Source organism: Pseudomonas sp. GW822-FHT06B12 (assembly GCF_058799675.1).
Genome location: NZ_JBXALR010000015.1, coordinates 1 through 57,075, shown reverse-complemented (window position 1 = coordinate 57,075; position 57,075 = coordinate 1). Strand labels below are relative to the sequence as shown.

General features: G+C 56.7%; 49 protein-coding genes and 5 pseudogenes (1 of these 54 only partly in view). 20 read left to right on the top strand and 34 right to left on the bottom strand.

Features of this window, described 5'->3' with window-relative positions; translation table 11 throughout:
• The 11 genes from AC1RKH_RS25540 to AC1RKH_RS25490 all read right to left on the bottom strand — a co-directional run.
• A protein-coding gene (locus AC1RKH_RS25540) for a hypothetical protein (RefSeq protein ID WP_493061819.1) crosses the window boundary here: on the bottom strand, positions 1-99 show its 5' portion. Its footprint begins 1,710 nt before the window's first position; the window shows 99 of its 1,809 coding nt (coding positions 1-99); its start codon is at positions 97-99; its stop codon lies beyond the left edge, outside the window.
• Positions 100-102: 3 nt separating this feature from the next.
• Positions 103-1,395 (bottom strand): hypothetical protein, encoded by a 1,293-nt coding sequence (locus AC1RKH_RS25535; protein WP_493061820.1) that lies wholly within the window; start codon positions 1,393-1,395, stop codon positions 103-105.
• Positions 1,396-1,414: 19 nt separating this feature from the next.
• Positions 1,415-2,338, bottom strand: a complete 924-nt coding sequence (locus AC1RKH_RS25530; protein WP_493061821.1) for a hypothetical protein — start codon at positions 2,336-2,338, stop codon at positions 1,415-1,417.
• 73 nt (positions 2,339-2,411) lie between these two features.
• Positions 2,412-4,784, bottom strand: a complete 2,373-nt coding sequence (locus AC1RKH_RS25525) for a hypothetical protein (RefSeq protein WP_493061822.1) — start codon at positions 4,782-4,784, stop codon at positions 2,412-2,414.
• Positions 4,785-4,794: 10 nt separating this feature from the next.
• Positions 4,795-5,934 carry a hypothetical protein gene (locus AC1RKH_RS25520; RefSeq protein ID WP_493061823.1) on the bottom strand — a complete coding sequence of 380 codons (1,140 nt, stop codon included), beginning with the start codon at positions 5,932-5,934 and terminating at the stop codon, positions 4,795-4,797.
• Positions 5,913-7,358 (bottom strand): alkaline phosphatase family protein, encoded by a 1,446-nt coding sequence (locus AC1RKH_RS25515; RefSeq protein ID WP_493061824.1) that lies wholly within the window; start codon positions 7,356-7,358, stop codon positions 5,913-5,915. The genes AC1RKH_RS25520 and AC1RKH_RS25515 overlap by 22 nt, the downstream gene beginning before the upstream one ends.
• Positions 7,348-8,577, bottom strand: coding sequence for a metabolite traffic protein EboE (gene eboE / locus AC1RKH_RS25510; RefSeq protein ID WP_493061825.1), 1,230 nt, complete (start codon positions 8,575-8,577; stop codon positions 7,348-7,350). Before eboE ends, AC1RKH_RS25515 begins: the two co-directional genes overlap by 11 nt.
• Positions 8,574-9,458: a TatD family hydrolase gene (locus AC1RKH_RS25505; protein WP_493061826.1), complete on the bottom strand. Its 885-nt coding sequence runs from the start codon at positions 9,456-9,458 to the stop codon at positions 8,574-8,576. Before AC1RKH_RS25505 ends, eboE begins: the two co-directional genes overlap by 4 nt.
• A gap of 36 nt (positions 9,459-9,494) precedes the next feature.
• Positions 9,495-10,268 (bottom strand): EboA domain-containing protein, encoded by a 774-nt coding sequence (locus AC1RKH_RS25500; RefSeq protein ID WP_493061827.1) that lies wholly within the window; start codon positions 10,266-10,268, stop codon positions 9,495-9,497.
• Positions 10,265-11,155, bottom strand: a complete 891-nt coding sequence (locus AC1RKH_RS25495; protein WP_493061828.1) for a UbiA family prenyltransferase — start codon at positions 11,153-11,155, stop codon at positions 10,265-10,267. Before AC1RKH_RS25495 ends, AC1RKH_RS25500 begins: the two co-directional genes overlap by 4 nt.
• Positions 11,152-13,023, bottom strand: coding sequence for a 3-dehydroquinate synthase (locus AC1RKH_RS25490; protein ID WP_493061829.1), 1,872 nt, complete (start codon positions 13,021-13,023; stop codon positions 11,152-11,154). Before AC1RKH_RS25490 ends, AC1RKH_RS25495 begins: the two co-directional genes overlap by 4 nt.
• Positions 13,024-13,539: 516 nt before the next feature.
• Here AC1RKH_RS25490 and AC1RKH_RS25485 point away from each other — a divergent pair.
• Positions 13,540-13,713: pseudogene (locus tag AC1RKH_RS25485) on the top strand (diaminopimelate decarboxylase); the annotation flags it as partial.
• 266 nt (positions 13,714-13,979) lie between these two features.
• Here the strand turns inward: AC1RKH_RS25485 and AC1RKH_RS25480 are convergent.
• From AC1RKH_RS25480 to AC1RKH_RS25470, 3 genes are read right to left on the bottom strand one after another with little or no spacing between them, the layout of a single operon-like run.
• Positions 13,980-14,903, bottom strand: coding sequence for a sugar ABC transporter substrate-binding protein (locus AC1RKH_RS25480; protein ID WP_493061830.1), 924 nt, complete (start codon positions 14,901-14,903; stop codon positions 13,980-13,982).
• A gap of 49 nt (positions 14,904-14,952) precedes the next feature.
• On the bottom strand, positions 14,953-16,107 hold the full coding sequence (locus AC1RKH_RS25475; RefSeq protein WP_493061831.1) for a phytanoyl-CoA dioxygenase family protein: 1,155 nt from the start codon (positions 16,105-16,107) through the stop codon (positions 14,953-14,955).
• The gene (locus AC1RKH_RS25470; protein WP_493061832.1) at positions 16,104-16,952 is read right to left on the bottom strand and encodes an SDR family oxidoreductase; all 849 of its coding nucleotides are present in this window, start codon (positions 16,950-16,952) and stop codon (positions 16,104-16,106) included. Before AC1RKH_RS25470 ends, AC1RKH_RS25475 begins: the two co-directional genes overlap by 4 nt.
• 136 nt (positions 16,953-17,088) lie before the next feature.
• Here AC1RKH_RS25470 and AC1RKH_RS25465 point away from each other — a divergent pair, with 136 nt between their 5' ends.
• Positions 17,089-18,114, top strand: a complete 1,026-nt coding sequence (locus tag AC1RKH_RS25465) for a LacI family DNA-binding transcriptional regulator (protein WP_493061833.1) — start codon at positions 17,089-17,091, stop codon at positions 18,112-18,114.
• Between the two features lie 10 nt (positions 18,115-18,124).
• On the opposite strand, the gene AC1RKH_RS25460 is transcribed toward AC1RKH_RS25465, so the two are convergent.
• Genes AC1RKH_RS25460 through AC1RKH_RS25450 form a run of 3 tightly spaced genes read right to left on the bottom strand, consistent with a single transcriptional unit; the run spans position 18,125 to position 20,493 of the window.
• Positions 18,125-19,192 (bottom strand): maleylacetate reductase, encoded by a 1,068-nt coding sequence (locus AC1RKH_RS25460; RefSeq protein WP_493061834.1) that lies wholly within the window; start codon positions 19,190-19,192, stop codon positions 18,125-18,127.
• Positions 19,193-19,196: 4 nt separating this feature from the next.
• A complete protein-coding gene (locus AC1RKH_RS25455) occupies positions 19,197-19,610 on the bottom strand; it encodes a nuclear transport factor 2 family protein (protein ID WP_493061835.1) in 414 nt (137 codons plus the stop codon).
• A 37-nt stretch (positions 19,611-19,647) separates the two neighbouring features.
• Positions 19,648-20,493: a dioxygenase gene (locus tag AC1RKH_RS25450; protein ID WP_493061836.1), complete on the bottom strand. Its 846-nt coding sequence runs from the start codon at positions 20,491-20,493 to the stop codon at positions 19,648-19,650.
• A gap of 171 nt (positions 20,494-20,664) precedes the next feature.
• Between AC1RKH_RS25450 and AC1RKH_RS25445 the strand changes: the two genes are divergently transcribed.
• The 12 genes and pseudogenes from AC1RKH_RS25445 to AC1RKH_RS25390 all read left to right on the top strand — a co-directional run.
• The gene (locus AC1RKH_RS25445) at positions 20,665-21,579 is read left to right on the top strand and encodes a LysR family transcriptional regulator (protein WP_493061837.1); all 915 of its coding nucleotides are present in this window, start codon (positions 20,665-20,667) and stop codon (positions 21,577-21,579) included.
• A 220-nt stretch (positions 21,580-21,799) separates the two neighbouring features.
• A complete protein-coding gene (locus AC1RKH_RS25440; RefSeq protein WP_493061838.1) occupies positions 21,800-23,137 on the top strand; it encodes a carbohydrate porin in 1,338 nt (445 codons plus the stop codon).
• A gap of 145 nt (positions 23,138-23,282) precedes the next feature.
• The gene (locus AC1RKH_RS25435; protein ID WP_493061874.1) at positions 23,283-24,740 is read left to right on the top strand and encodes a sugar porter family MFS transporter; all 1,458 of its coding nucleotides are present in this window, start codon (positions 23,283-23,285) and stop codon (positions 24,738-24,740) included.
• A 77-nt stretch (positions 24,741-24,817) separates the two neighbouring features.
• Positions 24,818-25,714: an intradiol ring-cleavage dioxygenase gene (locus AC1RKH_RS25430; RefSeq protein WP_493061839.1), complete on the top strand. Its 897-nt coding sequence runs from the start codon at positions 24,818-24,820 to the stop codon at positions 25,712-25,714.
• 55 nt (positions 25,715-25,769) lie between these two features.
• Positions 25,770-26,642, top strand: coding sequence for a sugar phosphate isomerase/epimerase family protein (locus tag AC1RKH_RS25425; protein WP_493061840.1), 873 nt, complete (start codon positions 25,770-25,772; stop codon positions 26,640-26,642).
• A gap of 68 nt (positions 26,643-26,710) precedes the next feature.
• Positions 26,711-27,706, top strand: coding sequence for an inositol 2-dehydrogenase (gene iolG / locus AC1RKH_RS25420; protein WP_059407673.1), 996 nt, complete (start codon positions 26,711-26,713; stop codon positions 27,704-27,706).
• Between the two features lie 12 nt (positions 27,707-27,718).
• On the top strand, positions 27,719-28,846 hold the full coding sequence (locus AC1RKH_RS25415) for a Gfo/Idh/MocA family protein (protein WP_493061875.1): 1,128 nt from the start codon (positions 27,719-27,721) through the stop codon (positions 28,844-28,846).
• A gap of 121 nt (positions 28,847-28,967) precedes the next feature.
• On the top strand, positions 28,968-30,038 hold the full coding sequence (chvE, locus tag AC1RKH_RS25410) for a multiple monosaccharide ABC transporter substrate-binding protein (RefSeq protein ID WP_493061841.1): 1,071 nt from the start codon (positions 28,968-28,970) through the stop codon (positions 30,036-30,038).
• Positions 30,039-30,076: 38 nt separating this feature from the next.
• Positions 30,077-31,612, top strand: coding sequence for a multiple monosaccharide ABC transporter ATP-binding protein (gene mmsA / locus AC1RKH_RS25405; protein WP_493061842.1), 1,536 nt, complete (start codon positions 30,077-30,079; stop codon positions 31,610-31,612).
• A complete protein-coding gene (gene mmsB / locus AC1RKH_RS25400; RefSeq protein WP_493061843.1) occupies positions 31,609-32,799 on the top strand; it encodes a multiple monosaccharide ABC transporter permease in 1,191 nt (396 codons plus the stop codon). The genes mmsA and mmsB overlap by 4 nt, the downstream gene beginning before the upstream one ends.
• 36 nt (positions 32,800-32,835) lie before the next feature.
• Positions 32,836-33,138: a Dabb family protein gene (locus tag AC1RKH_RS25395; RefSeq protein WP_493061844.1), complete on the top strand. Its 303-nt coding sequence runs from the start codon at positions 32,836-32,838 to the stop codon at positions 33,136-33,138.
• A gap of 280 nt (positions 33,139-33,418) precedes the next feature.
• A pseudogene (locus tag AC1RKH_RS25390) lies at positions 33,419-33,541 on the top strand (transposase); the annotation flags it as partial.
• A gap of 5 nt (positions 33,542-33,546) precedes the next feature.
• On the opposite strand, the pseudogene AC1RKH_RS25385 reads toward AC1RKH_RS25390, so the two are convergent.
• Positions 33,547-34,030: pseudogene (locus tag AC1RKH_RS25385) on the bottom strand (IS5 family transposase); the annotation flags it as partial.
• Between the two features lie 322 nt (positions 34,031-34,352).
• Complete coding sequence (locus tag AC1RKH_RS25380) at positions 34,353-34,823, bottom strand: Lrp/AsnC family transcriptional regulator (RefSeq protein ID WP_493061845.1); 471 nt, start codon at positions 34,821-34,823, stop codon at positions 34,353-34,355.
• Positions 34,824-34,943: 120 nt separating this feature from the next.
• Here AC1RKH_RS25380 and mdeB point away from each other — a divergent pair, with 120 nt between their 5' ends.
• The 3 genes from mdeB (at position 34,944) to lpdA (ending at position 40,538) form a co-directional block, all read left to right on the top strand.
• Entirely contained in the window at positions 34,944-37,652 is a 2,709-nt protein-coding gene (gene mdeB / locus AC1RKH_RS25375) for an alpha-ketoglutarate dehydrogenase (RefSeq protein ID WP_493061846.1), read from the top strand.
• A 104-nt stretch (positions 37,653-37,756) separates the two neighbouring features.
• Positions 37,757-39,055 (top strand): dihydrolipoyllysine-residue acetyltransferase, encoded by a 1,299-nt coding sequence (gene aceF, locus AC1RKH_RS25370; protein WP_493061847.1) that lies wholly within the window; start codon positions 37,757-37,759, stop codon positions 39,053-39,055.
• A gap of 10 nt (positions 39,056-39,065) precedes the next feature.
• Positions 39,066-40,538 (top strand): dihydrolipoyl dehydrogenase, encoded by a 1,473-nt coding sequence (gene lpdA, locus AC1RKH_RS25365; RefSeq protein WP_493061848.1) that lies wholly within the window; start codon positions 39,066-39,068, stop codon positions 40,536-40,538.
• 258 nt (positions 40,539-40,796) lie between these two features.
• Here lpdA and AC1RKH_RS25360 read toward each other — a convergent pair whose 3' ends face one another.
• The 8 genes from AC1RKH_RS25360 to AC1RKH_RS25325 form a co-directional block, all read right to left on the bottom strand.
• On the bottom strand, positions 40,797-41,735 hold the full coding sequence (locus AC1RKH_RS25360; protein WP_493061849.1) for a cyclase family protein: 939 nt from the start codon (positions 41,733-41,735) through the stop codon (positions 40,797-40,799).
• Positions 41,736-41,865: 130 nt separating this feature from the next.
• Positions 41,866-42,567: an ABC transporter ATP-binding protein gene (locus AC1RKH_RS25355; protein WP_493061850.1), complete on the bottom strand. Its 702-nt coding sequence runs from the start codon at positions 42,565-42,567 to the stop codon at positions 41,866-41,868.
• Positions 42,567-43,334: a high-affinity branched-chain amino acid ABC transporter ATP-binding protein LivG gene (gene livG / locus AC1RKH_RS25350; protein WP_493061851.1), complete on the bottom strand. Its 768-nt coding sequence runs from the start codon at positions 43,332-43,334 to the stop codon at positions 42,567-42,569. The genes AC1RKH_RS25355 and livG overlap by 1 nt, the downstream gene beginning before the upstream one ends.
• Positions 43,331-44,557 (bottom strand): high-affinity branched-chain amino acid ABC transporter permease LivM, encoded by a 1,227-nt coding sequence (locus AC1RKH_RS25345; protein ID WP_493061876.1) that lies wholly within the window; start codon positions 44,555-44,557, stop codon positions 43,331-43,333. Before AC1RKH_RS25345 ends, livG begins: the two co-directional genes overlap by 4 nt.
• 99 nt (positions 44,558-44,656) lie before the next feature.
• Positions 44,657-45,586 carry a high-affinity branched-chain amino acid ABC transporter permease LivH gene (gene livH, locus AC1RKH_RS25340; protein ID WP_493061852.1) on the bottom strand — a complete coding sequence of 310 codons (930 nt, stop codon included), beginning with the start codon at positions 45,584-45,586 and terminating at the stop codon, positions 44,657-44,659.
• A gap of 76 nt (positions 45,587-45,662) precedes the next feature.
• Positions 45,663-46,778 carry a branched-chain amino acid ABC transporter substrate-binding protein gene (locus AC1RKH_RS25335; RefSeq protein WP_493061853.1) on the bottom strand — a complete coding sequence of 372 codons (1,116 nt, stop codon included), beginning with the start codon at positions 46,776-46,778 and terminating at the stop codon, positions 45,663-45,665.
• A gap of 153 nt (positions 46,779-46,931) precedes the next feature.
• The gene (locus AC1RKH_RS25330) at positions 46,932-47,852 is read right to left on the bottom strand and encodes a branched-chain amino acid transaminase (protein WP_493061854.1); all 921 of its coding nucleotides are present in this window, start codon (positions 47,850-47,852) and stop codon (positions 46,932-46,934) included.
• Positions 47,853-47,954: 102 nt separating this feature from the next.
• The gene (locus AC1RKH_RS25325) at positions 47,955-48,749 is read right to left on the bottom strand and encodes an HpcH/HpaI aldolase family protein (RefSeq protein ID WP_493061855.1); all 795 of its coding nucleotides are present in this window, start codon (positions 48,747-48,749) and stop codon (positions 47,955-47,957) included.
• Positions 48,750-48,887: 138 nt separating this feature from the next.
• Here AC1RKH_RS25325 and AC1RKH_RS25320 point away from each other — a divergent pair, with 138 nt between their 5' ends.
• Positions 48,888-49,361 carry an Lrp/AsnC family transcriptional regulator gene (locus AC1RKH_RS25320; protein ID WP_493061856.1) on the top strand — a complete coding sequence of 158 codons (474 nt, stop codon included), beginning with the start codon at positions 48,888-48,890 and terminating at the stop codon, positions 49,359-49,361.
• A gap of 556 nt (positions 49,362-49,917) precedes the next feature.
• Here AC1RKH_RS25320 and AC1RKH_RS25315 read toward each other — a convergent pair.
• From AC1RKH_RS25315 to AC1RKH_RS25290, 6 genes are all read right to left on the bottom strand, one after another.
• Complete coding sequence (locus AC1RKH_RS25315) at positions 49,918-51,006, bottom strand: sugar phosphate isomerase/epimerase family protein (RefSeq protein WP_493061857.1); 1,089 nt, start codon at positions 51,004-51,006, stop codon at positions 49,918-49,920.
• Entirely contained in the window at positions 50,997-51,704 is a 708-nt protein-coding gene (locus AC1RKH_RS25310; RefSeq protein ID WP_493061858.1) for an HAD family hydrolase, read from the bottom strand. The genes AC1RKH_RS25315 and AC1RKH_RS25310 overlap by 10 nt, the downstream gene beginning before the upstream one ends.
• Positions 51,701-52,729: an ABC transporter ATP-binding protein gene (locus AC1RKH_RS25305; protein WP_493061859.1), complete on the bottom strand. Its 1,029-nt coding sequence runs from the start codon at positions 52,727-52,729 to the stop codon at positions 51,701-51,703. The genes AC1RKH_RS25310 and AC1RKH_RS25305 overlap by 4 nt, the downstream gene beginning before the upstream one ends.
• 9 nt (positions 52,730-52,738) lie before the next feature.
• Positions 52,739-53,509: an ABC transporter permease gene (locus tag AC1RKH_RS25300; RefSeq protein WP_493061860.1), complete on the bottom strand. Its 771-nt coding sequence runs from the start codon at positions 53,507-53,509 to the stop codon at positions 52,739-52,741.
• Complete coding sequence (locus tag AC1RKH_RS25295) at positions 53,499-54,359, bottom strand: ABC transporter permease (RefSeq protein WP_493061877.1); 861 nt, start codon at positions 54,357-54,359, stop codon at positions 53,499-53,501. Before AC1RKH_RS25295 ends, AC1RKH_RS25300 begins: the two co-directional genes overlap by 11 nt.
• Positions 54,360-54,561: 202 nt before the next feature.
• Positions 54,562-55,617 carry an extracellular solute-binding protein gene (locus AC1RKH_RS25290; RefSeq protein WP_493061861.1) on the bottom strand — a complete coding sequence of 352 codons (1,056 nt, stop codon included), beginning with the start codon at positions 55,615-55,617 and terminating at the stop codon, positions 54,562-54,564.
• 141 nt (positions 55,618-55,758) lie between these two features.
• Here AC1RKH_RS25290 and AC1RKH_RS25285 point away from each other — a divergent pair.
• Both AC1RKH_RS25285 and AC1RKH_RS25280 read left to right on the top strand, forming a co-directional pair.
• A pseudogene (locus tag AC1RKH_RS25285) lies at positions 55,759-55,884 on the top strand (IS5/IS1182 family transposase); the annotation flags it as partial.
• Between the two features lie 143 nt (positions 55,885-56,027).
• Complete coding sequence (locus AC1RKH_RS25280) at positions 56,028-56,765, top strand: UTRA domain-containing protein (RefSeq protein WP_493061862.1); 738 nt, start codon at positions 56,028-56,030, stop codon at positions 56,763-56,765.
• A gap of 151 nt (positions 56,766-56,916) precedes the next feature.
• Here the strand turns inward: AC1RKH_RS25280 and AC1RKH_RS25275 are convergent.
• Positions 56,917-57,075, bottom strand: a pseudogene (locus AC1RKH_RS25275) (hypothetical protein); the annotation flags it as partial.

Sequence of the window (57,075 nt, the reverse complement as noted above, 5' to 3'; positions counted from 1 at the left end):
ATCGCCGTCGTAAGGGATGGTCGGGGAGTTGTTCGGCAGGCTGACGTCCGTGCGGATACCGCCCCAGAAATTCAGTCGTGGTCCATTGAGAATGCTCATGATCTATTCCTCGTCCTTGATGGTTTTGCCGACAGGCGCATTGGCGAATTTGAACAGGTAGGAGTAATCGGACTTGTAGGGGCTCTTGACCGGTGTCGCCATGGAGTGGCAATTCATGCAACTGCTGTTGGGCTGGATGTAGCTCTCCATGGTCACGTTGGCTGAGAGCGCCGGTGTCGGCTGGCCCAGCGGATTACTGGGGTTATCCGGCATCAGCGGGCGCTGGGTGGTGATGAGCTGGTAGTACTTCAACACGCTTCGTTGCAGGTCCGGGTCGGTGCGGTAATGGGTGTTGACCCCGTTGGTGACCTCGGCAATCGGGGTGAACCGGTTCAACGGGTTCGGGGTCTGGAACGTGGTGCCGGGTTTGGGCACGCAGACCAAATGTGCGCCCTGAGTCTGCCAGTCGCAGGGTGATTGGTTGAGGGAGGCGGCGGGGGCGGCGGGGTTGAAGTAAGAATAGGTCGTGCCGGATGTTGGCTGGTCGACCCACTGGCCATTCACCTGCACCTTGGGTGGAACGTTGTCGATCTGCTCGAACGTCGACCAGATCCACTGGGGATAACCGTTCGCCTTGGTGATGATGTGCAGGCCCACCAAACCCAGGTAAGCCTCGGTGACACCGGTGCGCTGGCCTTGGTCGTCGAACGTGGCCACGCGCGCAAGCATGGTCAGGTAGCGGCTGGCATTGTCACTGGTGGTGAGGATGCGCCAGCTCGATTTAACCTCGATGACCCCATAGGGGAAGTTGATGTTGTTGGCTTTGGAAACCACATCAGCGTTATAGAAACTGTTGGCGACGATGTAGTTGTAGGAGGTCTCGTTGGCCGAGATGTCGTAGTAGGTCGGGTTACCGGCCTGGTCGATCAGCCAGCCGCCGACGGCTTGGTCGACGGCATTCACCTGAGTGCTGTTCTTCAGTGCGGCGATGTTGATGATGCCCAGGCTTTTGGCGGTCTGCGGGGTATTCCACGGGCCAGGATCAGCCCCCTTCGGCAGAAAGATTTCCTCCACGGTCTTGTAGGTCTGCCAGACGGTGTAGCCGGGATCCCCAGGCTGTTTGCTGCAGTCGGGATCACCTCGCTGCCCGTCCTGCGCGGGCCAGTTCAAGGCGATGAACATCTGCCAGCTGTATTGATCGAACTGATCCTGGCTGGCGCTGGCGGCCGGCGCGGTGCTGGGGGGCTGGCAATTCAGGTTGCTGACCTGCGTCGACGGCCTGGCCTGTTCCCGGGCTAAGCCCGGCAGACTGGCCAGACCGACTAATATCACGCAGAAACTGAGTGAGCTTTTCATGGCGATCCTTCGTCGTTGTTCAGGGTTTGCGCTGCATCAGCTTGTTCGACTGCGCCTTTTGGCCGTTGCTCTGTGACGCCGGTGGCTCGAACAATTGGCAGGGCGGTGGATTCGCCGGGCACATGGCGGCCACTTGCGCCCAGGTCTGGGCCGGGTCCGGTTTGGCGATGCGGAAATTGGTGTAGTTCTGGCTGACGATGGGCGCATTGGCGACGCTGGTGTCCCCCGAAAAAAAGAACGATTGGGGATGCCGATAGGGCGGTTGTCCCGTCGGATTTTTGAAAAAGGCATAGCCGAACAGGATCGGACCTTGCGGTGATTCGAGGTCCAGCGCGTAGGCCTGCACGCTGCCATCGAGGTTTTTGCTGCGTTCGGCGCTGTAGGGCAGGTGCTGGATGAAGTCTTGCCGTGGCGGATGATTCATCGGCGAAAACATGCAACAGGCCGGCATGTCTTTGGGGCGGTCTTGCGGATAGGTCAGGAAGTACGCCTTGTTGCCCAGGGACACGAACGAGCAGGTGTAGTTGTTGTTCTTGATCGGGAAAATCGGCAGACAGTATTTCTCGTAGTGCTCCATCATGGCGCCGAAGCCGTCGCCATCCGGCGGGATGTAGGCCGTGTCGTAGTAGCTGGTCCCGCGAGAAACGGTGTAGTCCGCCGGGGTCAGGGTGGTGGGTGGATTGCTGTAGGGCGGCGGGCTTTTTTCGTAGTTGTGCATCACACGGTACATGGTCCAATCGCTGATCCAGAACGCCGGGAAAAACGGATCGGAAGGGTCGCCCGGTGCGCGTTTGGCGATGCAGTTGCCGTTCTGTTCGTTGCACCCCTCGGTGTTATGCACCCCCTGGGTGAAGTAGACGGCGCCGCTGTCCTGCTGGGCGAAAATAGCCGGGCTGAGCAGCAGGGTCAGCAGCAATAGCCGGTTCAAGAGGCTGGCTTTCATATGACACTCCTGTGAAGTGCCGGGTGACAGGCTCGTCACCCGGTGGTCCTGCTTGAGCGTTGTTGTTTTAGCCTTACTCGTAATCGCTCATGCTGAGCGGGATGGGCGGGTAATTGCGTTTCACCAGGGACTGCGCCCACAGCTCCAGTACGGCGCGTCGGCTTTGTGACATGTCGCGGGTGATGGGCATGGCGAGTGTGCTTTCCTCCTGGTACTCCTTGCTGATCAGCACAATCAGCTGGTCGATGGCGCCTTCCACTCTTGCCTGTGAGTTGAGCGGCATGAACTTGTTCATGATCGGGTACAAGTAATAGAAGGTCTGCAAGATGCGTGGGTAGATGAAGTTCTCCCACAACAGCGTCGCGGCGTTCTGACGCGTACAGATGGAGTTCCAGTAGGTGATGAAGTCCTGTTGCAACTGCGGATCCAGTGGCAGGACGCGCATCGGGGCGAGGAAGTCTGTGTAGGCCTGGGTGTAGTTGAAGCTGAAGGGGACGGCCGGGTTGTTGTGGTCTTCCTGCACGAAGAACCGCAGGGTGGGAAAGCCCGGGGCTCGGGCACTGACGCCCAGTTGGGCAATGCCGCTGGCGTTGGTGGTGATCTTTGCAACAGAGTAATTGACGGTGCTGTTCTGAGCATCGCGCAGCGTCCCGGTTCGGGAGATGGCTGCGTCGAATGTCAGGCAAGGGCGCAAATTGACCGCGACTGGTTTGCCCAAGTCATGCAGGAACTGCTGATAATTTACCGGTATTCCCGAAGGCCCGGCATTCGACGTATCCACGGCCTGTAGCGCGGTGAGTCCACGGCCGCTACCGGTAGCCAGGTGGCTTGATATCGTGAGCATGTCGTTGAATTGCGGCAGATTGGGCTTGTTCAATGTGCGGTCTGCCGGATGGTCGTAGAACAGTGTGAAGTCGGCCGGATTACTGAATGCCAGATAGTAGTTGCTGGTGGTCACCGAGAAGGGGTTGCCATACTCCGCCACCCACAGCACGGTGTTGGCCGCTGGCTTGCCATCCTTTTGCACCATTATTTGCAGCGTCTTGTGATCACCCACGTCGATGAAACTGCCGCTTTCTATCACTTCGGCGGTCCACATCTGCTGAGTGGAAGCGATCTGGGGCGTTTGTGTGCCCTGTAGTTGCAGCTCCAGAGGGCCTGCCTGCAGGGTCGCCTTGTCTGAGTCGTTGAGCGTGAAGTCCAGCAGGCCGGAGCGTTTGTCGAAGGCTGCTTGTCGATACTGCTCGAAACCGAAGTTGATCACCGGATTGAACTGTCCATCCTTGCGTACACCCAGTAGATAGTTGCCGGCATGGAATTTTTCGGCCGTCGGGATCGGGGCGTCAGAGTCCACTGGATAGAACGGAAAAGTGTTGCCCAGATCCAGCGACAGGGTGTGGTCGGTAATCTGGGCCGACATCACGCCCAGTGTGATGCTTGCGGCATCGACAGGCTGGTTTGTTTTGAAAACGGGTACCGGGTTGGCGGACACCAGGCGCCGGCCGGCTGGCGCGGTGGGGTATTCGTCGGCAAACCAGAGGCCCAAGGTCGCCGCGGTGCGGCTGTAGGCGGGGTTGAAGAATATATCAGAGACGTTGTCCAGGCCCTTCTGATACATCGCTTGCACTTTGGCCATGTCCGCGGCTGTCGTGGAGTGGGTATTGATCGGCGGGAAGTCGTTGAAAATGCCGTTCTTGTCATAGTAGGTCAGGTAGGTGGAAAACCTGAACATCAAGCCACGAGCCCCTTGTAGCCTCATCTGCTGTTGAAGCTGACTCAGCAGCGCGGAGTTGCCGATAACCCATTCCAGGTTTTCCTGAGGAAAGCAGGTCTGCCAGGTGGTGGTGACATACTTCAGACCACCGAGGGCCCCCCAATTGAAGTTCAGGAATCGGTCCAGCATCCGGTATTGCCGATTGAGGGTCAGGCCGCATTTATCATCCCCCAGCTCCAGCTTGTCGAAATACAACGCGGTGAAGGCGTTCTGCCATGGGCTGATGTCCACGAAGCGCGCGGCAGTAGGACTGGCGCTGCCAAAGGGGTTACCGAGCAATTGGTAGTTCTTGCCGACCAGCGCATCCTGGTCGATGTAATTGTTGGCCTGTAGCTCGCCGCCGATGATCACGGAGCGGATATCTTCGTAGCTCACCGTGCCGCAGGCATTGTCGCCAAACAGATCCCACTCTGCGGGAATGTACGGGGTCGGGCTGCCATTGGTCGGCACCATCGGCACGTAGTCCGGGACGTTATTCACGGGACTGATGACCCAGGGCATCAGCGTGTTGGGGGCGTTCTGGCGCGTGATGTCGTAGAAGTTCACAAACGGCCAGTTAATATCCATGTTGACCGCGTCATAGAGTGGAAATACATCGTTGTTGTTGGCCGTTGGCGGGTTCCAGAACATATGGCCGTTGAGGTAGATGCGGGGGAAATTCAATACGCTCATGTCATGCTCCTTAGCGTTGCCACTGGGCGTGTTTCAACGACCAGACAAAATCCAGTTTGTTGTAACCGGCGAAATCCGAGTTCGGCAGCGGGGTGGTGGGGTAGACAATGCCGCCCTGTTCTTTCAGGGCGAAATTGAAGTAACCCTTTTGGTTCGAGTAGGCGGCGGTGCCGTGGCAGGCCAGGCAGGACGAGGTGTTCTGGAAGGCCGATTCCAGCTGGGAGTTGGCCAGCACCTGGGTGATGGGCTGGAATTCCAACCCGATCAGTTCGTACTTCGCCAGAGCGGGATTAGCGGCCTGAAAGCTGGTGTTGGCCGATTGGGCGGCCGGTGTCGGTCCTGTGGTGTTGGTCATCGGGGTGGCCGGTACGGCATTGGTCACCGTGTACTTACTGTTGTTGACGTTTTCGAAGGTGGTCCAGACCCAGTTGGCGTTCAGTTTGTTGACGACGTGCAAGCCGCTCAATGCGGCATAGCCGACCTTGTAATTACCGTTTTTCAGGTAATAGGCCTGGGCGATGTAGTAACCGTCTTTCTCCAGTTTCTGTTTGTAGGTCGCGTCGGAGCCGATCCACAGCCAGGAGGATTTCAACTCCCAGGCGATGGGTGGAAACTCCAGATTGCTGGTCAGGGCGGCTTGGCCGTTCATGTTGTAGACCTGCTTCTGCACGATGTAATCGAACGTGCCTTGGCCCATCAGCAGCTGAAAGCGTACGGGGTTGCCTTTTTCTGTCGTGGGCACCGCACCGCCCATTTGCAGAATCAAGCCATCGACCTGTTGGGTGGCTTTGAGGTTATGGAAAGTTCGGGACAGGTCCATTCCTTGCGCCCTGGCCTGCGTAAGCACCGCGTTCGGCGGCGGTACGGACGTGCCATAGGGGGCGGGCTTGGCGCCATTGGGCAGGTAGACCTGGTCGGAGGGTTTCATCGATTCCCACTCGCGGTTGGGGCTCCCCGCGGCAGCGGGCTGGTTCAAGCAGACAAACCAGTTCCAGGCTATGGTCTCGGGACTCTGCGCAAACGCGGCCCGGGTCTTGTCGACGTCTCCTCCAAACTGCAGGAAGTTGCTGCAGTCGAAGGTGTTTGTGCTCTGAGCCTGAGCCAAACCGGCCAGGGCACTCAGAACTGTTATGGAAATGGCTCGCCGCATGGAAGCTCCTTGGCATTGGCCGGGTCGGTGTGTGGGTGCCCCAGGAAGTGTTCCAGGAGCAGTTGCTTCACCGCCGTGGCCGCAAGGTGCTGAGGCAACGGCAGATCGCAATTGGTGATGAGCAGCGGGCCGGTGTTCTCGCTGGCGGGCAGGCGGCCATGGCTGCCGCGGACCAGACTGGTGTCCAGCGGAATCAGGTCCATGTAGTAGCGAAAGCCGAGCTTTTTCTGCAGCAGGCGGCGCGCCACTTTCAATTTGGGGAAGCGAATGGCCGGGTCGATGAACAGCTCCAGCGGGTCGTAGCCGGGCTTGCGATGGATGTCCACGGTGCGGGCAAAATCGGGGGCCTTGCGATCGTCGAACCAGTAGTAGTAATCGAACCAGTAACCCGGCGCGGCCACGGTCACCAGCTCACCACTGCGGGGATGATCCAGTTGCCAGGCCCGTTGTTCGGCTTTATCCAGTACATGCTCGATGCCGGGTTGGCGCTGCAACAGCGCTTTGACGCGAAGGATGTCGTGCGCCTGCTTCACGTAGACATGCGCGATCTGATGATCGGCCACGGCAAAGGCCGCGCTGGCGCCGGGGTCGAGCAACTCCCAGGTCAGCGATTGGCGCACCTGCAACAAGCCTTCCGAGCGCAACAGCCGATTGATCGATACGGACTGCTGCACCGCTTCGATCCCGTATTCGGACAACACCATCACCGCCGCGCCTTGCTCCTGGGCAAAGGTCAGCAGGCGACCCACTTCACTGTCGATGGCCCGAACCTCGTCGGCAATCGACGGATGATCGGGGCCCAGTCGCTGCAGGCAGTAGTCGAGATGGGGCAGGTAGACCAACTGCAAGTCAGGTCGATCGATCTGGAACTCGGCGATGGCGCAGTCGACGATCCAGCGGCTCGACGCGATGCCGGCCGCCGGACCCCAGAAACCCGGAAACGGGAATTCGCCGATCTGCTGCTCGATACGCTCGTGTAACGAGGCCGGTGTCGAATACAGGCCGAACATTTTGCGGCCATCGGCCGGGTAGTGTGGGCGTGGGGTGATGGCGGCATCCACGTCCGCATACATGTTGTACCACCAGAACAGCTGGCTGCAGCGAAACCCGGGGAGCTCACGTTTGAGCTGCTGCCAGACCTTTTCACCCTGGATCAGTGCGTTGGGTTGCAGCCAGAAACGCACTTCGGCCTGGTCGCGAAAATACCAGCCATTGCCCACGATGCCGTGCTCCGATGGCGACAGGCCGGTGAGAATCGAGGCCTGCACCGTCGACGTGACGGCCGGAAACACCGGTTGCAGGCTGGCCATTTTTGCCGTTTTCAATAGGGCATTGATGTGCGGTGTCGCCGGCCCCAGCAGCGCCGGGGTCAGCCCGACCACGTTGATCAGCAGCAGCGGTTGACGCGGTTGATCAGAGGGCATCGGCGAGCGCCTCCCGCGTTTGGGGTTGCAGCAATTGCCGTTGCCGCAGTTGCTCTTCGACCCAGCGCAGTTCCGCGGCGATTCCCTGGAGTTGGGCGTGCTCGGTAGTGGGCCGCAGTTGGGCGGGCAGGACGCCCCAGCTGTAGGTTTCCACTTCCAGCACGGGACGAAAATCCCCATGGTTGGCCAGAAAGTCGAAGGTCTGCGACAGGGCGATCTGACTGCTGCTGAGCTCGGGCAGCAGCAAGTGTTCGCTGAACAGCGGAATGTGGAAATGAATCCTCAACTCGGGGTATTGCCCTGGGCGCTTAGCGCAATCGTCGAGGGCGGCGGGAAGGTCCGCCCAGCTCAATAACCGCTCTTGCGTATCACGGGCTTTCACTTGATGCAGGTAGGTGGTTTCGGCAAAGTCGCTCAAGGTCTTGAGCACGTGTTCGCGCCGGTTATCGTCTTGGGGCAGACGACAAATCAGCGCGTTGGACAGCTGAATCTTGCCAACGGGCACCCGGGCCTGACGCAGCTTTTCCAGCGATTGATAGCAATGTTCGAAGACCACGGCCTGGTGGCAGACATCAAAACACAGCGCCAAATAGTCATGGTTCGGGTCCGTGGCTTGGCAGCGGTGGAAAAAGGCGATCGCCTGGTCGGTGTTTTCCAGCACGCAGTCCGGCTCCATCTCCAGGCAGAACACGATCTTCTTGCCCGTCTCCCGATGCAGCCTGGCCAGTGAAGCCGTGAGTTGGCGCAACTGATGCTCGGCACGCTGCTGTAACTCCGGACTCCAGCTGGCGGCATAGCCCAGCGGCACAGTGGAAATCACTCCCTGGTCACAGTCCGCCGGCAAGGCATCCGCGAGGATCCGGGCCAGATTCAGACTGTACGCCAGCCGTTCCGGATCGGCCCAACTGGGCAAATAGACCTCGGCTTTCACTGCGCCCTGATGAAACTGGCCGTAGGGAAAACCGTTAAGCGAAGTCAGGCGTAGGCCGCTGTGTTGCAGCAGGCTCAGGAAGTCCTTGCGCGCCGATGCCTCCTGTAATTCGGACGCGGCGAGGGCGCTGATCCACAATCCACTGTCCTGCTCGTTCAGCCCGCGCAGGGTTCGCACGCCCTGAAAATGCCGTTCGATGGATGACCGTAGCCCCGCCAGGTCACGGGTCGGGTGTACGTTGCTGCAATAGCCGACCTGCATGGCAGCCCAACCCGTGCCGGCACTCATTTGATCACCGGTTCCTGGCCGCGCAGGGCGGAATTGTCCTGCCACTGCCGACGTTGGTCGATGGGCAGCGGAGTGCTGACCAGGGTTTTGTCCAGCTGTCCGCTTTGGGCAAAAAAGTCCACCGGGTTGTGGAACAGCACCTGTTCGACCTGGCCCTCGCTGAAGCCGGCAGCCAGCATCGCCTCGCCCGTTTTCGGCACTTTGAGCGGGTCACTGATCCCCCAGTCGGCGGCGCTATTGACCACCATTTTCTCGGTGCCGTACTCCTTCAACAGAGCGACCATGCGCTGTTCCGACATCTTGGTGTTGGGGTAGATCGAATGGCCGCGCCAGCAGTCGCTGTCCAGCACCAGCGGCAGGGTCAGTTCGTTGAGGTGGTCGATGATCACCAGGTGCTCGGCAATGCCCACTTCGCGAATCACCGCCAGGGTGCGTTTGGTGCCGCCGATCTTGTCGCGGTGCGGGGTGTGCACCAGCACCGGCAAATTGAATTGTTTGGCCAGCTCCAGTTGAGCGGCGAGAAAACGGTCCTCCTCCGGGGTGATGTCGTCGTAGCCGATTTCGCCAACTGCGACGACACCGTCTTTCACCAGATAGCGCGGCAGAATCTCCAGCACTTCATTGGCCACCGACAGGTCATTGGCCTCCTTGGGGTTGAGGCCGATGGTGCAGAAGTGGTGGATGCCGAACATGCTGGCGCGAAAGCGCTCCCAGCCCAACAGGGTGTCGAAGTAATCGATGAAACTGCCGACACTGGTCCTGGCCTGGCCCTGCCAGAACGCCGGTTCGATCACCCCGGTGATGCCGGCGGCGGCCATGTTCTGGTAGTCATCGGTGGTGCGGCTGACCATATGAATATGCGGATCGAAGTACTTGAGCATGGTAAATCCTCGTCAAGGAAAGGGAGTCGTTGAGTGTCAGTTCAGTGAGGTGCCGGCCAGGTGCTCGTGCCACTCCGGCGGCAAGCGTTGCTGCTGATTCAGCCCGGCCAGGCGCTGGTGTTGCGCCGGGCTGAGCAGGTCGAAGGCGATCACTCGGGACAGCCCGGCGGACACCGTTCGTTCGGCAGCAAGCTGTTCGTCCAGCAGGTCGAGGGCCAACTGGTTGAGGGTGACGCTGTGTCGTTGCGTCAGGCCGATCAGGTGGCGTACGTCGAGCCCCATGCCCAGCGCCTTGAGCACCAATTGATGGAAGGCCCGTTCGCTGTAATGGCGCGATGGATAAAGGGTGTCCAGCGCGAGGGCGGCAAACACCTGGCTGTTACTGGTGCGCCCGGCTTGCAGTGCCAGTTCCACGCAGAGCCCATGGCTGTCGAGCCAGTCGAGGGCCTTCAGGGTGACGATTTTTTCTTGGTCGTCGCCCCACAGAAACAGTTGGCGCAGCAAGGGCAGTTGCCCGGCGAGGGGTTGTCGCTCCAGCACTTGAGCCAGCAACAACGCCCGCGCCAACTGGACGTTGCTCCAGCCGGGATTGAGGGGCAGTGGTTGCTCCTTGAGGTTGCGCTTGCACTGGCTGCTCAACAGCGCCGCGGTATTGGCGTCCGGGCGTTGGGCAAGCCGCTCCTGTGCCTGGCGCCACCACTGCAACTCGGCGTCATCGAGCTGTAGGGTGAGGGCCTGGTGTTGTTCGGCGAGGTAGTCGTGACGCATTTCGAGGGCCGCTGATGGCGGTGCAGTGACGTCCATGTTCATGTCGGTTTGATCCAGCGCTGGAAGTGTGGAAGCAGGAAAAACACCAGAACACATAACAGGCTGCCCAGTGGCTGGTTCGCTACGGTCAGCACCAGGGCATCGAACAGTGGCAGAGCCGCCAGGCCGGCGCCGATAAAGGCGCGTACCTGCCGATGCTGCGGGTGGGCCAAGTGGTGCCAGTAGTGCCAGCCCAGCCAGCCAAGCCAGAGCAGCAACACCGGCCAAAACCAGACGTTGTCGGCATAAATCGCCAGGGTCAGCGGGCTTAACATCAGGATCAGCGGGAGACGGCTGAGCAACTGGTTGCGGTGTTCCTGGCGGGCCAGGTAGGTCAGGCCGCTGATGTAGACACCCAGCAACATGGCGCACAGCCAGATCGGCTCCGGTGGCACCGCCAGGCTGGCCGCTGCCGTGAGGTAGAGGGCCGAGCGACAGGCGCCCATCAGCCAGACGCTGTGGGCGTATTTCTTGTGCAGCAAGTTGTAGCCGAGGATGCAGCCCACCAGCAAGGCGGCGCTGCCCAGCAACCAGTACGGTTGGTCGATCAGCCGGCTCAGCCCCAACACCGAGGCCGCGGCCAGCGTCAGTAACAGCACAGTGGCCAGACGCACCTGTTGGCGGCTGACCAGACCCAGGGTGATGGGGCGAGGGTTATGGTGTTGTTGATCCCAATCGGCGTCCAGCAGGTCGTTCAACAACATGCCGGCCAGATACAGTAGCGACAGTGCGGCCAGCAGCAGGATCCACACCAGCGAAGACGGCGGCGTCAGGGCACCGGCGCTGCTGGCCAGCAAGGCCGCGGCCAGGGTGTTGGTCCATACCGTGGGCAGGTTGGACACCCGGCCCAAGGTCATCCAGGTCTTGAGGTTCGGTGATGTCTGGCTCATTGCGCGCAGCCTTTGCTGAGGGTGAGCGCCGGGCCGATTCGGGTGGACAGCCGTTGCAGCGCCTGCTCCATCCGCGCGGCATCGATTTCATGCAGGTCCACCGACTCGCCGATCCGGCTGAGCATGGGGATGGAGAGCTGCCCGCCCAGGTGCTGGCGGAATTCCTCCAGCCCGAGCAAAACCTGGGAGCGCCCCTGTGTATCTTTCAAGGACAGTTCCGGCGGGCACAGGTTGAAGCCGAGCTTGAGCAGCAGGTTCAGAACCCGTTCGGTATCGGTATCGCTCAACAGTCCCAGGGCATTGGCATAGAGTCCATCCAGGGCCATGCCCACCGCCACGGCTTCACCATGGCGCAGCCGATGCTGGCTGAGGTTTTCCAGTTTGTGCGCGGCCCAGTGTCCATAATCCAGTGGTCGTCCGTTACCGCGTTCGAAGGGATCGCCGGCACCGGTGATGTGCGCCAGGTGCAGTTCGGCGCAACGGCGGATCGCGTAGCGGCTGGCCGGGTGATCGAAGCAGGCGAGGGCGTCGGCCTGTTGCTCCATCCATTGGAAGAATGCCTGGTCCTTGATCAGCGCCACTTTTACCGCTTCGGCCAGCCCGGCGATCTGGTCACGGCGGGTCAGGCTGGTCAGCAGCTGGAAGTCGTTGATCACCGCGGTGGCGGGATAGAAGGCCCCCAGCAGGTTCTTCTGGCCGAAGGCATTGATGCCGTTTTTCACACCGATACCGGCGTCGTTCTGGGCCAGCACCGTGCTCGGGATGCGGATCAGGCGAACACCGCGGTGGAAGGTGGCGCAGGCGTAGCCCACCGCATCCAGCACCGCGCCGCCGCCCAGGGCCAGGACATAGCAATGCCGGTCCAGCCCATGTTGCAGCATGTCGGTGTACAGCTGCTGCAACACCTGTGAATCCTTGCTCAGTTCGCCGGCCGGAACCCCAATCGGCGCCGCCTGCAAATGCAGATTCGCAGCATGAGAGGCAAAGTAGGCATCGATCTGTTCCAGCAGTTGTGGGGCGCTTTGCAACAGTTGTTCATCGGCGAACACCAGCACAGTCACCGGGCCTCTGTGCTGGGCGGTGAGCTGGCGATGCAGACAGGGATTGAGCGGATCGAACAGATGATCGGTGAACACCACCGGGTAGTCGTAACTGACCACGAAGCGCCCGCGCAGTTGCTCAGCGTCGCTCCTGCTCAAGGTCTTGAACAGGCTGTGCCCGGCGATAAACAGCCCGGGCAGCACGATGCTGGCAAGGATGGCCACCAATAGCATGTTCTGCTCGACGAGGAAGCTGCCGATGGCGCTGTAGGCCAGTGCCAGGCCGGCATTGGCCAGAGTGGTGACCAGCACAAACGCGCGTAGCGGATAACGTTGCATACCGGCGGCCACCACCGAGGTTTCCGCCAATACCGGCACGCCGCGCAGGCAGATCAACGACAGCGTGCCCAGCCGGTACGCCAGCTGTCCCGGCTGGCGCTGATGCAGGCCTAGGCGACCGGACAGCAGACGAAAATAGCCGGCCCCCAGCGCATAACCCAGCCCGGCACCCAGGCACAGGCCAATGAAAATCACCAGGTAACCGCCGAGACTGCCCAGCATGGCCACGGCCAGCAGCGCTACCATGCTCGAAGGGACTGGCAGCACCACGTCTAGCGCCAGCAAGGTGATCAGCAGCAGCGCCAGGTTGAGTTTCTGGGTGGGCGTCGAAGGCAGGAACAGGTTGAGATGGGTCAGGAAGTCCTGGATCTGTTGTTCGAACAACAGGAAGCTGGCGATCACCAGGCCTGAGAAGCAAAACAATGACAGCCAAAAATGTTCGGCTGGCCCTCGTTGCGAGAATGCACGATACCAACGGCTGCGCTTCATCAAGCATCCCTCTTGATCGTTATGACTGATTTCCGTTTCAGCAATTAAAAGCAGCGTCTGGTTTGTTTTAGAAAAATAGACTCCCCCGCCCGAATGGCTGTTTTAAGTGCGGTTAATTACGCTTGCAAAGATAATCATGAAATTAGACGGCTGTGGTGTTTTTGCAAGCTTGCCTGATGGCAGAGTTTGAGGTGAGCTGCTGGAACAACGTGGTGCAGTCGATGGAGTGAGTGTCTTGATCAGGTTTTTGTTTAATGATTACAGTGGGTTGGATGGTTTTTATGGGGCGGTGAAGACGCCGTTGAGTGAGCGATATTCAATGAGGTTGCGTCAGTCATAAATAGTAAGTTAATGATGAGGTGGTCATGTGGCATTAATATTTGTTATGTGGATTATTGCTAACGGCTATATATTTTTTTTGATAGTTGACTGAGTCATTAGGTGGGCTGGTCTCTGAAAAACGGACGTCTAGCGCAAATGATTTTCCTTACTAAAAACTCGGGCATATTTACAGGGGTGGGATTGCACATGCATATCGGTTCAGGTGTGGATTACGCGCACCTTGAGCAAGTGGGCTGTGCAATAGTTTCGGCTGTGAGGGCACTCGACCACGATATTGAAGCATTCTCCATCGGCGGGAGGCTTTCCACGCTCTATCGTGTGGGGGATGAGCCGTTGGATATCCAGCGCTGTAAATTCTCGCGCCAGTTGTGACGGTTCTTCTTGCGTGGGAAGCAATAGCGCAATTTCGTATTTGATCGCCGGCGAGAAGGGCTTCAGGACAAGATTCCCGGTGAAGGGAGGCTGACAGATAGGGTCGCCCTTGAACAGCGAAACGAACGGCACGCCATCCAGATCCGCAGGGGTAATCACGTCCAGTTCTGCAAGGGGGTGACCGATCGGCACCATGCACTGGCATTCCAACCTTCACCTGTCGGTCGTGCAGCCCGCCCCAATCAAGGGTTAAGAAAGTCCTGATAGTTGGCCTTGGTAATCAGTTGATAGGGAATGGTCAACTGTGCCGTATAGGGTTCTTTCCTGATCATCTTCAACGCCAGATCAATGGACCCGATGGCCTGGCCTTTGTTGTCCTGGTAGACGGTCACCAGCAGTTGATCCTTCTTGATCGCGTCCAGACCGGCGGGACCGCCATCGCTACCACCCACCAGGATGTCCTTGCCCGGGCGCATGCCGGCCTGGTTGATGGCCATGGCCGCGCCGATGGCCATTTCGTCGGCGTTGGCGGCCACGGCATCGATTTTCTTGCCCGACAGAATCCAGTTGTTCATCAGATCCATGGCCTTGCTGCGCTGCCATTCGGCGCTCTGTTCTTCGACCACGTGGATGTCCGGATAGCTTTTGAGCACTTCCTTCACCCCTTGGGTGCGATTGTGGGTGGCGTTGTTGGAAAGCAGGCCAAGCATGATCGCCAGATTGCCCTTGCCACCCATTTTTTCCGCCAGATAGCGCATTTGCATCTCACCGGCCTTGATCTCGTCGGAACCCACATAGCCGACGCCTGGCGGCAGTTCGGCCTGGTCGGGGCGGCGGTTGACGTAGACCAGTGGAACGCTGGCCTTCTGCGCGTCATTGGTCATCCTTTGCGTGGCAGCGGTATCCACGGGATTGACGATGATCGCGTCCATGCCTTGGGCGGTGAAGTTTTGCACCTGGTTGAGCTGGCGCACCACATCGCCCTGGGCATCTTCGAATTGCAGCGTCACTCCCGGCAGCTCCTTGGCGTGGGCGGCCATGTAGTCGCGCATCTGCGCCAGGAACACATCATCTACCTGGGCGATGCTGACGCCGATGCGGGTATCGGCCAGTGCCAAGGGGGTGAAGAGGGCGGCGAAGAGGTAGGTCAGGAGTCGTTTTTTCATGGTTTCAGTCCGGTTTTGTTGTTGTTTTTTCATGTCCAGGAAACACAGGTCATGCCTGGCGTTTGGCGCTCATTTGCGCCACGCGCTCGGCGAAGGTCGCGTAGGTCCAGCGTTCCGTCAGCGCTTGTAGCATCAACTGCTGCCCGGTCTGCGGGGCCAAGCCGTGCAGGGGAGGGTCGGTGTCCAGGTTGGTGGGAAAGGCGTAGCCGTCGGCGGTGCAGGCAATCACTGCGTCCAGCTCTTGCGCGTTCAGTACCTGATCCGCCAACCGCTGCGATAGGCAGGGGTAGAGCGCCAGCATCATGCGTTCGCGGTCGACGGTTTCCATGGGCTTGCCGAATGCCGAGGAGATCTGCAGCAGGTTGGCCATGCGCTGGCGGTCTGGCGTGTGATTGGTTCCGGCGGCGTGAAACAGTGCCGGGTTGAAGAACAGCAGGTCGCCCTTGTTCAGCGGCAGCTGTACTGCGCGCTGCTGGAAGTAGTCGATGAATTCCGGGCGGCGCCAGGCCAGGTAACCCAACGCGTATTGCTGGGAAAACGGCAACAGCAGGGTCGGGCCGGTTTCCAGCGGCATATCGGAGTGGGCCACGGCCCCTTGCAACGTCAGGTACTGCGACAGTGCATGCAGGGGCAGCGGAAAGCGCTCGACAACGTCTTCGGTCTGGAAGCCCAGGTGGTAGTCACGATGGGGCTGTTGCGCCTGGCCGCCCGGATGCACCACGTTGACCTGGGCCGTGACTTGAAAGCCGGGGCCCAGCCAGGATTCGGCAATCAGCCCCAGTAGCGGGTTGGCGTAGTACTCGACAAAAGACGACGGCGATTGCAGCGCTGCCTTTTGCAACGAATTCCAGATGCGCCCGTTGCTGCCGGCCTTGGCGAAGTGATCGGCGCTAAGACCCTGGGCGGCTTCCTTGGCGAAGATGGCTTCGAACACCTGACTGTGGCGATCGACTACGTCCAGGTCTGCATAGCCCTGGCGCACAACCATGACACCGGGGCCGTCGCGAAACAGCCGATGCAATTCGTTCAGCACCTGCGCGCGATCGCCATCGCGCAAAGCCTGAGCGTGATAAATCGGCACGTTGCCTTGCACTTCGCTGCAGTGGGGATAGTCCTCGGGATTGGCCTGTTGTTCGCAGAGTTGGGTGAAGTCCTGCAACTGCACTGAATCAGCACGCACAAACGCGGACTGCTGCTGATTCATAGTGCATCTCCCATCAGGCTCAGCGCGCTGGCGGGGCGCGGGGCGGTGTCGTCGCCGCAGCCGATTACGCCTTGTTCCAGGTCGATGACGGTGCCGGTCATCATTCCCGATTCGCGGGACAGCAGGAAGGCAACGCTCTGCGCCACTTCCTCGGGTTTGAGCAGGCGACCAAAAGGTTGCGCGCGCTCGACAGTCGCCAGCCAGCCATCCTCGGCTCCATGGTAGCGGCGCTGGATGTCGTCTTCATGGGGCGTGTCCATCCAGCCGATGTTCAAACCGTTGACCCGAATGCGGTTGTGCAGGGCACTGAAGGCGACGTTTTTAGTCAGGATCGCCAAGGCACCTTTGGACGCCGAGTAAGCGGTCAGATACGCCGGCCCACCGTGGCTGACGATGCTTTGGATGTTGACGATGGCGCCTTCCACGCCTTGGCTGATCATCAGTTTCAGCGCTTCCTGCATGAGGAAGAACGGTGCTCGCACATTGACCGCGAACAGGCGATCGAACAGCTCAGGGGAGGTGTCGAGAATGCCGCCACGATCAGACATGCCGGCGCAGTTGACCAGGCCATGGAGGGTGCCGAAGCGGGTGCGGGCGGCCTCGATCACTGCACGGCAATCCTCGACTCGCTCCAGGTCGGCCTCGACGAAAAATGCCTGGCAATCGAGTTCCGCCAACTGGCGTACCTGGGCCTGGCCCTGGTCCGCGCGGCGCCCGCAAATGATCAGGCCGGCGGCCCCTCGGCGCGCCAAGGTGTGGGCCACCGCCGCACCGAGGCCTTGGGTGCTGCCGGTGACGACAAAGTACTGACCACTGAACGAGGTGCTGAGGTCGGTTTGAGGCATGTGGTTCTCCTGGCTTCTTGTTGTTATGAGCGTTGTTGTCCTTGCGCCGGCTCGACGCCTGGCGAAACTGAGATTAGCATTGGTAACACCTCAGAAATGCCCAAAAAGACCTCAAGAAAGCCTCAGGTTCAGAACGATGCTCGAACGTGCCAAACACTTTTCCATCAAGCAGCTCGCCACCCAGGCGGGCGTCAGCAAGGCGACGGTCGATCGCGTGCTGCATCAGCGCGGCAGCGTGCATTACCAGACCCACCGCCGCATCGAGCAGGCTCTGAACGAATTGGAGGCTCAGGAAAAGAATGGATTGGCGGCGGGGCGGACCTTCCATGTCGACGTGATCATGCACACGCCGCAACGCTTCAGTGCGGCGGTGCAGGCGGCGATAACCGCGCAATTGGGCAGTCTGGCGCCGTTTCGCATCGCGCCGCGGTTTCACTTGTTTGAAGAAATCGAGCCGCAAGCGATGCACGACCAGTTGCTGCGCTGCGCAAGCACCGGCAGCCAGGGCGTGGTGCTGAAGGCCACCGACGAGCCGGCGGTGAACCTGGCGATCAAGCAGCTGGCCGCGGTCGGTATTCCGGTGGTCACGCTGGTCACTGACCTGCCGCACAGCGAGCGCATCGGCTATGTCGGCATGGACAACCGTACGGCCGGGCAGACCGCCGCCTATCTGCTGTCGCGATGGCTGGCACCACAGCCGCAGGACGTCGCCGTGGTCATCGGTAGCGAGCTGTTTCGCGGTGAAGAGGAGCGGGAGATGGGCTTTCGCATGTGGCTACGCAGCCGTGCCGCCCATTTGCGGGTGTTGGACATCAGCGGTGGCTACGGGGTTTACGAGCGTACCTTCGAGCGTGTGATCGAGGCGCTGAAACAGCACCCCGACCTCAAGGTGGTCTACAGCGTGGGCGGGGGCAACCGGGCGATTGTCGACGCGTTCGCCGCACTGAATCGGCCGCTTGAGGTGTTTATTGGCCACGACCTGGACGAGGAAAACCGCCAACTGCTGGCCGAGGAAAAAATCGCCGCGATCATCGACCACAACCTGCAGATCGATGCTCGCCACGTGTTCCTGCATATCCTGCAATTTCATCGCCTGTGGAAGGCCGGACCGATTGCGTCGTCACAGGTGCAGATCGTCACGCCGTTCAATTTGCCTTACTGACTCATCCTTTTTACGCCGGGCGCACGCCTTCGTACGCATCTTGCAGCAGTTGCCGAATGGCCTTTGCTTCTATCGGTCTTGGATTCCAGTAGGGGTTGGACAAGGCAATATCCGTCGCTCGATCCAGATCGGCTTCGGTCAAGCCCAGGTCCTTGAGCCGGGTCGGCGCACCCAGTGAACTGGACAGGTCGAACAGTGCCGCCGCCGGGCTGCACTCCTCAACGTTCAGCGCCCGGCAAATGCGCGACAGGCCCGGAGCGGCAGACTGGTTGTAGGCAATAGCGTGCGGCAGCACGATGGTATGGGTTTGTGCATGAGGCAAGTTGAAACTGCCGCCCAGGGTGTGGCAAAGCTTGTGATGCAACGCCATGCCGACGTTGCCGAGCACGGTGCCGCAGAGCCAGGCGCCATACAGGCAATCATCGCGGGCGTCGAGATCGCCTGGGTTTTTACGGATGGTTTTCATGCCGGCGGCGAGCGCCCGAATGCCTTCCTCGGCCATCAGCGACATGACCGGATTTCCATCCTGGGCATACAAACCTTCGGCGGCATGGGCAATGGCGTTCATGCCGCTGGTGATGGACATGTCGACGGGCAGGCTGACGGTGAGCTGCGAGTCGTAGATCACGGTTTTGGGCAGTACTCGCGGATCTTTGCCGGTGCGCTTGAGGCCATTTTCGGTCAGACCGAATACCGGCGTCATCTCGGATCCGGCATAGGTGGTAGGGATCGCCAGGATAGGCAATCCGGAATCCATCGCGATGGCCTTGCCAAGCCCTGTGGTGGAGCCGCCGCCAATCGCCACGGCGCAATCGGCGCCCAGTTTGCGTGCCAGTTCGCGGGCTTCACGGGCCGTTTCGATGGGCACGTGCATGACCGCCTTGTCGAAAATGTCCGCCGCGCGATCGCCCAGCAGTTGGGCGATATGTTCGGCTTGGGCGCGTTGTTCCGGCGTGCAGAGGACTAACGCGCGCTTGGCGCCCAGTCGATCGATTTCCGCTTCCAGCTGTTGCAGCGAACCTTGGCCGAAGATGACGCGCGACGGTTGACCGTTGTAAATAAAGGGGGGCGTGGACATAAGTCTATTCTCCGCAAACAGGTAGGGATGATGAGCTTTTGGCGACAGGGGTCGGCTGATAGGCAAACAACTGCCAATTCATTCCTGTCCTCAGCCAGACATTTAACGTTCGGTTCTGGATCGTTTTAGCCACGCCATGGGAAGTGATATCGGCAACCATCTCGCCAAAAACGATGGCGGTATCGCCTGACTGATGGACTTTATGAACGATGTGTTGAATGCGGTGATAGATAGAAAGTCCGTCACGCACGTTCTTCAAAAAGCTCTCGCGGTTATCCACTATGCCGCTGGAGTGGACATAACTGAGTTCGGGATGAAGCAGACGCTGAATGCTCTCGACGTCATGACGTTGCATCGCCTGATAACGTTGTTCTTCCAGCGCTGAAATCAACGCAGTGATGGACGGCTCGTTGCTCATGGGGCTCTCGCAATTGGAACGGGCAGGGGATGGACGACTACGCCTTCGCCAGGCAGAAATCGAATTCCAGGGTATAAAACGGATCGCTGCTGACCGTCCCGTCCGGCGTCTCGCCGGGAGGTTGTTGAGCCCAGTGGGTGATCAGTGAAGAACGCACGCCGAATACGGCATCGGAATCAAGGTAGGGATCACCTTCGCGGAAAACCTGGGTGGTCAACCGTTTGTAACCGGGTGCACTGATCACGAACTCCAGGTGCGCCGGGCGCCAGGCGTGGCGATTGAGCGCGGTGAGCATTGTGCCGACAGGACCGTCATGGAGTACGCGGTGGCTTTGCGGCACGACAGTGGAAAAAAAGTATCGGCCCGACGGGTCGGCATGTAGCAAGGCGCGGTCGGTGTCGCTCGCCACAGGATTATTCAAGTCGCCACCTGCCTGGCTGACCTGAATGGTAGCGGACGGCAGCGGATTGCCTTTTGCGTCACGAACGGCGCCACGCATGTACCCTTTGGCGCCGTGGAGCCCTGCACTGATGTCGGCGCCCAGGTCATACACCGTGGTGTTGTGAATCTGTGGCACGTCGAAGGCTGTCGCCTCAGTGCAACCCGACGGCTTCCTGTCATTCTGTGCCAGCACCAGGGTTGACAGACCCAACGTGTGTGACAGCAGCACAAACTCCTGGCGATCGGACGAGCAGGCCTTGCCCACTTGTTCGAGAAAATCGATGCCGCTTCGCCACTCTTCTTCCGTCAGTTTGATATCGCGAGCGAAGGCATGCAGATGTTGTACGAGGCTGGTCATTACCTCGCACAAGCGCGCATCAGCGGTGCTGCTATTACGCGCCAATACGGCTTGTGTAATGGTCGCTTCGTCCAGATTTCGCATCTTGACTCCTTGGTTTTCTTAAGCCCGAAGCACGCTTGGCGATTGCGAGAAACGTCTTGGGCCGCTCTTTTCAGGTCATAGCGCTGCACGTTATAGTTCCGCACAGCGTTGAAAAAGTCCGCCTACGAAATTCTTTATTTCATATATGAAAAAATAAAAACGGAGCACAGGATGGATCGGCTGACCGAACTGGAACTTTTTGTAACGACGGCGGAAGTCGGCACCCTGACCAAGGCGGCGGAAATACTCGGGCTGTCGAATGCCGCTGCAAGCAGGCACCTGGTGGCATTGGAGCAACGGCTCAACGTCAGGTTGATCGACCGCAACACGCGGCGCCTGGCCCTGACCAACTCCGGCCATCAGTTCTATGCGAGCTGCAAAAGCCTGCTCGGCGAATTGAAGGAAGCCGAGGCTTCGCTCAGCGAATCGCTGGTGCAGCCGGTTGGTACTTTGACGATTACCTCTTCAATCTCGTTTTGCATGCTGCATATTGCGCCGCTGATCCCGGCGTTTCGCAAGAAGTACCCACATATCACGGTCAAAGTGCTGGGTGAAAACCGCTATTACGACATTATCGACAGCGAAATCGATCTGGCGATCAGGACCAAGGAATACGAGCCGGATTCCAATATCACCATTCGCCGCCTCGCCGAAACGCGACGGGTGCTGGCCGCTTCACCGGGGTACCTGCAGCGAAAGGGCACGCCGAAGACCATCGACGATCTGGCCAATCACGATCTGTTGATTTACAGCCACGCCAACCAGCCCCGAGTCATGCGCTTTACCAGAGGCACTGAAGAACGCGTGGTCAAGGTCGACCCCATCCTGGAAACCAACGACGGGCAGATCGTTCGCGCTGCAGCCTTGGCCCATGGCGGCATCCTGGTACAACCGAAATACATCATTAATGCCGACCTGGTAGCGGGGCGTTTGATTCCGGTGCTGGATGATTGGGACTTGCCTCGCCTGACGATTAACATGGCTTTTCAAAGCCGTCGTTATATGCCGACCAAGCTGCGTGTATTCATCGACTTCCTACTCGCGGACTTTACCGAGCACGAATACGAACGCTACTGGACACGCTAAAGCAGTTTTCCGCTGGGCGGAATACACATTTATTATTTTAGTGGGTATTCAGTTTGGCGAGTGAAAACTATGCTCGGTCCTGCTTGATCAGTTGGACTTTTCTTGTTCACAGAAAAGTTGCTATTACCGTTTGAACAGTGCTCAACAGTACGACAATAAAGGCGTCAGCTTTCGCCTGCGCGTTTAAAAATAAATCTAATAATAAGGAAACGTTAAGTCCATGAAAAACTTTGCCAAGTGCACGGTTGTGGTCAGCTTTTGCCTGCTGGTTCCCAATTTATCAAATGCCGCCAATGAAGCCTTTGCCAGCGATTCGCGCTGGATGACCGGTGATTGGGCTGGCGTACGCAGTGACTGGCTGGACCAGGGAGTTGATATCGAACTGGGTTACACCGGGGAAATGGCCGTCAACGCGCGGGGCGGCTATGACAAGGATCATACGGCCCGCTGGACCGAGCAATACGCAGTGGGCTTCAAGGCCGACCTGCAAAAAATCCTCGGTTGGGAAAATTCGCAGTTCCAGTTCACCGTCACCGAGCGTGACGGGCGCAACCTGACCAACGATCGCATCGCTGATCCGCGAGTGGGAGGTTACTCCTCGAGCCAGGAGGTTTATGGTCGCGGGCAAACCTGGCGCCTGACGCAAATGTGGCTCAGTAAAGGCTGGCTGGACGGCGCGCTGGACCTGAAATTTGGCCGCTTCGACGAAGGCTCGGACTTCAACAGCTTCCCGTGCGACTTCCAGAGCACGCCGTTCTGCGGCGCCCAGGCGGCGAACTGGATTGGCGACATTTGGTACAACTGGCCTGTCAGCCAATGGGCCCTGCGCGCACGCTACCAGTTCGCTCCTGAGTGGTATGCACAGATTGGTGTATTCGAGCAGAACCCCTCGTATCTGGAAACCGGTAACGGCTTCAAGCTCAGTGGTAGCGGAACCAAAGGCGCGTTGATACCGGTTGAGTTGGTCTGGAGCCCGACGATCAACGCATTACCCGGAGAATATCGGTTGGGCTATTACAAGAGTACGGCCAAAGCCAATGACGTACTGGATGATCGCAATGGCAACCCCCAGCCCCTTAGCGGTGATCAGTTCAAACAACACTCCAGTCGTCACGGTTACTGGCTTGTCGCCCAGCAGCAATTGACTGCTCACGGTGGCGACAGTCAACGCGGACTTTCGGTGTTCGCCAACTTTACCGCACACGACAAGCAGACCAGCCAAGTCGATCATTTCATTCAGGCAGGCCTCGTTTACAAGGGGCTGTTCGATGGCCGGCCAAAAGATGATCTAGGCGTGGGCATCGCTCAGGTCCACACCAACCCGGACTATCGCCAGCGTGCCCGCTTGCAGAATGAACAGAATGGCATTACCGATTACGAGGATCCCGCCTATCTGCCCCTGCAGTACAACGAAGTGAGTAGCGAGATTTATTACGGCGTACACCTCACTGACTGGCTCACCGTACGGCCCAATCTGCAGTACGTGAAATATCCCGGTGGTGTACGCGAAATCGACGCCGCAGTGATCGCTGGGCTCAAGGTTCAGGCCAAGTTCTAGTCCAGCAATGCCCCGTCACGATCAATGGACCACGAACCGTGGCGGGGGCCGGCTACAGTTTTCCACTAGCCGGAAAACACATTTGCCGTAGAGGCATTTTTTTACCGTTTCAATGGCAGTAGTCTCAATCCCACTGAGCGTACAAATAATTTCAATAAAGGTTGACCTCATGTCCAACAATCAAAATGCCGCGAGTGCCTCGTCCAGGATTCTTTGGCGTATCGCAGCCATCACCACCATGGGGTCGTTGGGATTTGGTTACGACACCGGAGTGATCTCCGGGGCGCTGCCGTTCATGACGCTTGATGCCAGCCAAGGTGGCCTTGGCCTGACGCCCATGACGGAAGGGCTGGTGGCTTCCTCACTGATATTTGGTGGCGCTTTCGGCGCATTGTTCGCCGGTCAACTGTCTGATCGTTATGGTCGCCTCGGTGTGCTCAAGGTCCTGGCCATAGTGTTTGCACTGGGTGCGCTGGGTACCGCTGTAGCACCTGATATCTGGACCATGGTCATCACCCGTTTCATTCTGGGGATTGCCGTCGGCGGTGCGTCATCGACCGTTCCAGTGCTTATTGCTGAGTTGGCGGCCCCCAAACACCGCGGTCGGCTGGTGTGTCAGAGCGAGTTGATGATCGTCTCCGGACAGTGCCTGGCCTACATCACCAGCGCCGGCCTGGCGCACCTGTTCGACAGTCCGTTCATCTGGCGCTACATGCTCGCTATTGCGCTGATCCCGGCGGTGTTGTTGTACGTTGGAATGCATTTTGTGCCCACTTCACCTCGTTGGCTGGTCAGCAAAGGTCGCATTGCAGAAGCCAAGACCATCTTGGCCGGCATCCGTGACACCCAGCGCGAGGCGGACCGCGAGCTGAAGGAAATCATTGCCCAGTGCAACGTCGAACGGCACCACACCGACGTGCTTGGCAAGCTCAACGAGCCCTGGCTGCTCAAACTGCTGGCCATTGGTATCGGCCTTGGTTTCGTTATCCAGTTCACCGGCGTCAATGCGTTCATGTACTACACGCCGATGATTCTCAAAGAGACTGGGATGGGTACTAATGCCGCACTGATCGCAACGATCGGTAATGGCGTGGTGTCGGTGATCGCCACCATGGTCGGCATGTGGGTGATCAACCGCATGGGGCGGCGCTCGATGCTGCTGCTTGGGCTGACCGTCGTGGTGCTGGCGCAAATTTTCCTCGGTGTCGTGATCAACTTCATGCCGCATTCGCTGCTGCAAAGTTACCTGGCGTTGTCCGGCGTGCTGGTGTTCCTGTTCTTCATGCAAATGTGCATCGGCCCGGTGTATTGGCTGTTGATGTCGGAGCTGTTTCCGACCCACGCCCGGGGTTTGATGAATGGCATTTCAGTGAGCGTGTTCTGGATTTTCAACGCCATCGTCGCTTTCGCTTTCCCGGTCCTGCTGAGTGTGATGGGCGGCATGACCTTCTTCCTGTTCGCGGTGGTGAATATCGGCTCGATCATCTTCTGCACGTTGTGGTTGCCAGAGACCAAGGGGCTGACCCTGGAAGAAATCGAACAACAAATGAAGCAGCGCTTCAACGGCCGTAAATGGCGTGTAGCCGAAGTGCAAGCGTATTGAGAACTGCCATTGCGCATGCCTGCGCCCGGCCTGAATGCCTGCCGGCCTTCAAGAATAACGATCAAGGAACTCGAATCATGACTGCACACCTGGACACCGACATCGCCATTGGCGGCCTTTTCGAAGAGGAAAACTCCGCCGAAATCGTCAATGCTCGAATCTCTGCCGACGCCAACCCGCGCCTGGCAGAAGTGATGGCGGTACTGACCCGGCATCTGCATGCGGCCATCAAGGAAATCGAGCCAACCCACGAAGAGTGGTTCAAGGCCATCGAGTTCCTGACCAAGACCGGGCAAATGTGCACCGACTGGCGCCAAGAATACATTTTGCTGTCGGACGTGCTGGGCGTCACCATGTTGGTTGATGCGATAAACCATCGGCGGCCCATGGGCGCGACGCCCAATACTATTCTCGGCCCGTTCTATGTGGCCAATGCGCCGCACTACGAGAACGGCGCGAACATCTGCCTGGACGGCAAGGGCGAACCGACACTGGTCAGCGGGCGGGTGCTGGATACGGCCGGCCGGCCGATTGCCGGCGCGACCCTGGATGTCTGGCAGACCAACGACGATGGCTTCTACGACGTGCAGCAAAAAGGTGTGCAGCCGGACTACAACCTGCGCGGGCTGTTTACCAGCGATGCCGATGGCTACTACGCATTCCGTACGGTCAAACCGCGCCATTACCCAATACCTGCCGATGGTCCCGTAGGCAAGTTACTGGGTGATCTGGGTCGACACCCGAACCGCGCAGCGCATCTGCATTTCATCGTCACCGCTAAAGGTTACGACCAAGTCGTCACGCATATCTTCACGCCCGACTGCCAGTACTTGCACGAGGACACCGTGTTTGGCGTGAAGAAAGAATTGATCGCCGAGTTCACGACTCAAAGCGATCCGGCAGTCGCCGAACGTTACGAGTTACCCGTGCCGTTCCTGGCGGTCAATTGGGACTTCGTCCTGACCCCGGCCTGATTAAACGACAGCTGCTAGCGACCGTCCTCAAACCACTCACTCAAAAGTGATCGTCATGCCAAATAACAATATTGAACTGCTTGCCGCTTATTGGACCCTCGCTGGCGATACGTACCCCGGCGCATCCAGCGAGATCAGTCCATTTTCCTTGCAGGACCGTGCACAAGCCGCCTCGAAAGCCGGTTGGAAAGGCATGGGCCTGGTGCACGCCGACCTTGTGCACAACGTCGCCAAGCTAGGTATTTCTACGGTGCGCAACATCCTCCAGGACAATGGTATCAAGCACCTGGAAGTCGAGTTCTTGACTGACTGGCACCTGGATGGGGAACGCCGCGCGACCTCGGACAAGATCCGCGACGAACTACTGGAAGTCGCCGGCGAACTCGGTGCGCGTAGCCTCAAAGTCGCCGCCGGCTTATTCGAAGATGGGCCGCCCGACGTACCACGCATGCGTGAAACCTTTGCTCTGTTGTGCGACCGGGCCCAGCCCTTCGGCGTCAATGTGGTGATCGAGTTTCTGCCGTTTTCCAGCGTGCGCACCATCGATCTCGCCATAGCAGTGGCCGAGGGCGTACGCCCCAACGGCGGCCTGTTGGTCGACACCTGGCACGTTGCGCGGGGCGGTATGAGCTTCGACGAAATCGCCAAGATTCCGCTGGAGCTGATCAAGTCCATCGAGTTGGATGACGCCAACCACGCTATCGTCGAAACGTTGTTCAACGACTCCACGCACTACCGTAAATGCTGCGGCGAAGGCCAACTCGACGTGCCGGACTTTATTCAGCAAGTGGTCAATGTCGGCTACAACGGGCCTTGGGGAGTCGAACTGATCTCCGCTGAGCTGCGCAAGCTGCCGCTGGAAGTGGCGGCGAAGAAAGCCTTTGACACAACCATCGCGCAATTCGAAGGGATCAAGTTCCCGAATTGATGCGTTGAAGCCCATTGAAGTTTTGCTCGTCTACAACAACGAACAGTAGCGTTTCCAGGAGATACAAAATGGTAGGTATCGCAGTTCTCGGCGCCGGTCGTATCGGCAAGATCCACGCAGCCAACGTGGCTGCCAGCAAGTTTGCCAAGCTCGTCGTGGTCGCGGATCCGTTCGGCGATGCGGCTCAGAGCCTGGCCGACGCATTTGGCGCCGACGCCATGCTCGACTGCGAAGCGGCGATCGATCGCGACGATGTCCAGGCCATCGTCATCGGCACCCCGACTCACACCCATATCAGCCTGATGCTGCGCGCCGTGCGCCAGGGCAAAGCGGTGCTGTGCGAGAAGCCGATCGACCTGGACATGGCCAAGAGCCTGGCCGCGGTAGAGGAAGTGGAGCGCCTCAATGGTCGGGTCATGCTGGCGTTCAACCGCCGCTTCGAGTCCACGTTCGCTGAAATGCGTGCAGCCATCGACGCCGGCGATATCGGCGAAGTGCGCCAAGTGATTATCAGCAGCCGCGATCCTGGTCTGGCACCTGAAGACTACATCCAGCATTCGGGCGGTATCTTCCGCGACATGACCATCCACGACCTGGACATCGGTCGCTGGTTGCTGGGCGAGGAACCGGTCGAACTGACTGCCATCGGCAGCCGTTTGATCGATCCGCAGATGATGGAAAAGTACGACGACTACGACACCGCCATGGTGCAGATGCAAACGGCGTCGGGCAAGCAGTGCCATATCAACAACTGCCGCCAGGCGGTTTATGGCTACGACCAGCGCATCGAAGTGTTCGGCTCCAAGGGCATGCTGCAGATGGATAACTTGCGCCCGACGACAATCCGTCGCTGGAACCAGGACGTTACCGATGCGCGCGAACCGCTGCTGAACTTCTTCCTTGAGCGTTATCAGCAAGCCTACAAAGCCGAACTCGATGCCTATATCGAAGCGCTGGTGAAGGGCACTCCGATGCCGACCACCGTGCAGGATGGCCTCAAGGCCTTGCAGCTGGCCGATGCCGCGGTCGAATCGGTCAAGACCGGGCGCGCAGTCAGGCTCTGAACTTGAACGGTCATTGGCTATCTCGGACAAGAACATCTGGAGAACATCATGTCCTACAAGCTTGAGAGTGGCGCCACTATTGGTGTGGCCTGCCTGGGGATTACCCACCCACACACGTCGGGCCGCGTCAAAGCCTTCAAGCGCATACCCGGCGTGCAGTTTCTTGGCGCCTACGACGACAGCCCTTTGCTAGATCCGTTCTGCGATGCGCTGGACTTGCAGGCACGCAGCAAGGAAGAAATCCTCGCCGACCCGAACGTGCATGTGGTGTTGGTGCACCCCAAGAGCTACCTGATGGCCGACTGGGCCATCGAAGCGCTGGAGGCCGGCAAGGCGGTGCTCTGCGAGAAACCGGCGGGCCGCGGCACCATCGACACCACTCGCATCGTTGACGCGGTCGAGCGTACCGGCGGGTTGTTCCAGGTCGGCTACTGCTGGCGCTACGCGCCGTCGGTGGAAAAAATGCAGCAGGTTTTGCAGAGCGGTGAAATCGGCAAGGTGCTACAGGTTCGTGCGCATGCTGGTTGCTCCCACGATGAGGCCGACACCAATCACATGAAACAACCGGGCGACCGTGGCGGTGCCTTTTATGTGATTGGCTGCCACACCATCGACCGTTTGCTGCTGCACTTCGGCATGCCCAAATCGGTCAATGCGCGGATTACCAAATTCGCCGGGCAGATGAGCGATTCTGCGCGCGAGGACGCGGTGGGTGCGGTGCTCAACTACGATGACAAATTGATCACCATCGACTTTATGTCCTGGGACCCCATGCCCTGGACCGAGAGCTGGGACATTACCGCCTACGGCACCCACGGGGTGATGCATTCCACGCCGATGCCAGCGTCGTACAAGCTTTACCACGATGGCAAGAACGGCCATCAGCAAGGCTGGACACACTGGAACGAGAACAGCTTTCCGGAGATCTGGGCGGTGCGCAAAACCGTCTATTCCCCGGAAATCGCCGAGATCGGTAACCCGGTGTACTTCGATCGTGAAGCCGCTGCCTTCGTCCAGTCGTTGCGCACCGGCAGTCCTTCGACGGTGCCGGCCAGCCAGGCGCATAACATCAACGTGATACTCGAAGCGTTGTTCGAGTCCGCTGAGTTGAATGGCCAGGAAGTCATCCTGGCTCAATAGCGACGTGTAGTTCTGTAGGCGAAAGTCCCGTAGGCGAAATACCCCTTCCGGCTCTGTAAACAGAGCCGGAAGGGCAGTTGCATCCCCGAGAAATGCCAACAACAAAAAAAAAGAGGACACCATGCACAAGATCATCAAGGTTGCCGCGGCAGTATTGTTGGGCCTGGCCGTCAGTGCCTGCTCGAAAAATGAAACCAGCACCAAGGGTACGATTGGCATTGCCATGCCCTCGAAAACCGAAGCGCGATGGGTTTCAGACGGTAGCAGCATCGTCGACTCGTTGAAGAAACTCGGTTACGACACCGACTTGCAGTATGCCCAGTACGAAGCGCCGACCCAGCTGTCGCAAATCGAAAACATGATGGTCAAGGGCATCAAGGGCCTGATCGTCGCGCCGATCGATGGCACCACCATGGCCGATGTGCTCAAGCAGGCCAAGGAAAAAGGCATCAAGGTCATTTCCTATGATCGCCTGATCCGCAACACCAAAGACTTCGACTACTACGTCACCTTCGACAACTACCGGACCGGCGTGCTGCAAGGGCAATCTATCGTCGACAGGTTGCAGCTCAAACAAGGCAAGGGCCCGTTCAACCTGGAAATCTTTGCCGGCTCCACGGACGACAACAACGCCCATGTGGTGTACGCGGGGGTGATGTCGCAGCTCAAGCCCTACATCGACAGCGGCAAGCTGGTTATTCGCAGCGGCCAGCAGGACTTGGACAAAGTGGCCACGCCGAACTGGGACGGTGCCCAGGCCCAGGCACGCATGGATAACCTGCTCAGCGCCTTCTACGGCACCGCCCACCTGGACGCGGTACTGGCCATGAACGATCAGATCGCCAATGGCGTGGTGTCTTCATTGCGGGGTGTGGGATATGGCGCGGGCAAGGCAGCGATGCCGATCGTGACCGGCCAGGATGCCGAGATTTCCAGCATCAAGTCGATCATTCGCGGCGACCAGTCCTCGACCATCTTCAAGGACACCCGCGCCCTCGCCGAAGCCGCCGCGCAGATGATGGACGCGACCTTGAGTGGCAAGACCGTGATGGTCAACGACTCCACGTCCTACGACAACGGCTCCATGATCGTGCCGACCCAGTTGCTGACCCCGCAACTGGTCGATGGCAACAACTGGCAGAAAGTCCTCGTCGATGACACCAAGTTCTACACGCCTGAGCAGTTGCGCTAAGGCAACCCTCGAACGGTGCGTGCTGGCAGGAGAGAAAAATGACAAAAACAATTCTCGATATGCGTGATATCCAGAAATGCTTTGGCCCGGTGAAGGCACTCAGCCGGGTCAACCTCAAGGTCGGCGATGGCGAAATCCATGCGATCTGCGGTGAGAATGGCGCTGGCAAATCGACCCTGATGAAGATCCTCAGCGGCGTTTATCCGCATGGCAGCTTCACCGGCGAAATCGTCTTCGATGGTGCGCCGCGAACGTTCCAGGGGTTGCGCGACAGTGAGGCGCTGGGCATCTGCATTATTCACCAGGAATTGGCCCTGGTGCCGATGCTGTCGATCACCGAGAACCTGTTCCTCGGCAACGAGATCGCCCGTCATGGTGTGATCGACTGGGATGAAGCGCACCAGCGGGCCCGCGAGTTACTCGCCCGGGTCGGCCTCGATGCCCGGCCGCAGACCCTGGTGGGCAACCTCGGCATCGGTCAGCAGCAGATGGTGGAAATCGCCAAGGCGCTGGCCAAGGACGTACGCCTGCTGATTCTTGACGAGCCGACTGCGAGCCTCAACGAAAAGGACAGCGACACCTTGCTCAAGCTGATGCTCGAGCTCAAAGGGCGTGGCATCACCTCGATCATCATCTCGCACAAGCTCAACGAGATTGGACGGGTGGCGGACGAGATCACGGTGATCCGTGATGGCAGTACCGTCGACGTCATCGACTGTCGTGCCGAGCCTATCGATGAAGGCCGGGTGATCCGCTCCATGGTCGGCCGCGAACTCTCGGACCGTTATCCGAAGCGTGTTCCTGCCATTGGCGAAACCCTGTTCGAGGTTGAAGGCTGGTCGGTCGGCGACCCGGAGCACCCCGGGCGCGACCGCATCCGCAATATCAATTTCCACGTGCGTCGGGGTGAGGTGGTGGGCATTGCCGGGTTGATGGGCGCTGGCCGTACCGAATTCGCCATGAGTGTATTTGGCTGCTCCTATGGCTCGAACATCCGTGGCAAGGCGCGTCTGGAAGGGCGAGAAGTCGACCTCGGCACTGTGCGCAAGGCCATCGATCATGGTTTGGCCTACGCCACCGAAGACCGCAAGGGCGCTGGCCTGGTACTGGGAGAAAGCATCACCCGCAATACCAGCATGGCCAACCTGGCCGCCGTGTCCAAACGCTGGGTGATGAACGAACTGGCCGAGACTGCGGTGGCGGTCGATTTCCAGACCCGTCTACGCATTCGCAGCCCGGACGTTTTGCAGACGGTAGACAAACTCTCAGGGGGTAACCAGCAGAAGGTCGTGCTGGGTAAATGGCTGTTCTCCGATCCCAAGGTTTTGATCCTGGACGAGCCCACTCGCGGCATCGATGTCGGTGCCAAGTACGAGATTTACGCGGTGGTCAATCAGGTGGTTAGCGAGGGTAGGGGCGTCGTCATGATCTCTTCGGAAATGCCTGAGCTGCTGGGTACCTGTGACCGGATTTATGTGATGAATGAAGGGCGCTTTGTCGGCGAGTTTCCGATCGCAGAGGCATCGCAGGAAAAAATCATGCACGCAATTATGAAAAATGAGGTGATCCAGTGAGCGAAGTAAGCGTACCTCTCACATCCAAACCAACGGCGCTCACGTCATTCAAGCGCGGCGCGCGCGAATACGGTCTGCTGGCATCGTTGATCGTCATCATGGTGTTCTTCCAGGTGGCCACCGGCGGGGCGCTGATGCAGCCGCTCAACCTCACCAACCTGTTGTTGCAAAACAGCTACATCGTGGTCATGGCGCTGGGCATGCTGATGGTGATCGTCTGCGGCCACATCGACCTCTCGGTCGGTTCGGTGGTTGGCGTGATCGGCGCGCTTGCCGCCGTGCTGATGGTTCAGTATCGATTGGACTTCTTCACCGTAACGGTGATTTGCCTGGCGGCGGGTGCACTGATTGGTGCGGCGCAGGGTTACTGGGTGGCGGTGTGGGGCATGCCGTCGTTCATCGTCACCCTGGCCGGCATGTTGATCTTTCGTGGCGCCACCATCGCGATTTCCCAGGGGCAATCGATCGGCCCTTTTCCACCGGCTTTTTCGGCGATCAGTTCAGGCTTTATCCCGGACGTCTTTGCCAGTGAAAACCTGCGCATGACCTCCTTGCTGCTGGGTATAGCTGTCGCAGCGGCGTTCTGGGTGGTCGAGTATCGCAGTCGTAAACGCACCCTCAAGAGCGGCGGCAATGTCGCCCCCATGACCCTGTTCGCGCTGAAGAATGGCCTCGTCGCGGTGCTCATCGTGTACTTCTGCTACCTGCTCTCGACCTACCGCGGCATCCCTACGGTGCTGGTGATCATGAGCGTGTTGATCGGTGCGTACACCTTCATCATGAACCGCACCGTGATCGGCCGTTGGATCTATGCAGTGGGTGGCAACCTTAAAGCCGCCAAATTGTCGGGGATCAACACTTCTCGGGTGACTTTCTTCGCCTTCGTCAACATGGGCGTGCTGGCTGCGGTGGCGGGGCTGATTTTCGTCGCTCGCCTTAACAGCGCGACGCCGCGCGGCGGCACCGGGTTCGAGCTGGATGTTATCGCTGCGGTGTTTATCGGTGGCGCTTCGGCGTCCGGCGGGGTTGGCAAGGTGGTCGGCGTGGTGATCGGCGCCTTCATCATGGGTGTGCTGAACAACGGCATGTCGATCATGGGTATTGGCATCGACTACCAACAGATGATCAAAGGCGCTGTGTTGCTGGCGGCGGTATTTGTAGACGTATATCAGAAGAGCAAGGGTTGATATGGCAGGCATGACCGACACCGCAGGGAGACATCAATGATCAAGCACATTGTTATGTGGAACCTGGAAGGTGAGACGCCTGAAGAAAACAGGCAGGCTTGCCTGTTCCTCAAAGAACGTTTTGAAGGGCTTGCCGGGTTGATTCCCGGGCTGTTGAAGATCGAGGTCGGCGTGGATATCAGTCGTATCGATTATGCATGCGACGTGGTGCTTTATACCGAGTTTGATTCACAGGAGACGCTGGATGCCTACGCCTCCCACCCTGAGCATTTGCGGGTGAGAGGTGAGTTGGGTAATTCACGTATTGCGCGGCATCAGGTCGACTACGTGTGCACCTAAGTACGACAGGCCCAATAGAATAACTTGGAACTTCTCCTTTTTTTGCTCTTGATGCACCTCAAAAACAAGCCCGGAATTGAGTCTTTTCCTGCTTCGGTAAGAAAAGAAACCCCTTGGATTTCAATGGGTAGGACGCTAGATACGAGTCTCGTTTCCCGCTCCAAGCATTAAAAAATGGATCACTAAAAAGAGATCCATTTTTTTCGTCCAAAGAAAAGTGAATCGCCCCGGGTTTCGTAGACACCTCTATGCCTAAGAATGAGGCCAATCAGGAGGTGCCATGAGCAACCCGCGTTACACCGAAAAATTCAAAATCCAAGCGGTCAATCAAGTGACCGAAAAACAGCTTCCCGTTGCAGACGTGGCGGCACGCCTTGGTGTATCGGCTCACAGTCTTTATGCGTGTCAAGCGGCTGACCCATCGCTGGCTTGTCCTCCCGACAAGGTGAAACACAGGGGGATCCCATTCGCATCGCAGAGCATGTGAATCTTGGTGGTGAGGCCTCTGCGACTGCGGCCCAGAGCATGATCTAGCGGTTCTTCAGACCCCCTTTTTTCCCGGCACCGGAAGAGGCTCGGGTTGCGCGTACCGCTGTGGAGTCGATCATCCAGGTGTCCAGATCAATCAACCCTTGCTCGTTGAGCCTGACGTGCAAGCGTTTGAGCATCTGGTCAAACGCACCTCGATTTCGCCAGTCGCGAAAGCGCTGATAAACCGTTGACCAAGGGCTGAACCGTTCAGGCATATCGCGCCAAGCGGCGCCTGAACCCAGAGGATGCCGTTGAGCATCAGTCGGTCGTTGTTTCGTGGACGTCCAGTTTTCTGATCCTGGGCGATTAGGTCCTTGATCATTTCCCAGGATGAATCGCTGAGTTCGTATCGCTTTGGCATCAGGGGCTCCTGCCGTTGATGGCGGCGATTTTACACATCCAGGCATTTCAAGGGATTTCGTACAGAACCTAGTCCCTGTCACCACAGGCAGGTTTTTGCCTGCTTGCTTCCGATTTGGTGATTCTCACCCTGGGGGCTCTTTGTAAGAACACCAAAAGGCATCGGTTCACATGGGGGGCTGAGCAGTGTGCGAACTGGCACGCATACAGGGAAAGTACGAAGAGGTTTTATTCCAAAATGTGCACTTATCGCAACGCCGATTAGAATGAATGTTTTGTCTGTTTTGATTTTTTGAAATGTTTGTTCCAATAAAAAACTTGGCTTAGTTATCCAGTCTAAGCGGCAATGCCGTTTTGTACCGAACCTGCTTTAACGAAAGGCTCGATCGAATTTTTTCCACTTCTGGCATGGGCGACAACCGCTCAATGATGAAGTGTTCCAACGCATTCATGTCGGGCATCACGACTCTGATTAGGTAGTCAGTATCGCCTGTCATGAGGTAGCACTCCATCACCTCGTCGCACTCACAGATCCTCCGTTCAAAGTTCTGTAGCGCTTCGCGGCCTTGCTGTTTGAGGCTGATGGAGATGAAGACGTTGAGGCGTAAACCCAAGTGTTCAGGCGCTAGTAGGGCAACGTATTCCCTAATGCAACCTGATGCTTCCAAGGCTTTGACACGTGTCAAGCAGGGTGACGGAGATAGATGAACCCGCTTCGCCAGTTCCACATTGGATAGGTTGCTATCTTTCTGTAACTCTCGGAGAATCTTCAAGTCGGTGCTGTCAAAGTTCATTGTGCTTCAACTTTTATGATATTGAGATGTTTGTGCTGCCAAAGCGAAATATTGATATTTAGAACGGTCAAATATTTCGCCTTCCTCGGAATAGACTATTAAAAAAATGAGGAGGTGCCAATGAACCGTTTCGATTCCGTAGTTCCAGTAGCTGCGGCAGCAGCGCAGAGCCAGATAGATCTCGAAGAGTTACTTGAATGGCGTGAGGCGCTTCAGTCACTGGTTGCCAATTCTGGGCCTGAGCGGGCCAAGGTGATTCTCGATATGCTGGCTGATGTTGCTCGCGATCCGGCGGTCGCTTGGCACCCGGTCCACGGATCCCCCTACGTAAATAGCATTCCCGTTGAACAGCAGCCTGGGTTTCCCGGTGATCTGGCCACCGAGGAGCGTCTCGCCTCAATCATGCGCTGGAATGCTTTGGCAATGGTGGTGAGAGCTAACCAGGCATACGGAGAACTCGGGGGGCATATCGCCAGTTATGCCAGCGCGGCAGATCTGTTTGAGGTTGGCTTTAACCATTTCTTCCGTGCTCGTACTGATACCTTCGGCGGTGATCTGGTTTTCTATCAGCCCCATTCGGCACCCGGCATTTACGCTCGTGCTTTTCTTGAAGGGCGGTTGACTGAGAACGATCTTGGACACTACCGCCAGGAGATCGGAGCGCTCAAGGTTGGAGCCAAAGGGTTGTCGAGCTACCCGCACCCTTGGTTGATGCCTGATTTTTGGCAGTTCCCAACAGGGTCTATGGGTATTGGTCCTATCAGTTCGATTTTCCAGGCGCGTTTCATGCGTTACCTGCAGCATCGCGGTTTGCAAGATACTTCCGGTCGCCATGTCTGGGGAGTATTCGGCGATGGAGAAATGGACGAGCCTGAAAGCATGTCGGCCCTTACGTTGGCCGCTCGAGAGGGCTTGGACAATCTGACTTGGGTGGTCAACTGTAACCTGCAACGTCTGGATGGCCCGGTACGGGGAAATGGTCGGATCATCGACGAGTTGGAGTCCTTGTTCAGTGGTGCGGGATGGAATGTCATCAAGCTTGTCTGGGGATCGGACTGGGATGGCCTGCTGGCGAGAGACGAAGACGGGTCTTTGGTTCGTACTCTGTCTCAGACAGTAGATGGTCAATTCCAGACTTTCGCTGCCAAGGATGGCGCGTATAACCGAGAACATTTTTTTGGGCAAAGCGAAGCGTTGACCAAACTCGCGCAGGGTTTGAGTGATGAGCAGATTGATCGTCTCAAGCGTGGTGGCCATGACATGGTCAAGATCTACGCTGCGTACCGCGCGGCCAGTCTCGAAAAAGGGAGGCCGACGGTAATCCTTGCCCAGACCAAGAAGGGCTTTGGCATGGGCGAAGCTGGACAAGGAAAAATGACCACTCACCAGCAGAAAAAGCTGGATCGTAATACGCTGATTGCCTTTCGTAATCGCTTCCAGTTGCCATTGTCGGATGAGCAAGCGGAGTCGCTTAGCTTCTATAAGCCGGCAGACGACAGTGCGGAAATACGTTATCTGCATCAGCGTCGCGAAGCCCTCGGAGGTTATATGCCGACCCGGGGTCAGGTGGCCGCAGAGGTACCCGTACCACCGATGTCGGGCTATGCAGGTTTCGCAACCCAGGCTGAAGGCAAAGAGATGTCTACGACAATGGCCTTCGTGCGGATGCTCAGTAATCTGCTCAAAGACAAACAGTTGGGGCCACGCATCGTACCGATTGTTGCCGACGAGGCTCGGACCTTCGGTATGGCCAACTTGTTCAAGCAGATCGGTATCTACTCAAGCGTTGGACAGCAATATGAGCCGGAGGACATTGGTTCAATTCTCAGCTATCGCGAGGCTACCGACGGGCAGATTCTTGAGGAGGGTATCAGCGAGGCGAGCGCCATCAGTTCCTGGGTAGCGGCGGCTACCAGTTACTCAGCTCATGGCCTGCGAATGCTGCCTTTCTATATCTACTACTCAATGTTTGGCTTCCAGCGGGTGGGTGATTTGATCTGGGCTGCTGCGGATCAACGTGCACGAGGTTTCCTGTTGGGAGCTACCGCAGGTCGTACAACATTGGGTGGGGAGGGGTTGCAACATCAGGATGGCACAAGCCACTTGATCGCCTCCACAGTACCTAACTGCCGCGCTTATGACCCCGCGTTCGCCGGCGAGTTTTCGGTAATTCTTGATCACGGCATGCGTCAGATGCTGGAGCGTCAGGTTGACGAGTTTTATTACGTCACCCTGATGAACGAAAACTATCCGCAGCCAAATCTTCCGGTTGGCGTCGAGCAAGCGATCATCCGCGGCATGTATCGTTTTGCTGAGCAGTCGCTGTCCGAGGCTAAAGGAAAAGTGCGCTTGATCGGTTCTGGGACGATCCTGCGTGAAGCCATTGCTGCGGCTGAATTGTTGGCTAGCGATTGGCAGATCGAGAGTGAGATCTGGAGCGTGACCAGTTTCAGCGAGCTGGCTCGCGAGTCACGAGATGTGGAGCGTTGGAATCACCTGCATCCGCAGCAGTCAGCCAGGCAAAGCCATCTTGCCGAGTGTCTGCCAAACGGCGCACCGGTGATTGCTGCATCTGACTATGTACGTGCCGTTCCACAGCTGATCGGCTCTTACATCGAATCACGTTATACCGTGCTCGGCACAGACGGATTTGGTCGCAGTGATACTCGGGCAGCCCTGCGCGATTTCTTTGGGGTCGATCGTCATCACATCGTGTTAGCCGCTCTGACGGCACTGGCCGATGAGGGGGGGCTGGATCGGCATATCTGCGCAGCGGCTATCGAACGCTACAGCCTCGATGTTGAAAGCGCCGCCTCCTGGAACTGCTGATGTTGGCGTTGAATTAACCATGCTGCGACGGCGCCCGAGTGTGCCGTTCCTCCATAAAACCTGAGTGATGCGGGCGTTATTTTGTCCGCGTCAGGAGCTTTCGCATGTCTACATTGCAAGAAATCCGAGTGCCGGACATTGGTGACTTCAAAGATGTCAGCGTGATTGAGGTACTCGTAGGTCCGGGTGAAACGGTCGCTGAAGGGCAAAGCCTGATAGTGGTCGAAACCGACAAGGCTGCGATGGAAATTCCCAGTGCCTTTAACGGCGTCATCAAAAAAATAGAGGTTGTTTTAGGTGATAAGGTCAGTAAAGGGAGCGTAATTGCACAGCTCGAAGGTGCCGGAGTTGTAGCTCCGGCCATTCCAGAGGAGGAGCTTCCAGAGCCGGTGGTTCCAAGGGCTATTGAACAACCGATAGCCATCCCTGCTGTAAATCCATCCTCAACGTCCATGGCTCCGGTGAGGCCCCGTGGTGAACTGCCATATGCCTCACCATCGGTTCGTAAGTTGGCCCGAGAGTTGGGAGTACCGATTTCAGAGATCGCCGGAAGTGGTGCTGGTGGTCGCGTGTTACCTGGCGACGTTCAGAACTTCGTCAAACGAGTCATGTCGGGCCAGCTTCAAACCCATGCGCAAAAAAATAATGTTCATGAGAGTGGTGGTGAACGGAGTGGACTGCTGCCTTGGCCTCAAGTCGATTTTGCGAAGTTCGGCCCTGTTGAGCGTAAGGAGCTGTCGCGGATCAAGAAGATAAGCGGAGCAAATCTGCATCGAAATTGGGTGATGATTCCCCATGTTACCAACCACGAAGAGGCCGATATCACTCAGCTGGAGGCTTTTCGGGTGCAGCTCGATGGTGAGTATGCCAAGGCCGGAATCAAGGTCACATTACTGGCTTTGTTGATAAAGGCTTGCGTAGCGGCATTGAAAAAATTTCCTGAGTTCAACGCGAGTCTCGATGGGGACCAACTGGTACTCAAACAGTATTTCCATATCGGTTTTGCCGCCGACACGCCTAATGGATTAGTCGTTCCCGTTATCCGTGATACTGATAAAAAAGGTGTCCTGGCTATTGCCAGCGAGATGACGGCGCTTTCCCTGAGGGCTAGGGAGGGCAAGCTTTCGAGCGCTGAAATGACGGGTGGTTGTTTCACCATTTCATCGTTGGGTGGCGTTGGAGGTACCTATTTCACTCCGATCATCAATGCACCCGAAGTCGCGATCCTAGGTGTTGGTAAAAGCTCGATTCGGCTTTGCTGGGACGGGCAGCAAGGAATACCTCGCCTCATTCTTCCCTTGAGCCTGAGTTGGGATCACAGAGTGATCGACGGAGCGATAGCGGGACGTTTTAACGCTTATCTGGCTGAACTGCTGGCGGACTACCGTCGCTTGATTCTGTGAGGGGAATGACGTGAGTGAGAAAGAAATAAAGGTGATCGAAATCGAATGTGATATTGCCGTGCTCGGTGCGGGCCCCGGTGGTTACTCAGCAGCATTTCGAGCAGCCGACCTTGGTATGAATGTCGTTTTGATCGAGCGTTATCCGAGTTTAGGGGGCGTCTGCCTCAACGTTGGTTGTATTCCGTCAAAAGCATTGTTGCATGTCACGGCGAGCATGGATGAGACGGCCCGACTGAGTCAGTCAGGAATTGAGTTCAACGCGCCAAAGGTCAATCTCGACCAGCTCAGAGCACATAAGAGTGGGGTCATCACCCAACTGACTAGCGGACTGGCGAGCATGGCTAAAATACGCAAGATCAAGGTGCTCCAAGGGGAGGGGCAATTCATTGATAGACAGGGGCTTCGCGTTCTGACTGGTACAGAAGGAACCGATGAGAAAATACAAGTTGTCCGTTTCAAACGCGCGATTATTGCTGCTGGCTCACAGGCCTTCGGGCTTCCTTTTCTGCCTGAAGATCCACGTGTTGTCGATTCAACAGGTGCACTTGAGTTGCGCCAGCTACCCAAGCGTATGTTGATTATTGGTGGTGGAATTATCGGGCTTGAGATGGGAACGGTTTATTCCACGCTCGGTGCACGTCTTGATGTAGTGGAAGCGTTCGACGATTTGATGCCAGGTGCCGACCGAGATGCAGTCAAGGTTTGGCTAGCGAGTAATGCCCAGCGATTCGACAATATAATGTGTCGGACACGTACAGTGGGGGCGCAAGCTACCCCTCAAGGAATCCTGGTAAGTTTTGAGGGTGAGCAAGCCCCTCAAGAACCGCAGCTCTACGACCTGGTCCTGCAAGCTGTTGGCCGAACTCCAAATGGAAAATTGATTGGTGCATCGTCGGCTGGAGTTGCGGTGGATGAGAAGGGCTTCATTCAGGTAGATGACCAGATGCGAACAACCTCGTCTTCGATTTTTGCAGTCGGTGACATTGTGGGTCAGCCAATGTTGGCGCACAAAGCTGTTCACGAGGCGCATGTTGCTGCTGAAGTCGCGGCTGGAGAAGTTCTTGACGATACCAAATTATCGCGTTCGGCTTTCGAAGCGAGGGTCATTCCGAGTGTGGCCTACACAACACCGGAAATTGCCTGGGTAGGTACGACCGAAGCTCAAGCCAGAGAAGAGGGCAAGGCAATTCGCGTTGGATTGTTTCCCTGGGCGGCTTCAGGCCGAGCCTTGGCCAATGGATATGATGGGGGGTTCACCAAGTTACTTTTCGATCAGGAAAGCCAACAAATAATTGGTGGAACTATTGTCGGGGTACATGCTGGAGACCTGATTGGCGAGGTGGCGCTAGCCATTGAGATGGGAGCCAATGAGGTTGATATTGGCAAGACTATCCATCCACATCCCACACTTGGCGAGAGCATAGGTATGGCAGCGGAGGCCGCTCGTGGTACCTGCACCGACCTTCCCCCTAAGCGGCGCTGAAGGTGCGTGATAAAAAGTGCTCTACCCTATAGGCAGAGCACTTTTTTACGTATTGAACCCGGTGCTATTTCTTAAGGAAAGCGATCCATCGCCCGACCAGCAACATGATCAACGTAAGATAGACGATGATCATTCGAACATTCTCCAGATCTAACATGTCGACACCTGCTTCTGGCGTGGTATGGATTTTTTGGCGTCGTTAATTTGAGATAAAAGCCATAGCTAACCCTCAATGTTTTGAACCGAGGGTTATCAGTGTTATTCGGTCGGTCGCATCACGCCTCTTGCATCACGTTTCAATGGAGCTGATTGAGTCGGTAATGGAGCGCCAGGAGCATTTTTCAGCGTTACTCCATGTGTCCAGCTAGCTGGGGCAATTGCAATGTAGCGTGCATAACCGCCGGTTCCGCCGAGCGGCTTGGCAAAGCCAATGGAAATCAAAGCTCCGGACTCAGGAACCTGATCCAGGTTGGCTACCCCTTCGGCTTGCGCAAAGTTGTTGTGCATCAGCCAGGACTCACCCTCGGCTTTGGGGGTTGTATCAGTGTCCAGGGGCTCGTGGCCATGCAGAAGAATCTTGCGCTCAATATGCAGAAACTTCAGAGCTGCCAAACTCACTCCGGGGAATGGCGCCGTGATGAACCGCTCGTGATCGCCCCAGCGTTTGTACCAGTCGGAGCGAACCATCACCACGGCTCCTTCGGGAATCCGTCCGTGCTTTTTTTCCCAGTCCTGAATATCAGCGACCTGCAGGTGGTAACCAGGATCGTTAGTAACCTTGGGGACAATGTTGATGACCACCAACGGCCTTACCGAAACGGTAGGAGGAATATCGCTGATGGTGGCTCCCAGTTGATTCCAATGTGCCGGAGGATCTAGTTGCGTACCGTATTGATCACTGGGAAGTTCATAGGCTGTGGCCACAAAGCCATGCTTTTCATATGAAAAGGCATCACCCTTATTAACCCAGCCAGGTACGTCAGCTCCCGCAACTGCCGCTTTAAATGTGGCAGTGCCGAAGCCTGGCCAGACCGCCTGATCAGGTTCAAACGGGTGCGTAAGATCGATGTATTTGGCCCGCTTCAGCGAATTATCGTAAGCAGACCACAGAGAGGTATCGTCCGCGCGTGCTCCGCTTGATAGCAACGTAACTGCGACGGAGAAAGCTAATGCGATGCTATGGTTTTTCACATTCATTGCCTCTTTCTTAATGCGGGAAAAGTGCACAACAAATTGGATGGTGAAACCGACACCGTTTTTGGATATACAGTTGATCAACGGGTGCAGCCGTTGAGACTGAACCCGTTAATTGGAGCTGGAGAGATTGTCAGCCTCCCAGATAGGCGCGTTTGATTCCGTCGTTGCACAAAAGGTTGGAACCGGTATCAGCAAGAACTACCTGACCGTTTTCCAAAACGTATCCGCGATCTGCTACCTGCAACGCTTTGTTGGCGTTCTGCTCGACCAGGAAGACCGTTACGCCGGCATCACGAATGGTTCGGATAATGTCGAATATCTGGGCAATGACTAACGGAGCCAGACCGAGCGTTGGCTCGTCCAGCAAAAGCAGGCGAGGTTTGCTCATGAGGGCCCTTCCAATGGCCAGCATCTGTTGTTCACCCCCTGACATGGTGCCCGCCCGTTGACCTGAACGCTGCTCGAGGCGTGGGAACAATTTATAAACACCCTCGATTCCGGCCTCGATCTCGTCCCTGCTGGCGAAGAAGGCACCCATCTTCAAGTTTTCGAGAACCGTCAAACTCGGGAATATCCGTCGACCCTCCGGTGAGATAGCCATGCCAAGACGCATGATTTCATGGGTCGGTGTTCGGGTGATGTCTCGACCCTCCAGCATCACTCGGCCTTGAGACACAAACGCAGCTCCACATACCGTCATCATCAAGGTGGTCTTGCCTGCACCGTTGCTACCGATCAAGGTGACAATCTCGCCTTGATTGATCTCAATAGAGACACCTGACAGAGCCTCGACTGCGCCGTAATAGGTATGAACCTGTTCCAGCTTGAGCATCAGTCTTCTCCCAAATAGGCTTTGATCACTCGTGGGTCGTTGCGCACGGCCTCTGGGCTACCCACCACGATCGGACGGCCTTGCTCCATCACGAGGATTCGATCGGATACCCCCATGACCAGATTCATGTCGTGTTCGATCAACAACACCGCGATGCTGAATTCGTGTCGGAGTTCGTCGATCAACTGTGATAGCTCGATTTTTTCTTGGGGATTCAATCCTGCGGCAGGCTCATCGAGCATCAGTAGGCGGGGCTGGGTGATCATGCAGCGGGCGACCTCAAGTCGGCGTTGATGCCCGTAGGACAGTGTTCCTGCTTCGCGATTAGCCACATCGCCAAGTCCCATGCGGGAGAGCCAGTGAGCAGCCCTCTGTCGGGCTTCTCGCTCCGCCCGTCGATATGACGGGGTCGCAAGCAGTCCATGGAGTAAGCCGGATTTGACTTGAAGATGCTGAGCAACCAACAGGTTTTCGGCGACGGTCAAGGTTTTGAAAAGCCGAATATTCTGAAAGGTCCGAACCAGTCCTCTGCGGGCAACTTGGTGGCTGGGGAGGCCTGCGGTAGGTCGTCCGTCCAGTAGCACTTCTCCTGCGCTCGGCTTGTAAAAACCGCCCAGGCAATTGAAGACAGTGGTTTTCCCTGCCCCATTAGGGCCGATAATCGCGAATACCTCGTTGTGCTGCACATCGAATTCAATACCATCAACCGCCAGTAACCCGCCAAAGCGCATTTGAAGCCCAGAGACTTTCAGGAGCGTTGTACTCATTTCGACAACTCCAGCTGAGGGCGGCTCGCTGGAAGCAGGCCTTGCGGGCGCCACATCATCATCAGAACCATGACCAGTCCGAAAATGAGCATTCGGTACTCATCAAATCCGCGGGCAACTTCGGGCAAAACGGTCAGTAACAATGCTGCGAGAATCACACCAAGCTGAGATCCCATTCCGCCCAACACGACCACCGCTAAAATCAGAGCCGATTCAATAAAGGTGAAGGATTCAGGATTAACCAAACCCTGGCGTGCAGCGAAGAACGCCCCCGCTAGACCAGCAACCGCCGCGCCCAGAGTGAAGGCCGATAGCTTGATGCGAGTCGGGTTCATACCCAACGAACGGCAGGCAATCTCATCATCGCGCAAGGCTTCCCACGCACGTCCAACGGGCATCCGAATTAGTCGGCTGGTGATGAATAGCGTGAATCCGACCAGTAGTAATCCAAGCAGGTAAAGGAAGGTCACCATGTGTGCGCCGCTGTATTCCCAGCCGAGCAATTGGTGGAAGGTTTGCACCCCTTCCACACTGGAGTTCCGTACCATTTCAATACCAAAGACCGAAGGTTTTGGAATACCTGAGATGCCGTCCGGACCTCCCGTGAGAGTGCCTAGATTGTTAAGCAGCAGGCGGATTATTTCTCCAAAACCCAAGGTTACAATTGCCAGGTAGTCGCCTCTGAGACGCAGCACTGGAAAACCCAGGAGAAAACCGAAGATCGCTGACATCAGAGCGGCAATCGGCAGGCACTCCCAGAAAGAGAGACCAAAGTGCTGGTTGAGCAGCGCGTAGGTGTAACCGCCCACCGCGTAGAAACCGACATATCCCAGATCGAGCAACCCGGCGTAGCCCACGACGATATTCAACCCGAGTCCCAGGATGATGTAGATCATCGCAAGAGTCGCGATATCGACTGCTCCCCGTGAGCCGAAGTAGGGCCATATCAGCCCTATCGCTAGCAGTACCCAGATCGCGTTGCTTTGCTGCCGAGCAGACAGAGCCGGGAGTTTCGGGATTTTTATGGAGTTGTGAGCCCGAACGAACATGGGTTTGCAGAGTTGAAATAGGAAGACCGCACCCACTGCCAGCCACACGGGTAGCCAGTGGGCTTCAAGAACTACTGTGTAGCCTTCAAGTTTGAGCTGAAGGCCCAGAATAGGCGCGGTCAATATGGCTGTCATGATTGCGGCGATTACGGCCGACTTTACGGTCTGAGCCATTCCGGTTTTTTGCTTCGTTGTGTTCTGAGTGCGGCTTGATGCTTTTGTGGTATTGGCGGGTACAGACAAGGTGTCCAATTGGTTACTCATGGGATCCCCTTAGACCTTCTCGAGATTCGATTTACCGAGAAGTCCGGTAGGTCTGAACAACAGAATCAATATCAATAGCCCAAAGGCCACCACGTCTTTGTATTCGGAAGGCATGTAGCCCGATGCGAAGGTTTCTGCGAGGCCAAGAAGAACGCCTCCGAGCATCGCGCCCGGAATACTTCCGATGCCTCCAAGCACGGCTGCGGTGAATGCTTTGATACCTGCTACGAAGCCAATGAATGGGCTGAGTTTTCCTATCGTCAGTGCGATCAATACACCGCCGACGGCTGCCAGCATCGCGCCGAGTATGAAAGTGAACGAGATGACTCGGTTTGTATCGATGCCTAGCAAGTTGGCCATTCGCATGTCTTCTGCGCAGGCACGGCAGGCTCTGCCCATACGAGAGAAGCCAATAAATAACGTCAGTGAAATCATCAGCAGCAGCGTGACGCCAACGATCAGTAACCGCGAGTATGGGATGGTCACCACGAAGTCGCCTGTTCCCATCTGGAACTCGATTGCACCGGAGACTAGAGCGGGTACTGAAACGTCTCGAGCTCCTTGGCCGATCTGGACGTAGTTCATCAGGAAGATCGACATGCCAATCGCTGAGATCAACGGAACCAGCCGTGGACCACCTCGTAACGGTCGATAGGCGACGCGTTCTACGGCATAGCCGTATAACCCTGTCACCATCACTGACAGCAGGAGGGCTCCACCTAACACCAAGGGCAGTGGTATATCTGATTGCGCTCCAATTGCCGTCAGTGCGACGAGACCGATATAGGCACCCATCATGTAGATTTCGCCGTGGGCGAAGTTGATCATGCCGATAATGCCGTAGACCATTGTGTAGCCGATGGCGATCAACGCGTAGATCGCACCCAGAGTTAGCCCGTTGGCCAACTGTTGAGTGAACTGGGGAAGAAACTCATTCATCCGATTAGCCTCGGAACGGGAAAAACGAAAAGTCGAGAGGCTGCACCTCAATGCTTAATTGAGGTGCAGGGCCAACTCAGTTGGCGGCGGTTTTGGTGGCATCTTTGTGCCAGACATAAACCACGAACTTGAATGACTTCAGGTCACCCTGGGCGTCGTACTCGAGTTTGCCGATCGGCGTCTGGAAACTGTGCTCGTGCAGGTAAGCAGCGACTTTGGATGGGTCGCTGGATTTGGCGCCGTAGATTGAATCAGCAATGACTTGTACCGCAGCATAAGCGGACAACTGGAAGGGGCCGTTGGGATCTCGTTTTTTGTCACCAAAGGCTTTGATAAGCGCAGCGTTGGCAGGATCGCTTGAAAAGTCTGCGGGGAGCGTCACCAGCATGCCTTCTGTGGCATCTCCGGCAATTGCTGTTACGTCCTTGTTCCCTACGCCTTCGGGTCCCATGAACGTCGCTTTTATACCTTGTTCGCGAGCTTGACGAAGCAGTAGCCCCATTTCCGGGTGATAGCCGCCGAAGTAAACGAAGTCCACGCCCCGGGATTTCAGTTTGGTGATGACTGCTGAGTAATCTGAATCGCCAACATTAATGCCTTCAAACAGGGAAACGGGAATCTTGGCAGCTTCCAGGTTGGTCTTCACTGCAGTGGCAATACCTTGGCCGTAAGACTGCTTATCGTGAAGAATCGCGACTTTTTTCGGTTTGACTTGATCAATGATGTAGCTGGCAGCGGCAGGACCTTGTTGGTCATCTCGACCAATTGTGCGGAAGATAAATCGTCTATTCTTGTTTTCAGTGAGTTGAGGCGCTGTCGCCGACGGCGCAATCATGATCACGCCTTCGTTTTCATAAATGTCTGAAGCGGGTATCGCCGAGCCGGAGCAGACGTGACCAATGACATATTTGATGTTCTGACTGACGATCTTGTTGGCAACCGCTACGGCCTGTTTTGGCTCGCAAGCATCATCCATCAACACCGGTTCGAGTATATTGCCACCCGCACCACCTGCTGCGTTGATTTGTTCGATGGCGGTAAGCGCGCCAGCGGCAACCATGTCCCCGTACTGAGCTACGGGGCCACTCATTGGGCCGGCAATGGCGATTTTTATTGTTTGGGCCTGGGCAAGTGTGCCCAGGGTCAGTAGGGACGTTGTAAGCACGACTGAGGCAACGCGGGATAACACCATGAGAAGCTCCTAGACTTAGCAGGATCGCGGTAAGAATGGATAGCGAGTTATTTTTGTTTTTAGCGTTAATCGCCTGTGCAGCGTGGGGCGGACATGGCCGGTCCAGACATTGCACGGGCGCTTCTGTAAGTGTTCAGTGAGCAGGGATGATCCTCAGACAAGTGTCAGCCAGTGCCGGTACTTTTCGACTTCACCGCGTACAGCAGCCAAGTAGATGCTCTGGACCTGTTCGGTGATCGGGCCTCGTTTGCCATTGCCAATGGTGCGAGTATCCAATTCACGGATCGGGGTGACTTCTGCCGCGGTGCCGGTAAAGAACGCTTCGTCGCAGCAGTACATTTCGTCGCGAGTAATACGCTTCTCACGGATCTCGTAGCCGAGGTCGCGAGCGATGGTTATCACCGAGTCTCGGGTGATTCCATCAAGACAGGAGGCCAAGTCAGGGGTGTAGATCACGCCATCGCGAACCATGAATACGTTTTCGCCGGCGCCTTCGCTCACATAACCTTCGGTATCAAGGAGTAGCGCTTCATCGAAACCCAGCGCCGTGACCTCCCTATTGGCCAGAATCGAGTTGATGTAGTAACCGCAGGCTTTGGCTCGAACCATCGAGACATTGACGTGATGTCGGGTGAAGGAAGACGTCTTGACTCGGATGCCGCGTTGCATGCCCTCTTCGCCAAGATAAGCGCCCATGGGCCAAGCGGCTGTCGCTACGTGCACTTTGTTGTTTGTGGCCGCGATGCTTAGGAAGTCTGCCCCTAGCCATATCAGCGGGCGTAGGTAGCAAGCTTTCAACTCATTGACCCTGATTACCTCAAGGCTGGCGGCATGCAGGTCAGCTTGGTAAAACGGCACTTCAAGTTGGAAAATCTTGGCCGAATTAAACAAGCGCTTGATGTGTTCTTTCAGGCGAAATATGGCAGGTCCTTGTTTGGTTTCGTAGGCGCGCATGCCTTCGAATACACCCATTCCGTAGTGCAGGGTGTGGGTCAGAATGTGGGTCTGAGCGGCACGCCATTCGACGAGCTGCCCATCCATCCAGATCTTTCCGTCGCGATCAGACATCGACATGAGGTGTTTCTCCGTTACGGGTACATTTTTCAAGGCGCACAAGGCCAGCGCGACCTAAGATCCGGACACTGGCTTTTTCTTTAAGTGGTCATTGCTGAGGCACTACGCCGTGTTGTTGCGAAGGGCCTGCAAGGCTTGAACCGCGCCTCGGGCCAACCAGGCAGCGTCCGAATGCAGCGCGATGAAGTTGATTCCTGCTTCCCGATACTTGCGTCCTTCTTCGACGCTAGTGGCGAAAATACCGACGGGCTTGCTCGCCTGTTTGGCTGCCGCTATTACGTGCTGCACTGCTTCATACACAGCGGGATGTCCGGTCTGGCCGAGCAGACCCATGCTTGCCGAAAGATCAGCGGTGCCGATGAACAGACAATCGGCGCCGTCCACGGCGGCAATAGCCTCTATGTTGGGAAGAGCCTGTTTAGACTCGATCAGCAAGATTGCGCAGGCTTCTTGATTCGCGGTGCTTACGTACTGAGCATTTAGACCATAAGTACCGGCTCGAACCATGCCGGCGACGCCACGTACTCCGTAACGCTCCGGGCATGGGAAGCGCATAGAGGCGATGGCGAGCTGGGCGTCTTTTTCCGTTTCGATGTTAGGGAAAACGATGGTTTGTGCACCACAGTCCATGGCTCGCTTCACAAGTACGGGGTCATTGGCGGTTACACGAACGATTCCACTTGCGGAGGCTCCGTTGCCACGTGCAGCATCGATTGCTCTGAGTTGTGCAGCGATATCACTGGTATCGCTAGGGCCATGTTCTGCATCGATTACCAACCAATCAAAACCGCAGTGGGCGAGCAGTTCTGTCACTGCTGGGCTGGCAAGAGTCAGCCAGCAACCAGTGGTTGCCAGGCCTGCTTGAAGGCTGCGTTTTATAGGATTTTGGAAAGGCACGGTATTCTCCTGAATCCGAAGCTCAATGCGAGCTGGCAGGAGTATGGTAAGCAGGAGTCAGGGGTATTGTTTGCGCGTTTAAGTGTTTAGATAATGCCCGACTTGCAATGATTATTTCGGTTTGGTGGGGTTGGCGATATGAATGTTCCAAAGCTGAAAATTGATGGCACTGATCGCCGAATTCTTGCTGCCCTTCAAAACGATGCGCGGCTCTCCAGTGCGGAACTTGCGGAACTGGTCTCCCTGAGCGCCTCACCTTGCTGGCGGCGGGTGAAAAGACTCGAGGAGCTAGGGTTGATTCGGGGATACCATGCGCGAATTGACCCTGCTCTGCTGGGCTATTCGGTTACCGCATTCGTCCAGGTTGCGCTGGAACAGAAGGACACCGCCCATGTGGACGCATTCGAAAGTTCAATGCGCGCCCTCGAACAGGTTGTGGCATGTCACTGTGTGTCGGGGCACTTCGACCATCAGCTCACTGTCGTGGCCGAAGATCTGGCGAGTTTTAGTGAGTTTGCCCGGAAGCACATCAACGGGTTCCCTGGTGTTAAAGAGGTTTGTACGTCTTTTGTGGTGAAAGAGGTTAAGGCGCCTGTTAACCCGTTGCTTTGATTGATTGCACTGTCCTTTTTCACTTGGGGGCGCTAGTGATTTAGGGCAGGAAGTGGCACAACCACGAGATACAGCTCCAATTCTGAGCTCATTCCCTGCAGCAAGTGCCTTGGAACGTTACCGAGCAAAGAACGACGAGTCCGACGGGAGCATGAAGCTGTACTGGAAGCAATACAGAATCCAATAGCGTAGCTCGGTATCACTCCTTTTTTGCTCTTGATACACCCAAAAAACAAGTCCAGAATCGAGTCCATTCCTGCTTCAGGAATAAAATAAACCCCTTAGATTTCAATGGGTCGGACGCCAGATGCGAGTCTCGTTTCCCGCTCCAAATACAAAACAGCGCCACTCATTGAGTGGCGTTTTTTTTTGCGTGTTTTTTGTGGTCGGCATTGAAAAGAGAGGCTTTGGCCACTTTTTTCGTTCCAGTAAGTTCCACTTGAAACCACTACCAGCAACGATTTTTTAGTGCATTTTTAACGCCAAGCCACCGAACAAGGCCTGTCGCCTTTATGACGAACAAGGCCTGTGCCTGGAAGTGCAGCCCCACGGCGGCTCATGGCAAATCCTGGCAGGGCGACGCTGACTCCCCCTCCTGCTGAAGCGCAAGTTCTGCCAGCAATCTGAACTCTTGCAGCAGACCGCGGACATAAACGATCTGGTTGATTGCCCAACGCTCCTCCTCGGCCATCATCTGCTCCAGCGTGAAACCGTCGGGCAGCGAAGTTTGACTCATCTCTCGGTAAGGAATAATGGGGTCTTCGTCTTCGTCCACTTGACGGAATGCGGGGGCGATATAGTGATTTTCCTGCTCCAGGATAAACGCGATGACCTGGGGTCCATTCTCTCCGAGCATCAACAGCTCGAACAACATGCGGGCATTGGGCAGGTCATCCTCGGCACTGCCCTGTAGCACGCCATAGTGACCGACTCCATTTTCCTCGGGAACGACACGCACACCTTTCATGTGCACTTGCCGGATATGCGCAGCCAAGACTTTCAGAGCCGTTAACGGTTGTTCGGCGGCATTGATCATGTTGCCGAAATCAAACAGCGCGTGCAGGCGTGGATGATTGATGCGCTCGAGCAGCGTGACAATTTCGCGACTTTTCAGCTCTTCATGCTGTTCAAAGTCAATATAGAGGTCATACCGTTCGGCTTGTTTGGCGAGGTAGTGCAAGTCCGATTCGATGGTGTCTAAAACGTTGGAAAGCCGTCCTCCATAGCGCGAGTAGACGCGGATGTTCTGCACCCCCATAACATGCGCTACCTCAACCACCCGATCCACATCCGCCTTTTGGGTACTACTGATTTCCAGGTGGATGTCCAACCCCAGCGCCTTGGCCCTTTGGCTGACAATGCGCAGCTGATCGTCGCTCATCTGCTGAAGACTGCGCTCTTCACCATCCAGTAGATGAATGCTGATGCCGTCGAGTTCATGACGATAGGCGAAATCCAACAGGTCAATCGGTCGGTATGTACCATAGGTCAGCTTCATCAGCTGGGGGTAAGCATGGGCGAACAAGCGCATGCTATCGAGTCGTTCAAGCAGCTTGATCGCCAGCGCCGGGGTTAGCTGAGGTACCGGCAGATCCGCTGCCTTGTGGCGCAATAATGCATCGAAACGCAACTGGATTAACGGCATGCCACCCCCTGGGTCTGACCCGCGACGCTGTGCTCATGTTCCGCCAACTGCCAGTCATACTGTCGCCATTGATGCTGGTCGGATACCTGTTTTAGCGCTGGCGCGGGGTTGACGACACACGCATGCTGGACCGCGTGCAATAACGGCAAATCATTCACCGAGTCACTGTAGCCATAGCTGCCCTGCAAGCTGTTGCCATGGTTCTGCAGCCACGCCTGCAAGCGCTCTACCTTGCCTTCCCGAAAACTGAGCACCCCTGTAGTCGCACCGGTAAAGTTGCCCGCTACCTGTTCAAGCTCAATGGCGATCACCTCGCTCACGCCCAGCATGGCGGCGATACGGCGGACGATAAAGTCAGCCGTAGCCGAGATGATTAATAGCGTGTTTCCCTGTTGGCGATGCCACTCGATTTGCCGACGCGCGGCTGGAAATATGCGCGTGGAAATCATGCTGGAGACAAAGTCATCAGCCCATTGCTCCACTTCGCTGACGGCCACTCCAGACAACGGTTGGAGCGTAAAGTCCATGTACTGCGCCATGGATAGTTCGCCCAGATGATAGGCTTGCATCATCGCCTGCTCAGTGACCAGCATGTCGGCTGCTGCCACACCGCGTTGCACCAGATAGCGCAGCCAGAGACTGGAGCTATCGCAATCGATAATGGTGTCGTCCATGTCAAAAATAGCCAAAATCGTCATGCGACCTCCTGCAGTTCTTCACGATTGAACAGCAGGTCGAGCCGCGTGCCTGCCGGCAGCAAGGACTCTGAACTGCGATTGAGCATATCGACCATCAACGAGCAGCCTTGCGCATCGACGTGGTAACGAATGACGTTGCCGAGCATTTGATGGTGACGTACCGTGGCGCGGCACGGCGCGCCCAGATGTGGGCCATAGCTGCGGCCGGCTTGCGCCACATGGATCGCTTCCGGCCGGATTGCCAGTTGTCCTTGTATGTGCAGGCCAAGTAGTTGTTCTGCCTGGCGGGCATCCAGCAGGTTGTAGCTACCCATGAAGCGCGCAACAAAACCATTGGCTGGACGGGTGTAGATTGTCTCCGCGCTCCCTTCCTGCACGATGCGACCGCCATCCATGACAATGATGCGGTCGGACAGCATCAACGCTTCTTCCTGATCGTGGGTCACGAAAATGGTCGTCAGTTTCAGCTGCGACTGGATCCGTCTGATCTCTTCCTGCAGGTTCTTGCGGATGCGCGCATCCAGTGCCGACAGCGGTTCATCCAGCAACAGGATGCGTGGCCGCACCACCAATGCCCGCGCCAGGGCGACACGCTGACGCTGGCCGCCGGAGAGCTGACTCACGAATTTGTTCTCGTGCCCCTGCAATTCAACCAGGCGTATCGCGTCGGTCACCCGTTGGAAGGTTTCATCGACAGAGACGCCCTGCATTTTCAGGCCGAAGGCAATATTGCCCATCACCGTCAGATTCGGAAACAACGCATAACTCTGGAATACCATGCCAATGCCACGTTTTTGCGGAGCAAAACGGGTAATGTTATTTCCTGCTACATGGATCTGGCCGCTATCAACTTCAGTTAAACCGGCGATGCAGCGCAACAAGGTCGACTTGCCGCAGCCACTGGGACCGAGCAGGGTCACCAGTTCGCCTTCCTTGATATTGAAATTGATGTCGTCAAACACGCGGGTCTTGCCCGAGCCTTTGCCGAAGTATTTCGACACGTTGGATACTTCAAGATAATTCATCGCACAGTCCTATCGACTCAAGCGGGTGGCAATCCAGGTCACGACCAGCGTAAATATGAAATAACTCATCACCACGGCACTCACAAAATGGCCGCTGGTGGAGCGCACGGAATAGAGATAGACGTTCAAGGTTTCGTAACGGCTGCCCACCAGTATGTTGGCGAACACGAACTCGCCCAGCAGGAAGGAGAATGAGAGAAACAAGGCTGCCATCAATCCCTTGCGGATATTTGGCAAGACCACCCGAAAAAAAGCAGCGGGAGTACTTGCTCCTAACAGATGCGCTGCATCCATCAGGTCGCGCACGTTCAGCCCTTGCAGACCGTTGGCGAGTGCCCGATACATGAATGGCAGAACAATCGTGAAATAACACCCTATCAGTACCCACGGCGTACCGATCAGCGGTAGCGGGCCGTCGGCATATATCTGCAACAAACCCACCGACGACACCACAGGCGGCACCGCGAACTGGATCAAAATCAGGATGTTCATCCAACGATCCAAGTGCGGAAAATAATAGAACACGACAAATGCGGCAGGCACGATGACCACTGTGCTGAAGACCAATGTGCCCAGTGCAATCAACAGGGAGTGGCTAAATGCGGTCAAGAAGCGCGGCTCTCGCCACAACTTGAGATACCAATCGAACGTCAGCCCGTCGGGTAATATCGTTGCACCCCAGTGCTGGGAAAATGAATAAATCAGGGTCGCCAGAACGGGGATGCTGAGTAGAGCCATTAAGCCAAACAGCACGAACTGGTGATAACGGTTAGTGTGCATGGTAGCTTCTCTTCATCAAGAACTGGTTGACCATCGCCACGAACACCAGCATCGCCACCAGAAGCACGGACAGTGCTGCCGCCAGATTCGGTTCCAGAGAAATGTCCCCAGCTACCAGGCTGGAAATACGGATGGTGACCAGGTTGTAGTTGGAGGTCATCAGTGCGTACGCACTGGCATACGCCCCCATGGCATTAGCCAACAACAAAATGAAAGTGCCGAATACCGCCGGCAGCAGCACCGGCAACGCAACCAAGCGCCAGTAACGGGCACGACTGGCACCCAGCAAAGAGGCGGCCTCTTGCCAATCGTCTTGCAGCGCATCAAAGGCTGGATAGAGCAACAGTACCGCTAGCGGTATCTGGAAATAGCTGTAAATCAGCGTCAGTCCAGTCTGCGTGTATAGATTAAAATCAGCCAGCCAACCCCATCGCCGCAAGAGTAATGTCACGGCGCCATTGGTTCCCATCACGATAATGAAGGCGAATGCCAATGACACCCCACTTAGATTGCCGGTCATATTGGTGAATGCCACCGTCATGTCGCGGACAACGCAATCCACCCGTTTCAACGAGGCGGCGGCCACCAGCGCGATGGCTAATCCAATCAGGCTGGAGCTGACGGAAACCCAGAGGCTGTTGCCAAAGGCCTGTCGGTAAAACGGGGACTGCAGGATTTCACTGAAATTCTCCAGCGACCATGCGCCATCAACCTGCACGCTGTTAATTAGCAGCCATGCTGTCGGTGCCAATGAAAACAGCGCCAATACACATAACAAGGGCAGCAGGACCAGCGCCGCCCGCCAGTGGCGAAAGCGTGGATAATGCCGGGTGTCGATAGTCACTGGCATTGCCAGCGGGTTCGATGCAGATGTCATACAGCTAGCAATTCCGTGTCACATGGTTTTTGATAAGTGAGCGCGAGATATGGCCGCAGTAAAACCTTAGTGCGGCCATTGCTGTGCTCTCTGTTCTAATGGTCACCTCTAAAAACCATCGCGAACGACCCACGTCGCCCAGTAGGTTTTTAGAAGCGAACTAACGCGGGTGAAATTACTTGTTATAAATCATGACGTGCTCTTGCCACTGCCGAGGTATGGCCTTGGTGGTCGTTTCCCAAGCGGCGAAATCCTGGATCGGTTTGGCGTTACGATATTGCTCAGCCGACAGCATCTTGTCTGTTACATCCTTCGGCAGGACGACGTTGCTGCGAATCGGACGCGCATAACCACGCGCGAGGTTAATCTGGCCGGCATCGCTGAAAATGTATTCACGCGCCAGTTTGGCGGCGTTCGGATGCAGCGCGTATTTGTTGATGAGGGTTGAATAGCCGGCACTCACGCTACCGTCCACGGGAATGGATACCGTGAATTGGGATGGATCGATCTTGTCGCGGTAGCTTAATGAAGTGAAGTCCCATAACAGCGCAACTTCCACTTCACCTTTTTCCATGTTGGCGATATTCGCATCGGTCATGGAAAGCCGTCCTTGTTTAGCCAGTTCGGCAAATAACTGATACGCAGGTTGCAGATTCTTTTCGTTGCCGCCATTGGCAATCGCCGCTGCCAGCAGAGCGCTATTGGCTTGCGCCGAGACGCCCACTTCGCCAACGGTCACCTTATAGTTGCCTTTGAGCAAATCGCCCCAGGACTTAGGCGGATTCTTGACCAGCTTGTTGTTGCTGATGAAGGAAATGGTCCCGCTGTAAGCCACCATCCAATGACCGTCTGCGTCCTTGGCCCACGCCGGAATATCGTCCCAGGTGGTCGGCTTGTAGGCCTGGGTAATGTCCTTCCTGACGGCAATCGGGCCGAAAGACTGGCCAACGTCGCCGATATCACCTGACGCGTTCGATTTTTCAGCTTCGAACTTTGCGATTTCCTGTCCCGAACTCATGTCGGTGTCCTGATGTACCAGACCGTATTTTTGCGTGATCTGGGCCCACGTATCTTTCCAGTTCGCCCAGTTATCCGGCATCCCCAGGCTATTGACCGCGCCTTCTTTTTTAGCTGCGGCGACTAAAGCATCCAGGTCCGGCTGCGCGTACGCACTAGAAACTGCAATCGACAAGGCACTTGCAAGCAAACTCGTAATCAGCGTTTTTTTCATGGGATAGCCGTGTGGTATAGACCAGATTGGGGCGGGAACTGGATGCTACCCATAAAAAATGACCGAAATGTGACACTTGGGACGTTCCGACTTAGTCCTCGAATGCGATGAAATATGCGTTAAGCACCTGACCGAGATGGAAAAGGGCTGTCGTTGCTGCGCCAGGGAACGTCTGTCGATGCCGCACTCATTCACGTGCTCGACTCGACCAGGAACAAGGAAGGTAAATGCGATCCCAAGATGTACCAGCGCGCAAACGCGGACGAAGGTCGAGCACCCGTTCCGGGTGATCAAACGTCAGAGGGGGAGTGGGCGAGGTGTGCCCGAAGAGAGTCTGTTGCGTGTCGTAAAGGTAATGAAATCATTAAGTGGGATAATATCAACGCTCAAAAATCATCCAGACCATCACTGTGACAGAAAAAATCACCACCCAAGCTGCCACCATCTATCACGCCCTGGCAACGCAAATCATCAATGGCACGCTGGCGTCCGGTAGCAAGCTCCCTCCTGAGCGGGAGCTGAGCGACCTGTTTTCCACAACCCGCATCACGCTCAGAGAAGCCCTGCAAAGAATGGAAGCGGAAGGGTCGATCTATCGGGAAAGCAGGCGCGGCTGGTTTGTGACCCCACCCCGACTGGTGTACAACCCCTTCACAAATTCACTGTTCCACCAGATGGTCGAAAGTCAGGGGCGCAAAGCGCTCACACAGGTCATTTCGACCAGTACGGAATTGGCGAGCCCGGAGTTATGCCTGAAGTTGGCGGTGCTGCCGTTAAGCATGCTGCACTGTATACGCCGCCTACGTTCAGTCGATGGACGCCCTGTGATGTTTGTAGAACATTATCTTAAACCAGAGTTTTTCCCGGACATATTGAAACTGGATCTGACTCAGTCGCTGACATTGATTTACCGAAAACACTATGACATCCATTGCGGCCGCGCCACTTTTGATATTTACCCGACCGCGGCACAGGCCAGCGTGGCGAATTATCTCAATCTGCCAGAAGGCAGTCCGCTGCTAATGATCATTCGCGTCAACTATGATCAACATGGACAGATTCTTGATTGCGATCGCGAGTTCTGGCGTCATGACGCAGTCCGAATTTCCATGGATAGTCAAACACTGCATTCTGACAAGGTGGCTTAACCATCCGCCTATCAGATCTGACAGAACTTTTACTTATCCGCTGAGCCTCATGGCCAAGTTGGCGAACCATTCGACGGCAGCCGGTACCGTGGAACCATACGTTCGGCGGCAGTGACAACGTTGGCATCGTGCTTTCCAACGGTGGCACCTTTTACCTGGATGACGGCAGCCCACGGCTCAGGGTTTCGCCGAAACCCTGCGCAATCTGTTGATCGGCATGGTAGGACGAGCGCACCAGCGGGCCGGAGGCGACGTTCTTGAAGCCCATCTTGTAACCTTCCTCGGCGAACCAGGCGAAGGTGTCCGGGTG

What these genes read in the sequence shown, in the direction of transcription:
- AC1RKH_RS25335 (WP_493061853.1), bottom strand. Translation starts at nt 46,778, where the DNA reads ATGGTGTTATCCCGCGTTGCCTCAGTCGTGCTTACAACGTCCCTACTG.
- AC1RKH_RS25530 (WP_493061821.1), bottom strand. Translation starts at nt 2,338, where the DNA reads ATGAAAGCCAGCCTCTTGAACCGGCTATTGCTGCTGACCCTGCTGCTC.
- AC1RKH_RS25490 (WP_493061829.1), bottom strand. Translation starts at nt 13,023, where the DNA reads ATGAAGCGCAGCCGTTGGTATCGTGCATTCTCGCAACGAGGGCCAGCC.
- AC1RKH_RS25465 (WP_493061833.1), top strand. Translation starts at nt 17,089, where the DNA reads ATGCTCGAACGTGCCAAACACTTTTCCATCAAGCAGCTCGCCACCCAG.
- AC1RKH_RS25495 (WP_493061828.1), bottom strand. Translation starts at nt 11,155, where the DNA reads ATGAGCCAGACATCACCGAACCTCAAGACCTGGATGACCTTGGGCCGG.
- eboE (WP_493061825.1), bottom strand. Translation starts at nt 8,577, where the DNA reads ATGAGTGCCGGCACGGGTTGGGCTGCCATGCAGGTCGGCTATTGCAGC.
- AC1RKH_RS25330 (WP_493061854.1), bottom strand. Translation starts at nt 47,852, where the DNA reads ATGTCGATGTCTGATCGCGACGGAAAGATCTGGATGGATGGGCAGCTC.
- AC1RKH_RS25535 (WP_493061820.1), bottom strand. Translation starts at nt 1,395, where the DNA reads ATGAAAAGCTCACTCAGTTTCTGCGTGATATTAGTCGGTCTGGCCAGT.
- AC1RKH_RS25430 (WP_493061839.1), top strand. Translation starts at nt 24,818, where the DNA reads ATGACTGCACACCTGGACACCGACATCGCCATTGGCGGCCTTTTCGAA.
- AC1RKH_RS25395 (WP_493061844.1), top strand. Translation starts at nt 32,836, where the DNA reads ATGATCAAGCACATTGTTATGTGGAACCTGGAAGGTGAGACGCCTGAA.
- AC1RKH_RS25300 (WP_493061860.1), bottom strand. Translation starts at nt 53,509, where the DNA reads ATGCACACTAACCGTTATCACCAGTTCGTGCTGTTTGGCTTAATGGCT.
- AC1RKH_RS25520 (WP_493061823.1), bottom strand. Translation starts at nt 5,934, where the DNA reads ATGCGGCGAGCCATTTCCATAACAGTTCTGAGTGCCCTGGCCGGTTTG.
- AC1RKH_RS25380 (WP_493061845.1), bottom strand. Translation starts at nt 34,823, where the DNA reads ATGAACTTTGACAGCACCGACTTGAAGATTCTCCGAGAGTTACAGAAA.
- AC1RKH_RS25445 (WP_493061837.1), top strand. Translation starts at nt 20,665, where the DNA reads ATGGATCGGCTGACCGAACTGGAACTTTTTGTAACGACGGCGGAAGTC.
- aceF (WP_493061847.1), top strand. Translation starts at nt 37,757, where the DNA reads ATGTCTACATTGCAAGAAATCCGAGTGCCGGACATTGGTGACTTCAAA.
- AC1RKH_RS25455 (WP_493061835.1), bottom strand. Translation starts at nt 19,610, where the DNA reads ATGAGCAACGAGCCGTCCATCACTGCGTTGATTTCAGCGCTGGAAGAA.
- livG (WP_493061851.1), bottom strand. Translation starts at nt 43,334, where the DNA reads ATGAGTACAACGCTCCTGAAAGTCTCTGGGCTTCAAATGCGCTTTGGC.
- AC1RKH_RS25440 (WP_493061838.1), top strand. Translation starts at nt 21,800, where the DNA reads ATGAAAAACTTTGCCAAGTGCACGGTTGTGGTCAGCTTTTGCCTGCTG.
- AC1RKH_RS25320 (WP_493061856.1), top strand. Translation starts at nt 48,888, where the DNA reads ATGAATGTTCCAAAGCTGAAAATTGATGGCACTGATCGCCGAATTCTT.
- AC1RKH_RS25290 (WP_493061861.1), bottom strand. Translation starts at nt 55,617, where the DNA reads ATGAAAAAAACGCTGATTACGAGTTTGCTTGCAAGTGCCTTGTCGATT.
- AC1RKH_RS25450 (WP_493061836.1), bottom strand. Translation starts at nt 20,493, where the DNA reads ATGCGAAATCTGGACGAAGCGACCATTACACAAGCCGTATTGGCGCGT.
- AC1RKH_RS25355 (WP_493061850.1), bottom strand. Translation starts at nt 42,567, where the DNA reads ATGCTCAAGCTGGAACAGGTTCATACCTATTACGGCGCAGTCGAGGCT.
- AC1RKH_RS25470 (WP_493061832.1), bottom strand. Translation starts at nt 16,952, where the DNA reads ATGCCTCAAACCGACCTCAGCACCTCGTTCAGTGGTCAGTACTTTGTC.
- AC1RKH_RS25295 (WP_493061877.1), bottom strand. Translation starts at nt 54,359, where the DNA reads ATGCCAGTGACTATCGACACCCGGCATTATCCACGCTTTCGCCACTGG.
- AC1RKH_RS25305 (WP_493061859.1), bottom strand. Translation starts at nt 52,729, where the DNA reads ATGAATTATCTTGAAGTATCCAACGTGTCGAAATACTTCGGCAAAGGC.
- AC1RKH_RS25515 (WP_493061824.1), bottom strand. Translation starts at nt 7,358, where the DNA reads ATGCCCTCTGATCAACCGCGTCAACCGCTGCTGCTGATCAACGTGGTC.
- mdeB (WP_493061846.1), top strand. Translation starts at nt 34,944, where the DNA reads ATGAACCGTTTCGATTCCGTAGTTCCAGTAGCTGCGGCAGCAGCGCAG.
- AC1RKH_RS25310 (WP_493061858.1), bottom strand. Translation starts at nt 51,704, where the DNA reads ATGACGATTTTGGCTATTTTTGACATGGACGACACCATTATCGATTGC.
- chvE (WP_493061841.1), top strand. Translation starts at nt 28,968, where the DNA reads ATGCACAAGATCATCAAGGTTGCCGCGGCAGTATTGTTGGGCCTGGCC.
- AC1RKH_RS25425 (WP_493061840.1), top strand. Translation starts at nt 25,770, where the DNA reads ATGCCAAATAACAATATTGAACTGCTTGCCGCTTATTGGACCCTCGCT.
- livH (WP_493061852.1), bottom strand. Translation starts at nt 45,586, where the DNA reads ATGAATGAGTTTCTTCCCCAGTTCACTCAACAGTTGGCCAACGGGCTA.
- mmsA (WP_493061842.1), top strand. Translation starts at nt 30,077, where the DNA reads ATGACAAAAACAATTCTCGATATGCGTGATATCCAGAAATGCTTTGGC.
- AC1RKH_RS25475 (WP_493061831.1), bottom strand. Translation starts at nt 16,107, where the DNA reads ATGAATCAGCAGCAGTCCGCGTTTGTGCGTGCTGATTCAGTGCAGTTG.
- AC1RKH_RS25345 (WP_493061876.1), bottom strand. Translation starts at nt 44,557, where the DNA reads ATGGCTCAGACCGTAAAGTCGGCCGTAATCGCCGCAATCATGACAGCC.
- AC1RKH_RS25500 (WP_493061827.1), bottom strand. Translation starts at nt 10,268, where the DNA reads ATGAACATGGACGTCACTGCACCGCCATCAGCGGCCCTCGAAATGCGT.
- AC1RKH_RS25480 (WP_493061830.1), bottom strand. Translation starts at nt 14,903, where the DNA reads ATGAAAAAACGACTCCTGACCTACCTCTTCGCCGCCCTCTTCACCCCC.
- AC1RKH_RS25360 (WP_493061849.1), bottom strand. Translation starts at nt 41,735, where the DNA reads ATGAATGTGAAAAACCATAGCATCGCATTAGCTTTCTCCGTCGCAGTT.
- AC1RKH_RS25525 (WP_493061822.1), bottom strand. Translation starts at nt 4,784, where the DNA reads ATGAGCGTATTGAATTTCCCCCGCATCTACCTCAACGGCCATATGTTC.
- AC1RKH_RS25460 (WP_493061834.1), bottom strand. Translation starts at nt 19,192, where the DNA reads ATGTCCACGCCCCCCTTTATTTACAACGGTCAACCGTCGCGCGTCATC.
- AC1RKH_RS25315 (WP_493061857.1), bottom strand. Translation starts at nt 51,006, where the DNA reads ATGCCGTTAATCCAGTTGCGTTTCGATGCATTATTGCGCCACAAGGCA.
- AC1RKH_RS25505 (WP_493061826.1), bottom strand. Translation starts at nt 9,458, where the DNA reads ATGCTCAAGTACTTCGATCCGCATATTCATATGGTCAGCCGCACCACC.
- iolG (WP_059407673.1), top strand. Translation starts at nt 26,711, where the DNA reads ATGGTAGGTATCGCAGTTCTCGGCGCCGGTCGTATCGGCAAGATCCAC.